General features: G+C 71.1%; 43 protein-coding genes and 2 tRNA genes (1 of these 45 running past the window's edge). 36 read left to right on the plus strand and 9 right to left on the minus strand.

Translation table 11 applies throughout. The features are described 5' to 3' along the window. The first annotated feature begins 169 nt into the window (after window positions 1–169). On the plus strand, window positions 170–979 hold the full coding sequence (locus ACFYVL_RS39595; protein ID WP_389254007.1) for an Fpg/Nei family DNA glycosylase: 810 nt from the start codon (window positions 170–172) through the stop codon (window positions 977–979). Between the two features lie 66 nt (window positions 980–1,045). Here ACFYVL_RS39595 and ACFYVL_RS39600 read toward each other — a convergent pair whose 3' ends face one another. Continuing rightward, window positions 1,046–2,293, minus strand: a complete 1,248-nt coding sequence (locus tag ACFYVL_RS39600) for a GNAT family N-acetyltransferase (RefSeq protein ID WP_389254009.1) — start codon at window positions 2,291–2,293, stop codon at window positions 1,046–1,048. A gap of 106 nt (window positions 2,294–2,399) precedes the next feature. Between ACFYVL_RS39600 and ACFYVL_RS39605 the strand changes: the two genes are divergently transcribed. Further along, complete coding sequence (locus ACFYVL_RS39605; protein WP_389254011.1) at window positions 2,400–3,545, plus strand: PP2C family protein-serine/threonine phosphatase; 1,146 nt, start codon at window positions 2,400–2,402, stop codon at window positions 3,543–3,545. Window positions 3,546–3,651: 106 nt separating this feature from the next. Here the strand turns inward: ACFYVL_RS39605 and ACFYVL_RS39610 are convergent, their stop codons facing one another. Together ACFYVL_RS39610 and ACFYVL_RS39615 are read right to left on the minus strand one after the other, a co-directional pair. Next, window positions 3,652–4,833, minus strand: coding sequence for a cation:proton antiporter (locus ACFYVL_RS39610; RefSeq protein WP_389254013.1), 1,182 nt, complete (start codon window positions 4,831–4,833; stop codon window positions 3,652–3,654). A 330-nt stretch (window positions 4,834–5,163) separates the two neighbouring features. Then, window positions 5,164–6,390, minus strand: a complete 1,227-nt coding sequence (locus ACFYVL_RS39615) for an acyltransferase family protein (protein WP_389254015.1) — start codon at window positions 6,388–6,390, stop codon at window positions 5,164–5,166. A gap of 226 nt (window positions 6,391–6,616) precedes the next feature. Here ACFYVL_RS39615 and ACFYVL_RS39620 point away from each other — a divergent pair, with 226 nt between their 5' ends. Then, on the plus strand, window positions 6,617–6,811 hold the full coding sequence (locus tag ACFYVL_RS39620) for a hypothetical protein (protein ID WP_389254017.1): 195 nt from the start codon (window positions 6,617–6,619) through the stop codon (window positions 6,809–6,811). Between the two features lie 65 nt (window positions 6,812–6,876). Here ACFYVL_RS39620 and ACFYVL_RS39625 read toward each other — a convergent pair. Next, window positions 6,877–6,947: transfer RNA gene (locus ACFYVL_RS39625), tRNA-Gly, on the minus strand. Between the two features lie 143 nt (window positions 6,948–7,090). Here ACFYVL_RS39625 and ACFYVL_RS39630 point away from each other — a divergent pair. The 5 genes from ACFYVL_RS39630 to clpX all read left to right on the plus strand — a co-directional run bounded on the left by ACFYVL_RS39630 (window position 7,091) and on the right by clpX (window position 11,926). Next, window positions 7,091–7,167: transfer RNA gene (locus tag ACFYVL_RS39630), tRNA-Pro, on the plus strand. A gap of 181 nt (window positions 7,168–7,348) precedes the next feature. Then, window positions 7,349–8,731: a trigger factor gene (gene tig / locus ACFYVL_RS39635; protein WP_389254019.1), complete on the plus strand. Its 1,383-nt coding sequence runs from the start codon at window positions 7,349–7,351 to the stop codon at window positions 8,729–8,731. A 382-nt stretch (window positions 8,732–9,113) separates the two neighbouring features. Then, on the plus strand, window positions 9,114–9,731 hold the full coding sequence (locus tag ACFYVL_RS39640) for an ATP-dependent Clp protease proteolytic subunit (protein ID WP_389254021.1): 618 nt from the start codon (window positions 9,114–9,116) through the stop codon (window positions 9,729–9,731). Window positions 9,732–9,779: 48 nt separating this feature from the next. Beyond that, complete coding sequence (locus ACFYVL_RS39645; protein WP_389254023.1) at window positions 9,780–10,460, plus strand: ATP-dependent Clp protease proteolytic subunit; 681 nt, start codon at window positions 9,780–9,782, stop codon at window positions 10,458–10,460. A gap of 167 nt (window positions 10,461–10,627) precedes the next feature. Further along, window positions 10,628–11,926 carry an ATP-dependent Clp protease ATP-binding subunit ClpX gene (gene clpX / locus ACFYVL_RS39650; RefSeq protein WP_389254026.1) on the plus strand — a complete coding sequence of 433 codons (1,299 nt, stop codon included), beginning with the start codon at window positions 10,628–10,630 and terminating at the stop codon, window positions 11,924–11,926. A gap of 114 nt (window positions 11,927–12,040) precedes the next feature. On the opposite strand, the gene ACFYVL_RS39655 is transcribed toward clpX, so the two are convergent. Then, window positions 12,041–13,024 (minus strand): hypothetical protein, encoded by a 984-nt coding sequence (locus tag ACFYVL_RS39655; RefSeq protein ID WP_389254028.1) that lies wholly within the window; start codon window positions 13,022–13,024, stop codon window positions 12,041–12,043. A gap of 139 nt (window positions 13,025–13,163) precedes the next feature. Here ACFYVL_RS39655 and ACFYVL_RS39660 point away from each other — a divergent pair, with 139 nt between their 5' ends. Together ACFYVL_RS39660 and ACFYVL_RS39665 are read left to right on the plus strand one after the other, a co-directional pair. After that, entirely contained in the window at window positions 13,164–15,788 is a 2,625-nt protein-coding gene (locus ACFYVL_RS39660) for a valine--tRNA ligase (RefSeq protein ID WP_389254030.1), read from the plus strand. A 188-nt stretch (window positions 15,789–15,976) separates the two neighbouring features. Continuing rightward, window positions 15,977–17,131: a sensor histidine kinase gene (locus tag ACFYVL_RS39665; protein ID WP_389254032.1), complete on the plus strand. Its 1,155-nt coding sequence runs from the start codon at window positions 15,977–15,979 to the stop codon at window positions 17,129–17,131. Between the two features lie 96 nt (window positions 17,132–17,227). On the opposite strand, the gene ACFYVL_RS39670 is transcribed toward ACFYVL_RS39665, so the two are convergent. Next, window positions 17,228–18,289, minus strand: a complete 1,062-nt coding sequence (locus ACFYVL_RS39670) for a rod shape-determining protein (RefSeq protein WP_389254034.1) — start codon at window positions 18,287–18,289, stop codon at window positions 17,228–17,230. A gap of 140 nt (window positions 18,290–18,429) precedes the next feature. Between ACFYVL_RS39670 and ACFYVL_RS39675 the strand changes: the two genes are divergently transcribed. From ACFYVL_RS39675 to ACFYVL_RS39770, 20 genes are all read left to right on the plus strand, one after another. Further along, window positions 18,430–19,956 carry a bifunctional folylpolyglutamate synthase/dihydrofolate synthase gene (locus tag ACFYVL_RS39675; protein ID WP_389254036.1) on the plus strand — a complete coding sequence of 509 codons (1,527 nt, stop codon included), beginning with the start codon at window positions 18,430–18,432 and terminating at the stop codon, window positions 19,954–19,956. A gap of 7 nt (window positions 19,957–19,963) precedes the next feature. Then, window positions 19,964–20,302, plus strand: coding sequence for a DUF4233 domain-containing protein (locus tag ACFYVL_RS39680; RefSeq protein ID WP_389254038.1), 339 nt, complete (start codon window positions 19,964–19,966; stop codon window positions 20,300–20,302). Between the two features lie 152 nt (window positions 20,303–20,454). Next, entirely contained in the window at window positions 20,455–20,868 is a 414-nt protein-coding gene (ndk, locus tag ACFYVL_RS39685; protein WP_389254040.1) for a nucleoside-diphosphate kinase, read from the plus strand. Between the two features lie 342 nt (window positions 20,869–21,210). After that, window positions 21,211–22,230: a rod shape-determining protein gene (locus ACFYVL_RS39690; RefSeq protein WP_189824232.1), complete on the plus strand. Its 1,020-nt coding sequence runs from the start codon at window positions 21,211–21,213 to the stop codon at window positions 22,228–22,230. A gap of 102 nt (window positions 22,231–22,332) precedes the next feature. Next, the gene (mreC, locus tag ACFYVL_RS39695; RefSeq protein WP_389254042.1) at window positions 22,333–23,367 is read left to right on the plus strand and encodes a rod shape-determining protein MreC; all 1,035 of its coding nucleotides are present in this window, start codon (window positions 22,333–22,335) and stop codon (window positions 23,365–23,367) included. Between the two features lie 12 nt (window positions 23,368–23,379). Continuing rightward, on the plus strand, window positions 23,380–24,045 hold the full coding sequence (gene mreD / locus ACFYVL_RS39700; RefSeq protein WP_389254045.1) for a rod shape-determining protein MreD: 666 nt from the start codon (window positions 23,380–23,382) through the stop codon (window positions 24,043–24,045). Between the two features lie 46 nt (window positions 24,046–24,091). Then, window positions 24,092–26,317 carry a penicillin-binding protein 2 gene (mrdA, locus tag ACFYVL_RS39705; RefSeq protein WP_389254047.1) on the plus strand — a complete coding sequence of 742 codons (2,226 nt, stop codon included), beginning with the start codon at window positions 24,092–24,094 and terminating at the stop codon, window positions 26,315–26,317. A gap of 1 nt (window position 26,318) precedes the next feature. Next, complete coding sequence (gene rodA / locus ACFYVL_RS39710) at window positions 26,319–27,521, plus strand: rod shape-determining protein RodA (RefSeq protein WP_389254049.1); 1,203 nt, start codon at window positions 26,319–26,321, stop codon at window positions 27,519–27,521. 77 nt (window positions 27,522–27,598) lie between these two features. Beyond that, window positions 27,599–29,242: a CHAD domain-containing protein gene (locus ACFYVL_RS39715; RefSeq protein WP_389254051.1), complete on the plus strand. Its 1,644-nt coding sequence runs from the start codon at window positions 27,599–27,601 to the stop codon at window positions 29,240–29,242. Between the two features lie 322 nt (window positions 29,243–29,564). Continuing rightward, complete coding sequence (locus ACFYVL_RS39720; protein WP_389254177.1) at window positions 29,565–31,490, plus strand: TIGR03960 family B12-binding radical SAM protein; 1,926 nt, start codon at window positions 29,565–29,567, stop codon at window positions 31,488–31,490. Between the two features lie 245 nt (window positions 31,491–31,735). Then, window positions 31,736–33,118, plus strand: a complete 1,383-nt coding sequence (locus ACFYVL_RS39725) for a hypothetical protein (RefSeq protein WP_389254053.1) — start codon at window positions 31,736–31,738, stop codon at window positions 33,116–33,118. Window positions 33,119–33,434: 316 nt separating this feature from the next. Then, window positions 33,435–34,238, plus strand: coding sequence for a TIGR03936 family radical SAM-associated protein (locus ACFYVL_RS39730; protein WP_389254055.1), 804 nt, complete (start codon window positions 33,435–33,437; stop codon window positions 34,236–34,238). Between the two features lie 229 nt (window positions 34,239–34,467). Then, on the plus strand, window positions 34,468–39,012 hold the full coding sequence (locus ACFYVL_RS39735) for a ribonuclease E/G (protein WP_389254057.1): 4,545 nt from the start codon (window positions 34,468–34,470) through the stop codon (window positions 39,010–39,012). Between the two features lie 188 nt (window positions 39,013–39,200). Continuing rightward, window positions 39,201–40,109 (plus strand): UTP--glucose-1-phosphate uridylyltransferase GalU, encoded by a 909-nt coding sequence (gene galU / locus ACFYVL_RS39740; protein ID WP_389254059.1) that lies wholly within the window; start codon window positions 39,201–39,203, stop codon window positions 40,107–40,109. Window positions 40,110–40,179: 70 nt separating this feature from the next. Further along, window positions 40,180–40,917 (plus strand): sugar phosphate nucleotidyltransferase, encoded by a 738-nt coding sequence (locus ACFYVL_RS39745; protein ID WP_389254061.1) that lies wholly within the window; start codon window positions 40,180–40,182, stop codon window positions 40,915–40,917. After that, window positions 40,905–41,996, plus strand: coding sequence for an iron-containing alcohol dehydrogenase family protein (locus tag ACFYVL_RS39750; protein WP_389254064.1), 1,092 nt, complete (start codon window positions 40,905–40,907; stop codon window positions 41,994–41,996). The genes ACFYVL_RS39745 and ACFYVL_RS39750 overlap by 13 nt, the downstream gene beginning before the upstream one ends. Before the next feature lie 189 nt (window positions 41,997–42,185). After that, on the plus strand, window positions 42,186–42,506 hold the full coding sequence (rplU, locus tag ACFYVL_RS39755) for a 50S ribosomal protein L21 (protein ID WP_389254066.1): 321 nt from the start codon (window positions 42,186–42,188) through the stop codon (window positions 42,504–42,506). An 11-nt stretch (window positions 42,507–42,517) separates the two neighbouring features. Beyond that, window positions 42,518–42,775, plus strand: a complete 258-nt coding sequence (gene rpmA, locus ACFYVL_RS39760; RefSeq protein ID WP_018103204.1) for a 50S ribosomal protein L27 — start codon at window positions 42,518–42,520, stop codon at window positions 42,773–42,775. Window positions 42,776–42,928: 153 nt separating this feature from the next. Continuing rightward, window positions 42,929–44,368: a GTPase ObgE gene (gene obgE / locus ACFYVL_RS39765; RefSeq protein WP_389254068.1), complete on the plus strand. Its 1,440-nt coding sequence runs from the start codon at window positions 42,929–42,931 to the stop codon at window positions 44,366–44,368. Between the two features lie 140 nt (window positions 44,369–44,508). Continuing rightward, entirely contained in the window at window positions 44,509–46,128 is a 1,620-nt protein-coding gene (locus ACFYVL_RS39770; RefSeq protein ID WP_389254070.1) for a glycosyltransferase family 2 protein, read from the plus strand. Between the two features lie 161 nt (window positions 46,129–46,289). Here the strand turns inward: ACFYVL_RS39770 and ACFYVL_RS39775 are convergent, their stop codons facing one another. Both ACFYVL_RS39775 and ACFYVL_RS39780 read right to left on the minus strand, forming a co-directional pair. Further along, window positions 46,290–47,447, minus strand: coding sequence for a glycosyltransferase family 4 protein (locus ACFYVL_RS39775; RefSeq protein WP_389254072.1), 1,158 nt, complete (start codon window positions 47,445–47,447; stop codon window positions 46,290–46,292). Next, on the minus strand, window positions 47,444–50,350 hold the full coding sequence (locus ACFYVL_RS39780) for a CDP-glycerol glycerophosphotransferase family protein (RefSeq protein WP_389254074.1): 2,907 nt from the start codon (window positions 50,348–50,350) through the stop codon (window positions 47,444–47,446). Before ACFYVL_RS39780 ends, ACFYVL_RS39775 begins: the two co-directional genes overlap by 4 nt. Window positions 50,351–50,553: 203 nt before the next feature. On the opposite strand from ACFYVL_RS39780, the gene galE reads away from it, so the two are divergent. From galE to ACFYVL_RS39810, 6 genes are all read left to right on the plus strand, one after another. Next, window positions 50,554–51,528, plus strand: coding sequence for a UDP-glucose 4-epimerase GalE (galE, locus tag ACFYVL_RS39785; protein ID WP_389254075.1), 975 nt, complete (start codon window positions 50,554–50,556; stop codon window positions 51,526–51,528). A gap of 291 nt (window positions 51,529–51,819) precedes the next feature. Continuing rightward, window positions 51,820–52,908 carry a glutamate 5-kinase gene (gene proB, locus ACFYVL_RS39790; RefSeq protein ID WP_389254179.1) on the plus strand — a complete coding sequence of 363 codons (1,089 nt, stop codon included), beginning with the start codon at window positions 51,820–51,822 and terminating at the stop codon, window positions 52,906–52,908. Window positions 52,909–53,080: 172 nt separating this feature from the next. Beyond that, window positions 53,081–53,653 carry a hypothetical protein gene (locus ACFYVL_RS39795; RefSeq protein WP_389254077.1) on the plus strand — a complete coding sequence of 191 codons (573 nt, stop codon included), beginning with the start codon at window positions 53,081–53,083 and terminating at the stop codon, window positions 53,651–53,653. A 350-nt stretch (window positions 53,654–54,003) separates the two neighbouring features. Beyond that, a complete protein-coding gene (locus tag ACFYVL_RS39800; protein WP_389254079.1) occupies window positions 54,004–55,311 on the plus strand; it encodes a glutamate-5-semialdehyde dehydrogenase in 1,308 nt (435 codons plus the stop codon). Window positions 55,312–55,443: 132 nt separating this feature from the next. Further along, on the plus strand, window positions 55,444–56,079 hold the full coding sequence (locus ACFYVL_RS39805; RefSeq protein ID WP_389254082.1) for a hypothetical protein: 636 nt from the start codon (window positions 55,444–55,446) through the stop codon (window positions 56,077–56,079). A 235-nt stretch (window positions 56,080–56,314) separates the two neighbouring features. Then, window positions 56,315–57,445, plus strand: a complete 1,131-nt coding sequence (locus ACFYVL_RS39810; RefSeq protein WP_389254084.1) for a hypothetical protein — start codon at window positions 56,315–56,317, stop codon at window positions 57,443–57,445. A 70-nt stretch (window positions 57,446–57,515) separates the two neighbouring features. On the opposite strand, the gene ACFYVL_RS39815 is transcribed toward ACFYVL_RS39810, so the two are convergent. Further along, window positions 57,516–57,671: the 3' end of a M48 family metallopeptidase gene (locus ACFYVL_RS39815; protein WP_389254086.1), read on the minus strand. The gene runs 960 nt beyond the window's last position; 156 of the gene's 1,116 nt are visible here — the last part of the coding sequence; the start codon falls outside the window, past its right edge — the gene reads right to left on this strand; its stop codon occupies window positions 57,516–57,518.

Below are 57,671 nucleotides of genomic sequence, written 5' to 3' on the forward strand. Positions count from 1 at the left end.
CCGCCCCCGCCCCCTTGGGCGGCGGGGCCGCCCCCCGGGGGCGGAACGGGCGGGCAAGGGGGCGGCCCCCGGCGGAGCCGCACGCACCCCGCCCCCCGGCAGAGCCGCACCCCGAGCCCCGCCCCCCCGGCGGAGCCGAACCCCCACCCGCACCCACCCGGGAGCCCCCGTGCCCGAAGGCCACACCATCCACCGCCTCGCGGAGGACCACCTGGCCCGCTTCGCCGGCACGAACCCCCACCCCACCAGCCCCCAGGGCCGCTTCGCCGACTCCGCCGCCCTCCTGACCGGCAGACTCATGGAGACCGCCGAGGCCCACGGCAAGCACCTCTTCCTCGGCTTCGAGGGCAACACCTGGATCCACATCCACCTCGGCCTCTTCGGCAAGTACGCCCTCGGCGACGCCCCCGCCCCGCCCGCCACGGACACCGTCCGCCTGCGCCTGCGGAACAGCACCTCGTACGCCGACCTCCGCGGCCCCACCACCTGCGCCCTGGTCACGGACGCCGAGAAGCGGGCGATCCACGACCGGCTCGGCCCCGACCCCCTGCGGGCGGACGCGGACCCGGACCGTGCGGGCCGCCGCATCAGGGCCTCCCGTACGACGATCGCCGCCCTGCTGATGGACCAGAAGGTCGTCGCCGGGGTCGGCAACGTCTACCGCGCCGAAGTGCTCTTCCGGCACGGCATCGACCCGTACACCCCCGGAAAGTCCCTCACGGCCGCCCAGTGGCAGGCCCTGTGGGACGACCTGGCCGTCCTGATGCGCGAAGGCGTGCGCAACAACCGCATCGACACCGTCCGCCCCGAGCACACCCCGGAGGCGATGGGCCGCCCGCCGCGCGTCGACGACCACGGCGGCGAGGTGTACGTCTACCGCCGGGCGGGGATGCCCTGCCACCTGTGCGGCAGCGAGATCCGCACCGCCGACCTCGCCGCCCGCAACCTCTTCTGGTGCCCGGCCTGCCAGAAACCCTGACGCACCGGGCGCCCCGCCCCACCGCAGCCCCGACGCCCCGCGCCCCCGCGGCTCCTCTCGGAACGCTCAGAACTCGTGCGCCAGCCACGGCGCCACGTCCGAGCCGAACGCCACCGTCGCCTCCGCCAGGGCCCCCTCGCGCGACTCCCGCACCCGGCCCGCCGCCGCCAGTTCCGCCAGGGACACCCCGCCGAGATAGGCCGCGCCCAGCTCCCGTACGGACAGGGCGAGGTCCGCGGGGTCCGCGGTCCGCACGCACACCGCGCCCTTCGCGTCGCCGGTCAGCCGCCAGCGCCCCTCGTTCCACGGGCAGAACGCGTCGCTCACCTCGAACACCACGTCCACCGGCGCCCGGTAGGTCCGTGCCTCCAGGGCCGCCCCCACGTCGACCAGCCGCACGTGCATCGAGTCGCGCAGCCGCACCGCGCTGCGCCGGGTGTCGGACACCAGGTGCAGCCACGCGTCGTCGGCGGGCCGGTTCAGGGTGACCAGCTTCGACGTGAGGTCGATGTCGAACAGGAACCGCCACAGCACCGCGTACGCCTGCGGGGCGAGCGGACCGGCCGCCTCCAGGTCCGCGAGCAGCACCGCCCCGTCGGCCCCCGCCGGACCCCACTGCGGCCTCACCCGGAACCGGGCGAAGCCCAGCGCCCGGCCGTCGGCGTCCTCGGCCAGCACGCACTGGAGGGGAGAGGCGCCCTCCCGGCCCCGCTCCGGGTCCAGCACCGGCACCCGGTCCCAGCCCGGCTGCCGCGCCAGCATGCCGGGACGGACGGGTACCGCCCGCGCGTAGATCTCCTCGCACGTGCGCAGGACGGCCTCGTCGGTCACCGGCACGTACCGCAGTCGTATGCCTTCGGTACCTGCCGGGACGTCGATCCGTACCCGCGCGGTGTCGATCTCGGCCCGCATCTCGAAGGTCGCCGCGCCGTACCCGAAGCGGCCGTAGATCATCGGCTCCGAAGCCGTCAGCACCGCGACCGCCTCGCCCCGCGCCCGTACGTCGTCCAGCTGCCGGCGCATCATCGACGTCAGGATCCCGCGCCGCCGGTGCGTGGCCGCCACACTGACCATGGTGACGCCCGCGACCGGCAGCGACGCGCCTCCCGGCACCGTCATCCGGAAGCTGAAGGCACCCGCGGTGCCCACGCAGCCGCCGTCCTCCCAGACCCCGAGCGACCGGTCGTACTCGGTCAGCTCACGCCACAGCGAGCGCTCCTCGGGCGACTCCTCGACCCCGCTGAACGCCCGCTCCAGCGTGGCGTACCAGGTGTCCCACTCGCCCTCGTCCAGCACCCGCAATTCCGTAGTCATATGCCATCCCTACCAGCGCCACGCCATGACAAGCCACTCATTTCGAACGCGATGTCAGAGGGGTCCCCCTGCGGAGCAGCCGGGTGGGTCGGTAGTGTCCAGACCAATGGGCCACGCAGTGGGAGACGACTCGTACCGGGCCCGGCTGCGCAAACGGGCGCACCGGGCCCGCAATGGGCTGCGCCGATCCGGCGTCGACTACTTCCGGGGGGACGGCTCGGACTGGCTGGCGCTGGCCGCCCTCCTGCTGACCGTTCCGGCCATCGCGCTCGGAACGATCCTGCTGCCGGTGTGGTGCGCGCCGTCCATGCTCGTGCTGCCGATCGTGGCGGGCGGGCTGCTGCTGCGCCCGGCCAGCCTGCTCGGTCTGTACGCGGCTGCGGCGACGGCCCTGATCGTCGAGTCCGTCGTCCTCGGCCCGTACACCCAGGGCCCGGCCAGAGTGACCCCGGGCACGGTCCTCACAGTCGCGGCGTGCGGCTTCTTCGGCCTGGTCATCGCCCAGTTCCGGGCCAGGGTCGGGGTGCCGTGGCGGCGCGGCGGCACGATGCTCTTCGACCTGCGCGAACGCATCCGGGTGCAGAGCGCGCTGCCGTCCCTGCCCAAGGGCTGGCACAGCGAGATGGCGCTTCGCCCGGCGGGCGGGCAGTCCTTCTCCGGCGACTTCGTGGTCGCTGCCAGGACCGGCGACGGCGGCCGGACCCTGGAGGTCGTCCTCACCGACGTCTCCGGCAAGGGCATGGACGCGGGCTCCCGCGCCCTGCTCCTCTCCGGCGCCTTCGGCGGTCTGCTCGGCTCGCTGCCCCCGCACCACTTCCTCCCCGCCGCCAACGGCTACCTGCTGCGCCAGGACTGGGACGAGGGCTTCGCGACCTCCATCCACCTGGTCCTCGACCTGGAGACCGGCGAGTACGAACTCCTCTCGGCCGGCCACCTGCCCGCCCTCCAGCTGCACGCGGGCAGTGGCCGCTGGGAGGAGAAGTCGGGCGAGGGCCCGCTGCTGGGCGTCTACGACGGGGCGGAGTTCGACCCCGCCAAGGGCGTGCTGGCCCCGGGCGACGTCCTGATGCTCTTCACGGACGGCCTCGTGGAGGCCCCTGGCCGCGACCTGAGCGAGGGCGTGGACCGCCTGACGGGCGAGGCGGACAAGTACGTGGCGGCGGGATTCGAGGGTGCGGCCTGGCACCTGATCGAGGCAGTGGCCAAGGACGTCAACGACGACCGGGCCCTCCTCCTGCTCTGCCGGGGCTGACCCCGGCGCCCCTCAAGGGACGCAGGGGACCGTGCGCGCGGCCCCGGCGAAAGTCCCGGCCGCGCACTCGGTCGGTCACGGTCGGGGTCCGACGGGGGCCCGCCGTCTACACCCCCACCCGTTCCCGCTCCGGCACGGCCGCGACCTCCTTGCGCCCCCCGGGCAGGATCCTGGCCAGCCATCCCGCCTTGCCCGCCGCCATCGGGCCCAGAACGGCCAGCAGCAGCACGTACCCGGCGATGAACGGCGACAGCCGCGCGTCCAGTCCGGCGCCCGCCGCCATCGTGGCGAGGATCAGCGCGAACTCGCCCCGCGCCAGCAGCGTCGTCGCGATGTTGGCCGCCGGCCGGGGCCCGAACCGGTAGATCCGCCCGGCCGTCATTCCCGCCAGCACGTTCATCACCAGCGTCAGCGCGACGGCGATCAGCACCGGACCCCACACCACCAGCAGGTCGCCGGGGTCGATCGACAGCCCGAACGCGAAGAAGAAGATCGCCCCGAACGCGTCCCGCAGCGGATGCACCAGCTTCATGATCCGCTCGCCGGACGACGTACTGCCGAGCATCAGGCCGACCATGAACGCCCCGATGGCGTCCGCGACCCCGAACCACTCGGAGACGCCCGCCACGAAGACGGCGGCACCGAGGAAGGAGATGACCAGGAGTTCGTTGTCCTTGGTGCCGATGAGACGGCCGATGACCCCGGTGCCGAACCGGGCGGCCAGCGCCAGCAGCAGCAGGAATCCGAAGGCCTTGCCGGCGTCGACGGCCGCCGCCGCCATGCTGTCCGCCCCGGACAGGATGGGCTGGAGCGCGGCCAGGTACAGCGCCAGGAAGATGTCCTCGACGACGATGATGCCGAGGATGGGCTTGGTCTCCGGGTTGCCGATCCGCCCCAGGTCGACCAGCACCTTGGTGACGATCGCCGAGGACGAGATGCCGAGCACACCGGCCAGTACCAGCGCCTCGGAGGTGCCCCAGCCGAGCGCCAGCCCGAAGCCCAGACCGGCACCGACGTTCAGCAGGAGGTAGGCGCCTCCGGCGAACGCCATCTTCCGGCCGCCCGCCTTGAGGTCGTCCAGGTGGAATTCCAGCCCGAGGTAGAAGAGCAGCAGGACCAGGCCCAGCGCGGAGAGCATCTCCAGGTCGTGGGGGTCCTTCAGAAGTACGAAACCAGGGGTGTGCGGGCCGAGCAGGATCCCGGCCAGGATGAACAGAGGGATGGTCGGCAGCCCGATCCTGCCGCCGAGCCGGGCTAGTACGGCGGCGGCGAGAAAGGCGCCGCCCATGGCTATGAGTGTGTCCGCGTGTCCGATGGGGCCGCTCCTCCTGCTTGGCAACGGTCAGGTCGATGGTCAAGGGCGCGTCAAGAAATCATCAGTAATTAGTTTACCGAACGATTTCCTTCGCAAGAAGCCCTCACCTTCGTGGACCCGCTCGGAGGTGGTGCCGGCCCTGCGGTCCTCATGGACCGGGCGGCCACAGGGGGCGGCCGGGCGCCCGACCCACGGGGAGCAGACATGACGAAGTGCGGTGCGCCGCGCGCACCCTTCCTCGATTCGCCGCCCGGTGGGACAGCCGTTCCCGGGATCAGAGGCAGCCGGGGTACGGGGGAGTGCTCAGCGCACCCCGGCCCCGGTGGGTGCGTCGCCGCGGGCGGCGGCCCCCTGCGGCAGCAGCTTGCCCGTGGCGGCCCCCGGACCCGAACCCGCCCCGGAACCGCCCCCGCCGCCCGGCGTTCTGCGGAACAGCCATGTCAGGTCGGGTTCCGCGACCCACTTCAGCACCCGCCGCACCGGCGGTGTGCACAGCACCGTGACCATGCCCACCGCGGCCACCGTCACCACGACCCGGCCGCCCGGACTGTCCAGGCCGAACCGCTCCACCCACCCTTCGTATCCAGCCAACTTGATCACGAAGCCGTGCAGCAGATATCCGCCGATCGTGCCCGCGCCCAGCACCGTGAACCACATCCGCCGCCGCGGCACCCACGCCAGGAAGCACGCGGTGAGCACCAGGGCCGCGCCGAACATCGCGTACGTCATCAACACCCCCACCCACCAGGGCTGTTCCATGTGCTGCGAGGAGTGATTGCGGTAGATCCAGTCGAGTTGGACGCGCGGCGCCACCCAGTACATGAACACCAGCGAGAAGGCGAACACACCGATCCCCGCCCACCGCACCGACCAGCGCTGCACCAGCCGGAAGTGCTCCGGGCGCAGCTTCAGCCCCAGCACGAAGAACGGCAGGAACTGGAGCACCCGCTGCGCCGACCACTGGCCGCTGATGTCCGGGGTGCCCGCCGCTGCCGCCGCGATGAGCAGCGAGATCTGCACCGGCCACCGGATCGCCAGGAACAGCGGGGTCAGCAGCCGCCACACGAACAGGGCCATCAGGAACCACATCAGGAACCGCGGCCACATCAGCTGGAGAGTGAGCGGCCCGTCCTCCATCACGGCGAAGAAGACCGCGTACGCCGTCTGGAAGACCACGTACGGCACGACCACGCTCGAAACGAGCCGCATCAGCTTGTGCGGGCGCATGTCGAAGGTCCGCGAGAAGTAGCCGGAGATCAGGATGAAGGCCGGCATGTGGAACACGTACACCAGCATGTACAGGGCCTCGGTCGCCCGGCTGCCGGAGAGCACCAGCGGCCAGGTGTGCCCGACCGCCACCAGCACGATCGCCAGGTACTTGGCGTTGTCGAAGTACGCGTCGCGTCCCGCGAGGTCACCGGCCGGGGCCTTGCGCGCCGCGCGGGCCTGCCGAAGGGGCCGGAGGGCCGGTACGGCCTCTTTCAGCGGAGGAAGAGGCGCGCTCTGGTGCTCACGGGGATCCTGAAGCATTTGAGGCACCCTAGTGGCGCCGTCCAGATACGTCACGCATTGGTCCGGACCACTTTTCGCCCGAACCGGGTGTGACCAGCGTGGCCAGTGATGTGATCCAGCCATCAACTGTCCGTCACCCGGCAGTCAGCAGTGGGGTGTTGGTGGCACGATGGTCCGGCGGGGGAAGCACTGGGCCGTGTATCCCCGGGCCGGCAAGGCGGACCGACCAAGGGTGTGATCAGTTGTGGCCATTTCACTGTCAGTGGTGCTGTTGTTGGCAGTCGTTCTGTTTGTGCTGATTCGAGGAAAGAGCTTGAAGGCGGGACCGGCGCTGGTCGCCGTGCTCTTCGGCTTCTTCCTCGCCTCCACCGGCATGGCGGACGACATCCAGCGCTTCCTCAACTCCATAGCCAGCACGCTCAACAACATCAGCTTCTGAGGCCCGGTGCGCACGAAAAAGCCTCCGGCCCGGCGAGCGAACTCGACCGGGCCGGAGGCCACAAGAGCGGGCGACGGGAATCGAACCCGCGTAGCTAGTTTGGAAGACTAGGGCTCTACCATTGAGCTACGCCCGCACACACACCTCTCGGTCGCCGCGGCGACCGGGGTACGGACAGCACTGTAGCGGGTCGGAGCGCATCGGCGCACACCCCGTTCCACGAGGTCGTAAAGCGGCCGACGCAGCGCCCGCGGGCATGTACCCTACGTGTCGCACCGACGGGGTGTGGCGCAGCTTGGTAGCGCGTCCGCTTTGGGAGCGGAAGGTCGTCGGTTCGAATCCGGCCACCCCGACCAGCAGAGATCAACTCGAACCTGCGCAGGTCCACCCACAAGATCGCGTTGTGGGTGCACGTCGGCTTGCCGTTACTATGCAAACTGCGTGCCCGTGTGTCTGATACCGGGCTCGATCAGCAGGACCGCCCCACTGAAGCGGTTCGGCAGAACCCCTGAAGTCAGCCACCAAGGAGACCGAACCGTGAAGAGCGCCGTGGAGACCCTGAACCCGACCCGGGTTCGGCTCAGCATTGAGGTGCCCTTCGAGGAGCTCAAGGACAGCCTCGACGCGGCGTACAAGAAGATCAACCAGCAGGTCACGGTGAAGGGCTTCCGCAAGGGCAAGATCCCGAACCGAGTCATCGACCAGCGGTTCGGCCGTGGCGCTGTGCTGGAGGAGGCCGTCAACGACGCCCTCCCGAAGTTCTACACCGAGGCCGTCAACGAGGGTGAGCTGAACCCGCTGGGTCAGCCCGAGGTGGACATCACGGAGCTGAAGGACGGCGAACTGCTGGCCTTCACCGCCGAGGTCGACATCCGCCCGACGATCGAGATCCCGGACTACTCCGGCATCGAGGTCGAGGTCGACGCCGTCACCGTCTCCGACGAGGACGTCGAGAAGGCCGTCGAGGACCTGCGTGGTCGCTTCGCCTCCACCAACCCCGTGGAGCGCGCCGCCGAGGACGGCGACGTCGTCACGATCGACCTTGAGGCGAAGGTCGACGGCGAGGTCCTGGAGGACGGCGTGGCCGAGGGTGTCTCGTACACCATCGGCTCCGGCGAGCTGCTCGAAGGCATCGACGACGCCGTCAAGGGCCTGGAGGCCGGTGGCGAGGCCACCTTCACCTCCCAGCTCAAGGGCGGCTCCGCCGAGGGCAAGGACGCGGAGGTCACCGTGAAGGTCACCGCCGTCGCCGCCCGCGAACTCCCCGAGCTGGACGACGACTTCGCCCAGATGGCGTCGGAGTTCGACACGCTGGAGGAGCTCAAGGCGGACAGCCGCAAGCGCCTTGAGAACATGAAGCAGTACGACCAGGCCACCCAGGCCCAGGAGCGCGTGCTCGACAAGCTCATCGAGCTCGTCGAGGTCCCGATCCCCGAGAAGCTGCTCGAGGACGAGGTCAAGACCCGCAAGCACAACCTGGAGCACCACCAGCTCGGTCAGATGGGCATCGACCTCGCGAAGTACCTGGAGATCCAGGGCAAGACCGAGGAAGAGTTCGACAAGGAGACCGCCGACCAGGCGATCAAGGGCATCAAGACCCAGTTCATCCTCGACGAGCTGGTCAACAAGGAGAAGCTGAACGTGAACCAGGAGGAGCTCACCGAGCACCTCATGCGTCGCGCGCAGTCCTCCGGCATGTCCCCCGACCAGTTCGCCCAGGCCGTCGTCGAGGGCGGCCAGGTGCCGATGCTCGTCGGCGAGGTCGCCCGCGGCAAGGCGCTCGCCGTCGTCGTCGAGGCCGCCACGGTCAAGGACACCAACGGTGAGCTCGTCGAGCTCGACGACGAGGACGACGCCGAGGGCTCCGAGGAGACCCCGGCCGAGGCCGCCGCGGAGACCGCCGAGGCCGAGGCCAAGTAAGGACCCGCCCTCCGGGGTCACCGCACCCGCACGACCCCGGAACGACGGCCCGCGCAGTCACCACGACGGGCCCGGACGCACTCGCTGCGTCCGGGCCCGTCGTCGTACCGCCGCTCCCGCCACGCGCGCGTGGCGCTGTTTTCGGCCACCCGTGCACGCGTGTCCTCCGGCGGCCGGGGCACACGCGCGCGTGCGTCCGGGCCGCCCGTACGTACACCTGAGCCCACCACCTTGCGCTCCGAGCGAACAGTTCGGGAAGCGGGATGGCGTTGTCCTACCTGCGCGTTAGGGTCCATGAGTAGGCGGGTTGGGTGGGATGCCCGACCCCCCGTACAAAGACGCTGAGACGGCCGGAGCCGTCAGAGACGAGCAGGTGGAATACGTGACGAATCTGATGCCCTACGCCGCCGGCGAGCCGTCCCTCGGTGGAGGCCTCGGCGACCAGGTCTACAGCCGACTTCTTGGCGAGCGCATCATCTTCCTCGGCCAGCAGGTCGACGACGACATCGCGAACAAGATCACGGCGCAGCTGCTCCTCCTGGCCGCCGAGCCGGAAAAGGACATCTACCTCTACATCAACAGCCCCGGCGGTTCGGTGACGGCGGGCATGGCGGTCTACGACACCATGCAGTACATCCCGAACGACGTGGTCACCATCGGTATGGGCATGGCGGCCTCCATGGGCCAGTTCCTGCTCACCGGCGGTACCCCGGGCAAGCGCTTCGCGCTCCCGAACACCGACATCCTGATGCACCAGGGCTCGGCCGGTATCGGCGGTACGGCCTCGGACATCAAGATCCAGGCCGAGTACCTGCTGCGCACCAAGACCCGCATGGCGGAGATCACCGCCAGGCACTCCGGTCAGACCGTCGAGACGATCATCCGCGACGGCGACCGCGACCGCTGGTACACGGCGGAGGAGGCCAAGGACTACGGCCTCATCGACGAGATCATCTCCGCTGCTTCGGGTGTTCCGGGCGGCGGCGGCACCGGGGCCTGAGCCCCGACTGCCACTGCTCCGCAACCCAGCCCCAAAGACGCCACCAGGATGGTGAACACCCACATGAGCAACTTCTCCGCCCCTGCCAACGGCCTCTACACCGGCCCGCAGGTGGACAACCGCTACATCGTGCCGCGCTTCGTCGAGCGCACCTCGCAGGGCGTGCGCGAGTACGACCCGTACGCGAAGCTCTTCGAGGAGCGCGTGATCTTCCTCGGCGTGCAGATCGACGACGCGTCCGCCAACGACGTCATGGCGCAGCTGCTGTGCCTGGAGTCGATGGACCCCGACCGTGACATCTCGATCTACATCAACTCGCCCGGCGGCTCCTTCACGGCGCTCACCGCGATCTACGACACGATGCAGTTCGTGAAGCCGGACATCCAGACGGTCTGCATGGGCCAGGCGGCCTCCGCCGCCGCAGTCCTGCTCGCCGCCGGCACGCCCGGCAAGCGCATGGCGCTTCCCAACGCCCGCGTGCTCATCCATCAGCCGTCCTCGCAGACCGGCCGGGAGCAGCTCTCCGACCTGGAGATCGCGGCCAAGGAGATCCTGCGGATGCGCACGCAGCTGGAGGACCTGCTCGCCAAGCACTCCACCACGCCCATCGAGAAGATCCGCGACGACATCGAGCGCGACAAGATCCTCACGGCCGAGGACGCCCTGGCGTACGGCCTGGTCGACCAGATCGTCTCGACGCGCAAGAGCACGGCGGCGGCCGCGGCCTGAGCCTCGTGGCGTGAAGTAACCGGTCCTGCCCACCCCTTGGCACGGCGCACGTCCTCGTGAACCGTGCCAAGGGGGGCCCGAACGGGGGGTCAGGCAAGGTACCGTCGAAGTTTGAGGCACCAGGAGTCGCTGCACCCGGCGGCTCCCAGGCGAAGGGGATTCACCTCGTGGCACGCATCGGTGACGGCGGAGACCTGCTCAAGTGCTCGTTCTGCGGAAAGAGCCAGAAGCAGGTGAAGAAGCTCATCGCAGGTCCCGGTGTGTACATCTGCGACGAGTGCATCGACCTCTGCAACGAGATCATCGAGGAGGAGCTCGCCGAGACCAGCGAGGTCCGCTGGGAGGAGCTCCCCAAGCCTCGTGAGATCTACGAGTTCCTGGAGGGGTACGTCGTCGGGCAGGAGCCCGCGAAGAAGGCCCTCTCGGTCGCGGTCTACAACCACTACAAGCGCGTCCAGGCCGGCGAGAACGGCGGCGGCGCGGCGGGCCGCGAGGACGCGATCGAACTCGCCAAGTCCAACATCCTGCTGCTCGGCCCGACCGGCTCCGGCAAGACGCTGCTCGCGCAGACCCTGGCCCGGATGCTGAACGTGCCCTTCGCCATCGCCGACGCCACCGCCCTCACCGAGGCCGGATACGTCGGCGAGGACGTCGAGAACATCCTCCTGAAGCTGATCCAGGCGGCCGACTACGACGTCAAGAAGGCCGAGACCGGCATCATCTACATCGACGAGATCGACAAGGTCGCCCGCAAGAGCGAGAACCCGTCGATCACCCGCGACGTCAGTGGTGAAGGCGTCCAGCAGGCCCTGCTGAAGATCCTCGAAGGCACCACCGCCTCGGTTCCGCCGCAGGGCGGGCGCAAGCACCCGCACCAGGAGTTCATCCAGATCGACACGACGAACGTGCTGTTCATCGTGGGCGGTGCCTTCTCCGGCCTGGAGAAGATCATCGAGTCGCGGGCGGGCGCCAAGGGCATCGGCTTCGGCGCGACGATCCGCTCCAAGCGCGAGATCCAGGCCAGCGACCAGTTCTCGGAGATCATGCCGGAGGACCTGGTGAAGTTCGGGATGATCCCCGAGTTCATCGGCCGCCTCCCCGTCATCACCTCCGTCCACAACCTGGACCGCGAAGCGCTCCTGAAGATCCTCGTCGAGCCGCGCAACGCACTGGTCAAGCAGTACCAGCGGCTCTTCGAACTCGACGGTGTCGAGCTGGACTTCGACCTCCCCGCCCTGGAGGCCATCGCCGACCAGGCGATCCTGCGCGGCACGGGCGCGCGCGGCCTGCGCGCCATCATGGAGGAGGTCCTCCAGTCGGTGATGTACGAGGTGCCGTCCCGCAAGGACGTGGCACGGGTCGTCATCACCGAGGAGGTCGTCCACTCCAACGTGAACCCGACCCTGGTGCCGCGCGAGCCGCGCATCATCGGCAAGAACGACGGGCGTCACGAGAAGTCGGCGTAACGTCCCTGCCTCCGCACACGACAGAGGGCCCGGCCGGTTTCACCAACCGGCCGGGCCCTCTGTCGTGTGCGCCTGCTTCGCGAGGCGAACGCCTGCTTCGCGAGGCGCGGGCGTCTACTTCGGGACGCGGATATCGGTGCGGAGCTTGGCGAGCAGCTCAGCCGTCTCCTCCATCGACAGCGGCTTCTGCGACGCGCTGGCGCTGCCTGCGGCGAGGGTGGAGTAGTCCGCCCAGGCGCAGATGTAGCCCTCTTCCATCTTCTTGGTGGTCTTGTTCGGCCCCTGGAGCTTCTGGCACTTCATGTAGGCGTTGTCCAGGCTCGCGGGCGACACGTCCTGCGGAGTGCCGATCAGCTGGCCCTTGTCCGGCTTCCCCGCGTCCTTCTGGGCTGCCAGCCGCATCGACTCGAAGTAGGACTTCAGCGCCTTCTCCGGGTCCTTGATCGTGCCGAAGGCCCCGCTGAAGTTGACGCCCTTGGAGGTCTTCAGGCCCTCCAGCGACGTCGGGTCGGTGGGGACGATCTTCGAGGTGTCGAACGTGTTGTAGGTGGCGCCCGTCATCTCGAAGTCGGTGACCCCGGCCGTCTCCATGGCCTTCTTCGTCTCCTCGTCGCCCTTCGACACGGGGATCTGCTTGGGCCTCTTGTAGTCGCCCAGCACGACGTCCTTGGCCTCCAGCTTGTGCGGGCCGTCGTCCTTGATGCCGCTGAAGAACAGGAAGTAGGCGCCCGCGCCCGCCGCGGCCACCACCACCGCGAGACCCACGATCAGGCCGGTCTTCTTCTTTTTCGGGGGCTCGCCGCCGCCCGGGTACGGCTGCTGGCCGTAGGGGCCCTGCGGCGGCTGCTGGCCGTAGGGGGGCTGCTGCCCGTAGGGAGGCTGCTGGCCGTACTGCGGCTGCTGGGGCTGCCCGTACGGCGGCTGCTGGGCCTGCTGCGGGTATCCGTAGCCCGGCTGGGCGGGCGGTGCCTGCTGGGGGTAACCGTAACCAGGCTGGCCCTGCGGGGGCTGCTGGCCGTAGGGACCCGGCTGCCCGCCGTACGGGTTCGGCTGCTGCGGCTGCTGGCCGCCGTACGGGCCCGGCTGGTTGTAGCTCATGAAACGGGTTTCCCCTCCAGATGCCTATGCGTCGCGCAACATCCTCACCGACGCCTGTGACAAGTGGGCTGCCGGGGGCCGCACTGTTACCAAAGAAACGCGTTTCGGAGCGGTACCCGCGGGCCCTTAAACTGGCCGCGTGACCGAGAACTCTCAGACTCCGCAGCCCGCCGCCACCGACGCATTGCCGACGACCTACACGCCGGCCGCCGTAGAGGGGCCGCTGTACGAGCGCTGGGTAGAACGCGGTTACTTCACGGCCGACGCCAAGAGCGAGAAGCCGGCGTACACCGTCGTCATCCCGCCGCCGAACGTCACCGGCTCCCTCCACCTGGGCCACGCCTTCGAGCACACGCTGATCGACGCCCTCACCCGCCGCAAGCGCATGCAGGGCTTCGAGACGCTGTGGCAGCCCGGCATGGACCACGCCGGCATCGCCACCCAGAACGTCGTCGAGCGCGAGCTCGCCAAGGACGGCAAGTCCCGCCACGACCTGGGCCGCGAGGCGTTCGTCGAGCGCGTCTGGCAGTGGAAGGAAGAGTCCGGCGGCCAGATCTCCGGCCAGATGCGCCGCCTCGGCGACGGCGTCGCCTGGGACCGCGAGCGCTTCACCATGGACGAGGGCCTGTCCGTCGCCGTCCAGACCATCTTCAAGAAGATGTACGACGACGGCCTGATCTACCGCGCCGAGCGCATCATCAACTGGTGCCCGCGCTGTCTGACGGCCATCTCCGACATCGAGGTCGACTACCAGGACGACGACGGCGAGCTCGTCTCCATGACGTACGGCGAGGGCGAGGACACCATCGTCGTCGCCACCACCCGCGCCGAGACGATGCTCGGCGACACCGCCGTCGCCGTCCACCCCGACGACGAGCGCTACGCCCGCCTCATCGGCAAGCAGATCAAGCTGCCGCTGACCAACCGCAGCATCCCCGTCGTCGCCGACACCCACGTCGACCCGGAGTTCGGCACGGGCGCCGTCAAGGTCACCCCGGCCCACGACCCGAACGACTTCGCCATCGGCCAGCGCCACGACCTGGAGACCATCCAGGTCCTCGACGAGCGCGGCATCATCCTCACCCCCGGCCCCTTCCAGGGCCTGGACCGCTTCGAGGCCCGCTCGGCCATCGTCGCCGCCCTGCGCGCCGAGGGCCGGATCGTCGCCGAGAAGCGCCCCTACGTCCACTCCGTCGGCCACTGCTCCCGCTGCAAGACGACGCTGGAGCCGCGTCTGTCGATGCAGTGGTGGGTCAAGGTCGAGACGCTCGCCAAGGCCGCCGGTGACGCCGTCCGCGACGGCCGCGTCAACATCCACCCCGCCGAGCTCACCCCGCGCTACTTCGACTGGGTCGACAACCTCAACGACTGGTGCATCTCGCGCCAGCTGTGGTGGGGCCACCGCATCCCCGTCTGGCACGGCCCCAACGGCGAGATGGTCTGCGTCGGTCCCCACGACGAGGCACCCACCGGCGAGGGCTGGCACCAGGACACCGACGTCCTCGACACCTGGTTCTCCTCCGGACTGTGGCCCTTCTCGACCATGGGCTGGCCGGAGCAGACCGAGTCGCTGGAGAAGTTCTATCCGAACTCCGTCCTGGTCACCGGCTACGACCTGATGTTCTTCTGGGTCGCCCGGATGATGATGTTCGGCCTGTACGCCATGGGCGACGTCCCGTTCCGCACCATCGCCTTCCACGGCATGGTCCGCGACGAGACCGGCAAGAAGATGTCGAAGTCCAAGGGCAACGTCGTCAACCCGCTCGACTGGATGGACAAGTACGGCTCCGACGCCGTCCGCTTCACCCTCGCCCGCGGCGCCAACCCCGGCGTCGACGTCCCGATCGGCGAGGACTGGGTCCAGGGCTCCCGCAACTTCGCCAACAAGATCTGGAACGCGACCCGCTTCGCCCTGATGAACGGCGCGACCGTCGAGGGCGAGCTGCCGGCCCCCGAGCGGATGACGGCCACCGACCGCTGGATCCTCTCCCGGCTCAACACGGTCGTCGCCCAGGTCGACGCGCTCTACGACGACTACCAGTTCGCCAAGGTCTCCGACGCCCTCTTCCACTTCGCGTGGGACGAGGTCTTCGACTGGTACGTCGAGCTGTCCAAGACGACGTTCTTCGCCGAGGGCAAGCAGGCCAAGGTCTCCGCCCGCGTCCTGGGCGAGGTCCTGGACGTCACGCTGCGGCTGCTGCACCCGATCGTCCCATTCGTCACCGAGACCCTGTGGACCGCCCTCACGGGCAACGAGTCGGTCGTCGTCGCCGACTGGCCGGTCGACTCCGGCTTCCGGGACACCGACGCCGAGCAGGAGATCGAGCTCGTCCAGCAGGTCGTCACCGAGGTCCGCCGGTTCCGCTCCGACCAGGGCCTGCAGCCCGGCCAGAAGGTCCCGGCCCGCCTGGACCTGGCCGGTACCGCGCTCGCCCCGCACGAGGCGGCCATCCGTCAGCTGCTGCGCCTGCAGCCCGCCGAGGACGGCTTCCACGCGACGGCCTCGCTGCCGGTCGCGGGCGCCAAGGTCGAACTCGACCTCTCCGGCACGATCGACGTCGAGGCCGAGCGCAAGCGGCTCACCAAGGACCTGGAGGCCGCCAAGAAGGAGGTCGTCCAGGCCAACGCCAAGCTGGGCAACGAGGCGTTCCTCGCCAAGGCGCCGGACAACGTCGTGGACAAGATCCGCGGCCGGCTGAGCAAGGCCGAGGCGGACATCGCCCGGATCTCCGCGCAGATCGAGGCACTGCCCGCCGCCAAGTAGCCACCCGGCGGCCCGCCCCGCGGGACGGGCCGCAGGCACCCGCAGGACCCCTGGAGGGCCCCGCACCGGAAGCACGGTGCGGGGCCCTCGTCCGTACCCCGGCGAGCCGCCCGGTGCGTGCCGCATATCACTCGTAACGGGACGGAAGTCCGCCGAACCAGGGCGAAGGGCCCTGCATTATGGAGCGTATGCACGACATGCCCACCGCCTCGCCGGTATCCCGGGCCTGGGCGGCGGGCCGGCGCTGGCTGGACGGCCGCACGGTCCACCGGCACACCCTGGACCTGCTGGTACCGCTCATCTGCTTCGGGCTGATGCTGCTCGACGTGCCCGGCGTCGCCGAGGCCAACGAATCGCTCAACCGGTTCTCCGCCACCGCGGTCCTCGCCGTCGGCGCCGGATCGCTGCTGCTGCGCCGCCGCTTCCCCTGGATCCCGTACGTCGTCGCGCTCGCCCTGCTCGGCTGGCTGCACGAGCTGACGCTGATGCAGTTCGCGCTGTACAAGATCGGCCGCTACCGGGGCCGGGCCGCCGCGACCATGGCGACGCTCGGGTACGTGGTCTTCGCCTACGCGCTCTACCTGCACGAGCGGTGGCCGGAGAAACAGGCCGACACGCTCCTGGAGTTCCTGAGCCTCGTCGTGCCCATCGGAGTGCTCGCCGCGGGCGTGGGCGTCGCCGCGAACAGACAGGACCTGGTACGGGAGCTGGAGGTCCAGAAAGGGCGCGCGGCGGCCCTCCACGCCGTACAGCAGGAACGTTTGTCCGTCGCCAGGGACGTGCACGACTTCGTCGGACGCGAGCTGACCCTGCTCGCGGTGCGCGCCGAGGTACTGGCGGTACGCGCGCGGGGCGAGGCCCACCAGAAGGACTTCGACGAACTCTCCGACACCGCCCGCAAGGCGCACCGCATCCTCAACGAGATCATCGTGCAGCGCGCCAGGGAGGAGAACGCCACCCCCGGCATCGCCGCCCTCGCGGAGCTGGCCACCGAGGGGGAGCGGGCCGGGAGCCCGGTGGTGCTCGACATCGACCCACGGGCCGCCGCGCTCTCCCCGCTGCGGCAGGCGGCCGTCTACCGGGTCGTGCAGGAGTGCCTGACCAACGCCGTCAAGCACGCGCCGGGCGAGGCCGTACGGGTACGGATCGAACTCGACGAGGTGTACCTGCGCATCGAGGTCACCAACGGCCTGCCGCGCTCGCTGCCCACCAAGGAGCCGGTCTCCGCGGGAACCGGCACCTTCTCGATGGGGGAGCGGATCCTGTCCATGGGCGGAACCCTGGAGGCCGGCCGCCGCGACGGGGAGTACCGGGTGAGCGCGGTGCTCCCCGCCGGGGTCTGAGCGGCCCGCGGCCCTGCGCCCTGCCTCGGGCCCGAGCCCGTCCACGGCCCGCCGGGCCCGTCCGCCTCCCGCCGGGGGCCTCGCTAGGGCCGCCGCTCAGCTCGCCGCGAGCAGTTTGTCGAGGTTGTCGAAATCCTCGACGCACTTGCCGGAACCCAGCGCCACGCAGTCCAGCGGGTTGTCCGCGACATGAACCGGAATGCCGGTCGCCGCCGAGATCCGCAGATCGAGCCCCGGCAGCAGCGCGCCCCCGCCGGTCAGCACCACCCCGTGCTCCATCACGTCGCCGGACAGCTCCGGCGGGCACTCCTCCAGGGTCGCCCGCACCGCCGCGATGATCGCCTCCACCGGCTCGTCCAGCGCGGCCCGCACCTCGCCCACCGACAGCGCCAGCGTCATCGGCAGCCCGCCGACCTTCTGCCGCCCGCGGACCGTGAAGGACTGCTCCTCCAGCTCGGGCCGCTCCGGCACCGGCCACGCCGAGCCGATCGCGATCTTGATGTCCTCGGCGGTCCGCTCGCCGATGAGCAGCTGGTGCTCCTTGCGCACGTAGTCGGTGATCGCGGCGTCCATCCGGTCGCCGCCGACCCGCAGCGACTGCGCGGTCACGATGCCGCCCAGCGAGATCACCGCGACCTCCGTCGTACCGCCGCCGATGTCCACCACCATCGAGCCGCGCGCCGAGGACACCGGCAGGCCGGCCCCGATCGCCGCCGCCATGGGCTCCTCGATGAGGTGCACCGCCCGCGCGCCCGCCCGGTCCGCGGCGTGCACGATGGCCCGGCGCTCCACCGGCGTCACCCCGCTCGGCACGCACACCACCATGCGGGTGCGCGGCCGGCGGCCCCGCACGGCCTTGCGGACGAAGTGCCGGATCATCTCCTCGGCCGCCTCGTAGTCGCTGATCACACCGTCCTTCAGCGGGCGGATCGCGGTGATCGAGCCGGGTGTGCGGCCGATCGTCTCCTTGGCCTCGGTGCCGACGGCGAGCGCCGTACCGGAACCGGCCTTCACGGCGACCACCGAGGGCTCGTTGAGGACGATGCCGTGGCCCCGTGCGTACACCAGGGTGTTCGCCGTGCCCAGGTCGATGCCTATGTCACGGCTGTCCCGGCCGCCGCGGCTGCGCGCGGGGGCCTGCGTGGTCTCGTCGCTCACTCGAAATCCTCCCGAATCGTGATCTACCAGGGTCACACACTCGTTCGGTATGGAAGGGATAAAAGGCCTCCGCGGCCGGGGCCGGAGGTCCCCGCCGGTCCCTGTCGGCCGTTGTCGTACGCCCTCCGTAGACTGGCGGGGTGAGTGACCTCCCCCAGCACGACGACCACGCCGACGACCCGAGCGAAGACCGCGCCTTCGAGGAGATCGTCGAGGCCGAGACCGGCCGCGATCCCGACCTCGCCGTCATCGAGGCGGGCAGCCGCACCCTGCGCACCCACGGCGGTGCGCCGTCCGGCGACGCGGTGCCCGCCCGGCCCGCCGACCCGGAGGTGGACAAGGCCCTGCGCGCGGTCGAGACCGAACTCGCCGGCCGCTGGGGCGAGACCAAGCTCGAACCCTCGGTGACCCGCATCGCCGCCCTGATGGACGTCCTGGGCGAGCCGCAGAAGGCGTACCCGTCCGTCCACATCACCGGCACCAACGGCAAGACCAGCACCGCCCGCATGATCGAGGCCCTGTTCGGCGCCTTCGAGCTGCGCACCGGCCGCTACACCAGCCCCCACGTGCAGTCGATCACCGAGCGCATCAGCCTGGACGGCCTGCCGATCAGCGCCGAGCGCTTCGTCGAGACGTACGAGGACATCAAGCCCTACGTGGAGATGGTCGACGCCGCGCAGGAGTACCGGCTGTCCTTCTTCGAGGTCATGACGGGCATGGCGTACGCGGCCTTCGCCGACGCGCCGGTGGACGTGGCGGTCGTCGAGGTCGGCATGGGCGGCACCTGGGACGCCACCAACGTCATCGACGCCTCGGTCGCCGTCGTCACCCCCATCTCGCTCGACCACACCGACCGCCTGGGCACCACGCCGGGCGAGATCGCGGGCGAGAAGTCCGGGATCGTCAAGCAGGGCGCCACCGTCGTCCTGGCCCAGCAGCCGGTCGACGCGGCGCAGGTCATGCTGAAGAAGGCCGTCGAGGTGGACGCCACGGTGGCCCGCGAGGGCATGGAGTTCGGTGTGGTGGCCCGCGAGGTCGCGGTCGGCGGCCAGCTGGTCACCCTGCGCGGACTCGGCGGCGAGTACGAGGAGATCTTCCTCCCGCTGCACGGCGCCCACCAGGCGCACAACGCGGCGGTCGCGCTCGCCGCCGTCGAGGCGTTCTTCGGCATCGGCGCCGAACAGGCCCGCACGCTCGACATCGACACCATCCGCAAGGCCTTCGCCTCGGTGACCTCCCCCGGCCGGATGGAGGTCGTACGGCGCAGCCCCACGGTCGTGCTGGACGCCGCGCACAACCCGGCCGGCGCGCGGGCGGCGGCCGAGGCGGTCGGCGAGGCGTTCAGCTTCAGCCGGCTGATCGGCGTCGTCGGCGCCAGCGGCGACAAGGACGTACGGGGCCTGCTCGAAGCCTTCGAGCCGATCTTCGCGGAGATCGTCGTCACCCGGAACTCCACCCCGCGCTCGATGGACGTGGACGAGCTGGCCGCGATCGCCGTCGAGGTCTTCGGCGAGGAGCGGGTCCAGGTGGAGCCGCGGCTCGACGACGCGATCGAGGAGGCGATCACCCTCGCGGAGGAGGAGGGCGAGTTCTCCGGCGGCGGAGTGCTCGTCACCGGATCGGTCATCACGGTCGGAGAGGCCCGGCTGCTGCTGGGAAGGGGCTGAGACTGTCGTGCGTACGCTCTGTGCTTCCACACTGATCGGCGAGTTCTTCGTGATCGGCTTCGCCGGTCTGGTCGCGATGAAGTCCGACGACCTGTCGATGGCCACCGTCTGGACGGTGTGCGGGATCGCGATGGCGGTGTCCGTGCTGCTGTGCGGCATGATCACGCGGCCCGGCGGGCTCCAGCTGGGCTGGGCCCTCCAGGTCGGGCTGGTCGTCAGCGGCTTCTGGGTGCCGGTGATGTTCTTCCTCGGCGCGGTCTTCGGCGGCCTGTGGTGGGCGTCGATCCACTACGGCCGCAAGATCGACGAGGCGAAGGCCAGGTGGGCGGCGCAGGCGGAGGCATAGCGGACACCGCGCACGGCCGGGCCGGGCGGCCCCGGGTCCGGCGCGTGCGCGGTCCCGGCCACCCCCGGGCTTGACGCTGTGTGACAACACACCCGTTCGGCCCTGTAATCTGCGGGACACCGCTTCCGCACAGCACTCAAGGAGCCCGCACCGTGACCCAGCGCACCCTCGTCCTGCTCAAGCCCGACACCGTACGCCGCGGCCTGATCGGCGAGGTCATCTCGCGTATCGAGCGCAAGGCCGGCTGGACGATCAGCGCGCTGGAGCTGCGCAGCCTCGACCAGGAGACCCTGGAGGCGCACTACGGCGAGCACAAGGGCAAGCCGTTCTACGAGCCGCTCGTCGGTTTCATGTCCTCCGGGCCGATCGTCGCGCTGGTCGTCGAGGGCGAGCGGGCCATCGAGGGTGTACGCCAGTTGGCCGGTCCCACCGACCCGATTGCCGCGGCACCCGGGTCCATTCGCGGCGACTTCGGCACCATCGTCCGCGAGAACCTGATCCACGCCTCGGACTCCGAGGAGTCCGCCGAGCGCGAGCTCAAGCTGTTCTTCCCGGGGCTCGTCTGACCCGGACGGCAGACATGCACCGGACACTTTTCCTGACGCAACGTCAGCCGAACAGCGTCCTTGTCCTGGGGCGACCGAAGTAATTCGGTCGCCCTTCGGCATATGCACCACGATGGAGGGAACGCATCCCCCCGACACAGCGTCACCATTGGTGAAGCGGGTATGTGTTCCGCCCACAATGGCGAAGGACCCTCGCGCGGCGACCGCACATGCGGCACTACGATGGACGTCACCGCGCCCGCAGCATTCAGCGCACCACCCACTTCGCCTACCGACCCAAAGCCATCACACGCTCCACTCGGGAAGGCCCGACGCATCCTCATGGGGAAGAAGAGGGAACCAATGTCGTTCATCGGCCGTGATATGGCTGTCGACCTCGGGACCGCCAACACGCTGGTGTACGTCAGGGGCAAGGGCATCGTGCTCAACGAACCCTCCGTCGTCGCCATCAACACGAACACGGGCGGCATCCTGGCCGTCGGCGCCGAGGCAAAGAAGATGATCGGCCGTACACCGGGCAACATCGTTGCCGTACGGCCCCTGAAGGACGGCGTGATCGCCGACTTCGAGATCACCGAGCGGATGCTCCGCTACTTCATCCTGAAGATCCACAAGCGCCGCTACCTGGCCCGCCCGCGGGTCGTGGTCTGTGTGCCCTCCGGCATCACCGGCGTCGAGCGCCGCGCCGTCATCGAGGCGTCCACGCAGGCCGGCGCCCGCCAGGTGCACATCATCGAGGAGCCCATGGCCGCGGCCATCGGTTCCGGCCTGCCCGTCCACGAGGCCACCGGCAACATGGTCGTGGACATCGGCGGCGGCACCACCGAGGTCGCCGTCATCTCGCTCGGAGGAATCGTCACGGCACAGTCGATCCGCGTCGCGGGCGACGAGCTGGACAACGCGATCATCCAGCACATCAAGAAGGAGTACAGCCTGCTGCTCGGCGAGCGGACGGCGGAACAGATCAAGATCACGATCGGTTCGGCGTACGACCTCGACAAGGACGAGCACACCGAGATCCGCGGCCGCGACCTCGTCTCCGGCCTCCCGAAGACCGTCGTGATCTCCGCCGCCGAGGTCCGCAAGGCCATCGAGGAACCGGTCAACGCGATCGTCGACGCCGTGAAGACCACCCTCGACAAGTGCCCGCCGGAACTCTCCGGCGACGTCATGGACCGCGGCATCGTCCTCACCGGCGGCGGCGCCCTGCTGCGCGGCCTGGACGAGCGGCTGCGCCGGGAGACCGGCATGCCGATCCACATCGCCGAGGACCCGCTGGACTCCGTCGCGCTCGGGTCCGGCAAGTGCGTGGAGGAGTTCGAGGCGCTCCAGCAGGTGCTGGACGCCCAGCCGCGCAGATAGCACGCCCAAGGAAATCCGCCGTACGGGACAGTCTTCCCGTGCGGCGGATCGTTGATATACACGCACACAACTTTTCCGACGAGGAAGGCACGGCCGCCGCACGTGAGGGACACACGAGAGAGCCGGCTGCTCCTGGTGCTGCTGGTCGCCGTAGCGTTCGCGCTGATCACGGTCGACATCCGAGGCGGCGAGGACTCACCGGTCGACGGTGCCCGCCAGGCCGCCGCCACGGTCTTCGGACCCGTGGAGAGAGGCGTCGCCACCGCGGTCGACCCGATCGGCAACGCGATCGGCGCCGTACGCGACTCCGGCGAGACCCACGACGCGGTCAAGGCGCTGGAGCGGGAGAACCAGGAACTCAAGCAGCGACTCGGCAGCGACGACCGCAACCGCAGCCGGGTGCGCGAACTGGACGGCATGCTGAAGAAGGCCGGCGCCGGACAGTACGGCATCAAGGGCGCCGAAGTCATCGCCATAGGAGCGGCCCAGGGCTTCTCCTGGACCGTCACCATCGACGCCGGCAGCAACGACGGCATCAAGCGCGACATGACCGTGCTCAACGCCGAGGGACTCGTCGGACGCATCACCACCGTCGGCCCCGACACCTCCACCGTGCTCCTCGCCAACGACCCCGACTTCACCGTGGGCACCCGAATGGAGAAGACCAACGAACTCGGCTTCGCCACCGGACAGGGCGACCGCCCCCTCAGCGTCCAGTTCCTCAACGGCAAGGCCAAGGTCAAGCCCGGCGACCGGCTGGTGACCTTCGGCTCGCGCGCGGCCAAGCCCTTCGTGCCCGGCGTGCCGGTCGGCGAGGTCGTACGGGTCGACCCGTCCGGCGGCGACCTCACCCGCACCGTCTACGTCCGCCCGTACGTCGGCTTCACCAAGCTCGACATCGTCGGCGTCGTCGTCCAGGCCCCGCGCACCGACCCCCGCGACACCGTCCTGCCGAACAAGCCCAGGCCCGCCCCGACGGTCACCGTCACCGTCACCCCCAAACCGCCGAACGAGAACGGCGAGAACAACGGCCAGAACAACGCCCAGAACAACGGCAACGGAACAGGCGTCGGCAACGGCAACGGCAACGCGAATCCCGACGGCGCGGCCAACAACGCCAACCCCGACGGCCAGTAGGAGCTGAACCAGATGCGCTTCAACCGGATTCTGCTCTCCGCCACCCTGGTGGTCGTCGCCCTGGTCGTCCAGGTCACCGTCCTCGCCAGACTCCAGCTCCCCGGCGCCGTACCCGACCTCACCCTCCTCGTCGTCCTCGGCCTGGCCTTCGTCTACGGACACGTCGGCGGCGCCCTCATCGGCTTCGGCGCCGGACTCCTCGCCGACCTCGCACCCCCCGCCGACCACGCGGCCGGCCGCTACGCCCTCGTGCTCTGCGTCATCGGCTACCTCGCAGGCCTCGCCAAGCCCGAGAACGGACGCCTGCGCTCCGCCACCGCGCCCATGCTCGTCGTGGTGGCCGCCGCGATCGGCTCGACCCTGCTGTACGCGGGCGTCGGCTCCCTCGTCGGCGACACCGCCGCACGCCACGTCGGCCTCGGCGGACTGCTGTTCACCGCAGCCCTGTACGACCTGCTGCTCGCCCCGTTCGTCGTCCCCGGCATCATGGCGCTCGCCAGGCGCGCCGAGAACGACCCGCTGTCCGAGAACTCCTCCTCCGGCGCCGACGTCGCCTCCGGCTGGCTCTCCTCCGGCACCGGACTGCGCATCGGCCAGCAGAAGGGCGGCCTGAGACTGCGCGCCGCCCGCAACCGCGCCTCGCGCGCCGGACGCATCAAGGGAGTGAAGCGCCTGTGACGCCGCACCCCGCACCCGCCCCGACCACCATCCGTGGGGGAGCGCGATGAGCAACATCCCCGAGACCGGACGCACCCCCCGCGTCACCATCCGCCTGATCGTGCTGCAGGTGCTCGTCTTCTCCCTGCTGCTCACCCTCGGCGGACGCCTCTGGTACCTCCAGATCCGCAACGGCCAGGAGTACACCGACGAGGCCAAGAACAACCACGTCCAGCAGGTCGTCCAGCCCGCCGTCCGCGGCTCCATCCTCGACGCCCGCGGCGTACCGCTCGCCGACAACGAGACCAAGCTCGTCGTCTCCGCGTCCCGCACCGAGCTGATGAAGATGAAGGACGACGGCAAGGCCGTGCTCGCCCGGCTCGCCGACGTCCTCGACATGAAGCCCAAGGACGTCTCAGACAAGGTCCGCCTCTGCGACGCCAAAACCCCGCAGCCCTGCTGGAACGGCTCCCCCTACCAGCCGATCCCGGTCACCAACAAGGCCACCACCCAGCAGGCCCTGCAGATCCGCGAGCGCGCCGAGGACTTCCCCGGCATCACCGCCGAACCCACCGCCGTGCGCCGCTACGCCGCCCCCGGCAAGGCCAACACCGCCCAGGTCCTCGGCTACCTCTCGCCCGTCACCGACGACGAGATCGAGAAGGCCAAGAACACCTCCTCGCCGTACCTGCGCTCCGACCAGGTCGGCCGCTCCGGCCTGGAGCGGACGTACGACAAGTACCTGCGCGGCAACGCCGGCGTCACCCGCTACGAGGTCGACAACCTCGGCCGCGTCATCGGCCTCGCCAAGGCCGACAAGGCCAAGCCCGGCTCCAACGTCGTCACCAGCATCGACGCGCGCGTCCAGGCGGTCGCCGAGTACGAACTCCTCGACGCCATGAAGGAGGCCCGCAAGGGCTTCGACAAGAACACCAACACCAACTACAAGGCCGACGCCGGCGCCGTCGTCGTCCTGGAGTCCAAGACCGGCCGCGTCGTCGCGATGGCGTCCAACCCGACGTACGACCCCAACTCCTGGGTCGGCGGCATCTCCGGCAAGGACTACGCCAAACTCACCGGCAAGGACTCCAACTTCCCCCTGCTCAACCGCGGCATCCAGGCACAGGCCGCCCCCGGCTCCATCTTCAAGGTGATCCCGACGACCGCGGCCGTCAACGCCGGCTACGACTTCAACGGCAGCTACCCCTGCCCGAGCTCGTACTCCATCGGCGGCCAGACCTTCACCAACTACGAGTCCAAGGGCCACGGCAACATCAGCCTCGGCGGCGCCCTCGAAGTCTCCTGCGACACCGTCTACTACGCCCTCGCCCACCAGCAGTGGCAGCGCGACGGCGGCACCAAGCCGAAGAAGGACGCCAAGGACTGGTTCTACAAGACGGCCCACCAGTTCGGCCTCGGCAAGGAGACCGGCATCGACCTCCCCAACGAGGTCTCCGGCCGCGTCCCCGACCGCCAGTGGAAGCAGCGCTTCTGGGCGGCCAACAAGGACGCCTGGTGCAAGCAGGGCAAGAAGGACGGCAGCTTCGTCGAGAAGATCGCCTACGAGAACTGCATCGACGGCAACCAGATGCGCGCCGGTGACTCCGTCAACTACTCCATCGGACAGGGCGACACCCTCGTCACCCCCATCCAGATGGCGTCCATCTACGCCGCCATCTCCAACGGCGGCACCCTGCACGCCCCGTCCGTCGGCAAGGCCGTCATCAGCGCCGACGGCAAGCACGTCGAAGAGATCAAGCCCAGGGTCAGCGGCAAGCTCCCGATGAACCAGGCCACTCAGAAGCTGATAGACGAAGCCCTCGCGGGAGTCGCCACCCGGGGCACCGCCGCCTGGAGGTTCCAGGGCTGGCCCCAGGACAAGATCCCGATGCACGCCAAGACGGGTACCGCCGAGGTCTACGGCAAGCAGACCACCTCGTGGTTCGCCACGTACACCAAGGACTACTCGATCGTCATGACCATCGCGCAGGGCGGCACCGGCTCCGGTGCCTCCGGCCCCGCCGTGCGAAAGATCTACAACGCGCTCTACGGCCTCGACGCCGCCGGAAAGTTCGACCCCAGGAAGGCACTCCTGCCGCAGCCGCAGCAGGGCCTCCCCAAGATCGAGGCGGACGGCTCCATCGACGCCCCCGACATCAAGCCCTACGTGCCCGAACCCAAGGAGCCCGAGGGCGCCGCCGACGCACTCGCCGGACCGCCCGCCACCACCCCCGGCCGGGGCACCCCCGGCAGGGGCGGCGCACTGGGCACCAACCAACCGGTGGGGGACTGACATGGCAGGCAGCGCACACGGCTTCTCCGTGCGGCGGTACGCCCCCGAACGCGGGACGTTCGCCAAACTCACCGCCCGCGACTCCGTCGTCCGCCGGCTCGACTGGCCACTGCTGCTCTCCGCACTGGCCCTGTCCGGCATCGGCTCCCTGCTGGTCTGGTCGGCGACCCGCGGCCGCGACACCCTCAACCACGGCGACCCGTACTACTTCCTCTTCCGCCACCTGCTCAACACCGGCATCGGCTTCGCCCTGATGGTCGGCACGATCTGGCTCGGCCACCGCACCCTGCGCGGCGCCGTCCCCGTGCTCTACGGGCTGTCCGTCGTCCTCGTCCTGGCCGTGCTCACCCCGCTCGGCGCGACCGTCAACGGCGCCCACGCGTGGATCGTCCTCGGCGGCGGCTTCTCCCTCCAGCCGTCCGAATTCACCAAGATCACGATCATTCTGGGCATGGCGATGCTGCTCGCCGCCCGCGTCGACGCGGGCGACCAGCAGCACCCCGACCACCGCACGGTCCTCAAGTCCCTGGGCCTCGCGCTCGTCCCGATCGCCGTCATCATGCTGATGCCGGACCTCGGCTCCGTCATGGTCATCGCGATGATCATCCTCGGTGTGCTGCTGGCCTCCGGAGCCTCCAACCGCTGGGTCTTCGGCCTCGTCGGCGCGGGCGTACTCGGCGCCGTCCTGGTCGCGGTCCTCGGCCTGCTCGACGAGTACCAGATCAACCGCTTCGCCGCCTTCGCCAACCCCGACCTCGACCCGGCGGGCGTCGGCTACAACACCAACCAGGCGCGCATCGCGATCGGCTCCGGCGGCCTCACCGGCACAGGACTCTTCAAGGGCTCCCAGACCACCGGACAGTTCGTCCCCGAGCAGCAGACCGACTTCGTCTTCACCGTCGCGGGCGAGGAACTCGGCTTCCTGGGCGCGGGCCTGATCCTCGTCCTGCTGGGCGTCGTGCTCTGGCGGGCCTGCCGCATCGCCCGGGAGACCACCGAGCTGTACGGCACGATCGTCGCCGCCGGGATCATCGCCTGGTTCGCCTTCCAGGCCTTCGAGAACATCGGCATGACCCTGGGCATCATGCCCGTGGCCGGACTGCCGCTGCCCTTCGTCAGTTACGGCGGCTCGTCGATGTTCGCCGTGTGGGTGGCGATCGGACTGCTCCAGTCGATCAGGGTGCAGCGGCCCATAACGGCATAGCCGCACCGCGGCACCGCGTCGCGCCTCGCCCTGCTCGGACCCTGTTTGAGCGCCCGTATCGCGTCTAGATTCATGACATGGCGGACACGAAGCGCGAGATCGAGCGAAAGTACGAAGCCACGACGACAACCCCCGGCGAAGAACCCCGGCTGCCCGACTTCACCAGGGCGGCCGGGGTTTCGTCCGTCCGGGACGAGGGCGTCACCGCACTCGACGCCCTCTACTACGACACCGCGGACCTGGCGCTCGCCGCCCACGCGACGACCCTGCGCCGCCGCACCGGCGGCGAGGACGCCGGCTGGCACCTCAAACTGCCGGTCTCCCCGGACGTACGGGACGAGATCAGGGCCCCCCTGGGCGCGGCCGGGGCCGCTGTACCGCGCGCACTGGCCGCCCTGGTGCGGTCCCGCACCAGGGGAGCGCCGCTGGCCCCCGTCGTACGGCTGAAGTCCTCCCGCAGGCTCTACCGGCTGCTCGACGCGGCGGGGGAGCCGCTCGCCGAGGTGAGCGTGGACACGGTCACCGCGCAACGGCTGGGCGCACAGCGGCACGGCGCGGACACCCCCGGCGAGGACCGCCCGAGAGAAGAGCCGCGGAAGGACGCGGCGGCGGGTGCCGTCGGCGACGGGGACGGTACGGCCGGGGACGCGGTCAGGATCGCCGCATGGACCGAGATCGAGGTGGAACTCGCCGACGAGGGCGACCCGGCGTTCCTGGACGCGGTGGAGAAGCGGCTGCGGAAAGCGGGCGTTCACCCCGCAGCGTCCCCCTCGAAACTGGCACGGGCGCTCGCCGAGACCGGTGGCGGACCGGCCCCGGCCCGGGAACCGTCCGGCGACAGCGCGGGCGAGCGGGTCCTGGCCTACGTGCGCGCGCAGGCCGAGGCGATGATCGCCCACGACCCGGCCGTACGGCGCGACCTGCCCGACTCCGTGCACCAGATGCGGGTGGCCACCCGGCGGATGCGCAGCGCCTTCAAGACGTACCGGAAGGTCCTGGACCGCACCGTCACCGACCCGATCGGCGAGGAACTGAAGTGGCTGGCGGCGGAACTGGGCGTCGACCGCGACCAGGAGGTGCTGGCCGCCCGCCTCCAGTCGCACCTGGCGGCACTGCCCCGCACCCTGCTGCTGGGACCCGTCCGCGGCAGGCTGCGGATCTGGTCGGTGGCCCGCCGCAGCGGCTCCCGGCGCAGGACCCTCGCCGTACTGGACTCGCGGCGCTATCTGGAACTCCTCGCGTCGCTGGACGCTCTGCTCGCCGACCCGCCCCTGCGCAGGGCCGCGCGCAAGGACGCGGCCGAGGTACTGCCGCAGGCCCTCGCCAACGACTTCGCCCGGCTGGCCGGCCGTACCGAACACGCGCTGGACCTGCCCCCGGGACACGAACGCGACCTCGCCATGCACGAGGCCCGCAAGGCGGCGAAACGGCTCCGGTACGCCGCGGAGTCGGCCCGCCCGGTCCTGGGCGGCCCCGCCAACCGGCTGCGCAAGCGGGTCAAGGCGGTGCAGGAGGTCCTGGGGGAGCACCAGGACAGCGTGGTCGCGCGCGTCGAACTGCGGAACCTGGCCGTGCAGGCGCACGCGGCGGGCGAGACGTCGTTCGTCTGGGGCCTGCTCTACGGCAAGGAGGAGGCCGCGGCGGCGGACCGGGAGCGGGAACTGCCACAGGTGTGGCGCAGGGCCAGTGGGAGGAAGGCGGTGGGGTGGCTGGGGGTGTAGCGGACGGGGCAGAGGCGGCCGGTGACCGGTGGGGCCGTGGCCGCCGCTCTTCGGCCACGGCCCCACCGGCCCTCCTCCCCGCCCACCGCGACGGAACACCTTCCCGCGGGCACCCTTGCGCGGACATCGCACCGTGGGCCGCCTTCTCGCGGACACCGCCCCACGAGCACCGCCCCGTGAGCCCCACGAGCACCGCCCCGTGAGTACTTCCCCGGGCTCCTTGCCGGCCGTTTCCCGCCGGGCTCCGCACCGGCCGTGCGGGAGAACCCCCGACCCAAGTTAGGCTTGAGGGTCACCCTGCCCGCTCATGAGAGACACCGCGATGCCTGTTGAGTCGGTCTTCCCCCGCCTGGAAGCCCTCCTGCCGCACGTGCAGAAGCCCATCCAGTACGTCGGCGGTGAGCTGAACTCCACCGTCAAGCCGTGGGACGAGTGCGACGTCCGCTGGGCGCTCATGTACCCCGACGCGTACGAGGTCGGCCTGCCCAACCAGGGCGTCATGATCCTCTACGAGGTGCTCAACGAGCAGGCGGGCGTCCTGGCCGAGCGCACCTACAGCGTGTGGCCGGACCTCGAAGAACTGATGCGCAAGCACGACGTGCCGCAGTTCACCGTCGACGCCCACCGCCCGGTGAAGAACTTCGACGTCTTCGGACTGTCCTTCTCCACCGAGCTCGGCTACACCAACATGCTGACCGCGCTCGACCTGGCCGGCATCCCCCTGGAGTCCCGCAACCGCACCCTGGACGACCCGATCGTCCTGGCCGGCGGACACGCGGCCTTCAACCCGGAGCCGATCGCCGAGTTCATCGACTGCGCCGTCATCGGCGACGGCGAGCAGGCCGTCCTCGACATGACGGAGATCATCCGGACCTGGAAGGCGGAGGGCCGCCCCGGCGGCCGCGAGGAGGTCCTCCTGCGCCTCGCCAAGACCGGCAACGTCTACGTACCCGGCTTCTACGACGTCGAGTACCTCCCGGACGGCCGCATCGGCCGCGTCGTACCCAACCGCTCCGGCGTGCCGTGGCGGGTGTCCAAGCACACCGTCATGGACCTCGACGAGTGGCCCTACCCCAAGCAGCCGCTCGTGCCGCTCGCGGAGACCGTCCACGAGCGCATGAGCGTCGAGATCTTCCGCGGCTGCACCCGCGGCTGCCGTTTCTGCCAGGCCGGCATGATCACGCGCCCCGTGCGGGAGCGAAGCATCACCGGCATCGGCGAAATGGTCGACAAGGGTCTCAAGGCGACCGGCTTCGAAGAGGTGGGCCTGCTCTCCCTCTCCTCCGCCGACCACACCGAGATCGCGGACATCGCCAAGGGCCTCGCCGACCGGTACGAGGAGGACAAGATCGGCCTGTCCCTCCCCTCGACCCGCGTCGACGCCTTCAACGTGGACCTCGCCAACGAGCTGACCCGCAACGGCCGCCGCTCCGGCCTCACCTTCGCCCCCGAGGGCGGCAGTGAGCGCATGCGCAAGGTCATCAACAAGATGGTGTCCGAGGAAGACCTCATCCGCACCGTCTCCACCGCCTACGGCAACGGCTGGCGCCAGGTGAAGCTGTACTTCATGTGCGGCCTGCCCACCGAGACGGACGAGGACGTCCTGCAGATCGGCGACATGGCGGTCAACGTCATCGCCGAGGGCCGCAAGGTCTCCGGCCAGAACGACATCCGCTGCACCGTCTCCATCGGCGGTTTCGTCCCCAAGCCGCACACCCCCTTCCAGTGGGCCCCGCAGCTGAGCGCCGAACAGACCGACGAGCGGCTCGCCAAGCTCCGCGACAAGATCCGCGGCGACAAGAAGTACGGCCGCTCCATCGGCTTCCGCTACCACGACGGCAAGCCCGGCATCGTCGAGGGCCTGCTCTCCCGCGGCGACCGCCGCGTCGGCGACGTCATCCGCGCCGTCTACGAGGGCGGCGGCCGTTTCGACGGCTGGCGCGAGTACTTCAGCTACGACCGCTGGATGGAGGCCGCGGCCCGGACGCTGCCCGCCCACGGCGTCGACGTCGACTGGTACACCACCCGCGAGCGCACCTACGAGGAGGTCCTGCCCTGGGACCACCTCGACTCGGGCCTCGACAAGGACTGGCTCTGGGAGGACTGGCAGGACTCGCTCGACGAGACCGAGGTCGAGGACTGCCGCTGGACGCCGTGCTTCGACTGCGGGGTGTGCCCCCAGATGGACACCTCGATCCAGATCGGCCCGACCGGCAAGAAGCTGCTGCCGCTGAGCGTCGTCAAGTAGTCACCGCGGCACACGTACGCCGCGCCGCGGTCCCGCACCGACCCGGGCCCGGCCGAGGGGCGATACCCCCCCGGCCGGGCCCGAGCCGTGCCACGGCACCCCGCCGACCCCGCACACGCCCTGTCCGCACCACCACCCGGGCGTACGGGCCGCTCCACAGGGCGAGCGGCTGCAGAACAACGCCGGGAGCGGGATCCGAACGGGCCGCCGGGGCGTCCTGGACAAGGAGACGGGGGAGGACCGGGATGGACCTGGAGAAGAGTCCGGCGCAACGGGCGGCGCCCGCGCAGACACCGCCGCGCGAGCCCGCCCGGCAGAACACACAGCAGCACGCGCGCCAGCCCGCGCAGCAGAACGAGGGCTGCCTGACGGCCTTCGTCAGGATTCCGGTACGCATCGTCGTCCTGGTCGTCGTCGTCCCCTTCCGGGTGGTGTGGGACCTGCTGCGGGCAGGTGGCGAACTGGTCCGGCGGGCGGCGACGGCCGTGGGACGGGGTCTGTTCGTCCGCGTTCCGGTATGGCTGTACGAGACGCTCCTCACACCCCTGGGGCACGCCCTGCGGTGGCTCGGCCGGGCCGTTCTCGTCACCCCGTGGGCGGCACTGTGGCGGTATGTCCTCGTCCCCGCCGCCCGCCTGCTGTACGCGTACGTGCTGACCCCGCTCGGCCACGGCCTGCGACGGCTCGGACGCGGCCTCGGCGCCGCGATCGGCGCGTGCGGACGCGGACTGTGGGCCGCCGCCGTGTGGTGCGTGACATGGCTGGTGGCCGCACCTCTGGTGTGGCTGTACGCGCGCGTGCTGACGCCCGTCGGCCACGGCCTGCGGTGGGTGGCCCGCCACCTCGGCGCCGGGGCCGCCGCCTTCGGGCGCGGGCTGTGGGCGGCCCTGACGTGGACCCTGCGGACCTCGTGGGCCGGTCTGGCCTGGTGCGGCCGGGTTCTGGCGGCCGTACCGGCGGTCTGGGTGTACACCCGCCTGCTGACCCCGCTCGGGCACGGCGTCCTACATCTGCTGAAGGCGGTCGGGGCGGGGCTGGCCCTGTGCGGCCGGGTCCTGTTCATCGTTCCGGCGGTCTGGGTGTACACCCGTCTGCTGACCCCGCTCGGACACGGTCTCTCGTGGGCGGTACGGGGTTTCGGGCGGGCGGTGGCGTGGACCGTGACGACGCTGCTGGTGCGGCCCGCGGTGTGGCTCGGCAAGGAACTGGTGGACGCGCTCGGGATCTGCTGGCAGGTCGCCGGGCGCATCTCCCGCGCGCTGGGCCGCGCCGTGAAGTGGCTGCTGTGGAACGCGGTCGGCCGCCCCGCGCGCTGGTGCTACCGCAGCGTGTTCACCCCGCTGGGCCACTGGCTGCGCGACGGACTGTGGCGCCCGGTCAGGAACGCGGTGGCCGGAGCGGGCCGGGCGGTCCGCGGCACGGCGCGCTCGGCCCGGCTGGCGGTGCGGGACGCGATGCGCTCCGCGCGGGCGTCGGTCCGTACCGCCCGCAAGGACGCCTGGCGCGCACTGGTGGGCGGACCCCCGGCCCCGGCCACGGCCCGCGTCCCCGCCCCGGCCCCGGAGCCCGCCCACCGGGCCCCCGCCCCGCAACCGGCCGCCGCGCCGTCCCTGGTCAAGGAGCCCTGACCGTTCGGGCCCCCGCCCCGGCTCCCGGAGCGAGCTGCGGTTTTCCCGTACGCAAGGGGACGGGCGGACTTCGGGCGGGCACGGGAACCACGCGCGCGCCCGGCGCGTACTCTGGGTAGTACGACGACTGCCCCCGGCGCAGCGCCCGGACCCGAGATCTCCCAGCGGAGCAACCCGCAGGGGTGAGCCGGGTCACGGAGATCGCCGCACGGGGTCACCCACAGGCCTGTGGGCGCGCGGAAGACGCGCCGCCCCGCACCGAGGAGAAGAACCACTGGGCAAGCGACAGCCCGAAGGCCCGCCGCCCGCACCGGCGGTGCAGCGCATCCGACTGCGCTACACCAAGCGCGGCCGCCTCCGGTTCACCAGCCACCGCGACTTCCAGCGCGCCTTCGAGCGGGCCCTGCGCCGCGCCGAGGTGCCCATGGCGTACTCGGCCGGCTTCACCCCGCACCCCAAGGTCAGCTACGCCAACGCGGCCCCCACCGGCACCGGCTCCGAGGCCGAGTACCTGGAGATCGCGCTCACCGCGCCCCGCGACCCCGACACGCTGCGCAAACTGCTCGACGAGTCGATGCCCGACGGCCTCGACATCACCGACGCCGTCGAGGCCCGCACCTCCGGTCTCGCCGACCGGCTGACCGCCTCCATCTGGGAGCTGCGGCTGAACGGCGTCACCGAGGAGGAGGCCGCCGAGGCGGTCGGGACCTTCCTCGCCTCGGAGAGCGTCGAGGTCCAGCGCCGTACCAAGAACGGCATGCGCAGCTTCGACGCCCGCGAGGCCGTCGTCGAGATGGCGGCGGTACCCGCTGCCGAGGCGCTCGACGCCGGGGACGGCGATAGGTCCACGGCGGAGCCCTGTGCGATACTGCGGCTGGTAGTGCGGCACATGACACCTGCCGTACGACCCGACGACGTCCTTTCCGGTCTCCGCGCTGTGGCCGACCTGGCGCCGCCGGTCCCCGCAGCGGTGACCAGGCTGGCGCAGGGGCTTCTCGACGAGGAGTCCGGAACGGTGACCGACCCGCTCGCGCCCGACCGCGAGGCGGCACGGGCAGGCTCTACCACAGCCCCCGCACCCGCCACCGCGAAGGCGCCGGAAGGTTCCGGTTCCGCGTAGGGGCAGTCGTTGTAGCGCAGCCCTGGTACTCGGGAGCCACCTGGGTCGGGCCGCGTACTGACCAGGACTTTCGCCAGGCCGTACGCCACGAGGCAGACGGAACCGGCGAGTTGGACAACAGCTCCCGTGCGGCGCCCGCGCCCCGGACGGTGGCCCCGCGCACCGCGCGTGGGCCGCGGCCGGACCGGATTCAGGCGCGGCGCCCGGGAGCGTGACGGGAGAACCCCGCATGCTTGAGCCGATCGAACCCGCTGAGGCCGACCAGACTTCGCCCAGCGACACACTGCCGCCGCGCCGCAGGCGCCGCGCCGCCTCGCGTCCCGCCGGGCCCCCCGGGGGCGGCGCGAGCCGGCAGGACCAGCCGGACCAGTCGGATGCCGCCAAGACCGTAGAGGCCGCGGCTCCGGCCATACCGGCCGGAGAGGGTGCCGTGAGCGACACCACTGACCAGACCAGCACCAACGAAGAGCCGGCAGCCCCGGCCCGCCCGCGCCGCCGGGCTACCCGGAAGGCGACCGCCCCGGCGGGCTCGCCCGCGAAGAGCGCCGAGGCCCCTGCTGCCGAGGCCCCCGCCGCACAGGCCCCTGCCGCCGAGGAGGCGCCCGCCGCCGAGGCCGAGGCTCCGGCGCCGCGCACGCGCCGCCGTGCCGTGCGCAAGGCGACCTCCCCGGCCGGTGCGCCCGGCGGGCGGACCGCCGCCGAGGACGCCGCGCCCGCGTCGGAGGAGGCCCCGGCCGCCGAGGCCGAGACCGCCGCGCCGGTGCGCCGCCGCGCCACCCGCAAGGCCACCGCCCCGGCCGGCGCCCCTGCCGCCGAGGCCCCCGCCGCCGAGGTCCCTGCCGCCGAGGAGGCGCCTGCCGCCGAGGCCGAGGCTCCGGCGCCGCGCACGCGTCGCCGTGCAGTGCGCAAGGCGACCGCGCCCGTCACCGGTACCGCTGCCGAGGAGACCCCCGCCGTGGCCGAGGCCTCCGTACCGCAGGAGACGCAGGAGACCCCGGACGTACGGCAGGACGAGGAGACGGCAGCCCCGGCGCCGCGCACCCGTCGCCGTGCCACCCGCAAGGCGACCGCTCCGGCGGGCTCGCCCGCGTCGGCCGCCGAGCCCGTGGCCGAGGAGGCCCCGGCCGTGGCTTCCGTACCGCAGGAGACGCAGGAGACCCCGGACGTACGGCAGGACGAGGAGACGGCCGCCGCGGCGCCGCGCAGCCGTCGCCGTGCCGTCCGCAAGGCCACCGCGCCCGCCCCCGCCGAGGAGGCACCCGCCGCCGAGGAGACCCCGGCCGAGCCCGTCGCCGTGACCGAGACCGTGACGGAGACCGGTGCGGAGGCCGCTCCCGCCGAGGAGGAGGCGCCGCGCGGACGCTCGCGCCGTCGGGCGAGCCGCCCGGCCACGACGCCGAAGTTCACCGCGGAGCCGGCCGCCGCCGAGGCCGCCGGGCCCGCCGCGAAGAAGGAGGCGGCCGAGGAGTCGCCGCGTTCGCGCCGCCGCGCGCAGCGCCCCGCCGTCGCCGTGTTCCAGGCCCCGGTCTTCGCCGAGCCCATGTTCCAGACCCCGGAGACCGCGGCCATGGCCGCCGCCGCCGAGCCCGTCGAGGAGCCGGAGGAGGACGAGGAGACCGAGGCCGAGGCCGTCGTCGAGGCTCCCGTCGCGGAGACGGCCGAGCCCGCCGCGCAGACCGGTGGCCGCCGTCGCCGCCGCCGTCGTGGCGAGCCCGCCGAGGACGTGCAGCAGCGCCGCGCCGAGGCCCCCGCCCAGGAGGCCGGGCACGACGAGGACGACGAGGACGCCGAGCCGGCCCACGAGGCCGAGGGCCACGAGGAGTCCGACGACGCCGACGACCGCAGGGCGCGCCGTCGCCGCCGCGGTGGCCGCCGCCGTCGCCGGGGCGAGGCCCTGGACGCCGACGAGCACGAGGGCACCGAGCAGGGCGGCCGGGGCGAGCGCGCCGAGTACGCGGCCGACCCGCAGCCCGCCGCCGTGCAGGAGGCCTCCGACGAGGACGACTCCGACGACCACGACGACGAGCAGCAGGCCGGGGCCGGCTCCTCCAGCAGCCGTCGCCGTCGGCGCCGCCGCCGTCGCAGCGGCGACTCCGGCCACGACGAGGCGCAGGGCGGATCCGACGACCCGGAGCGCACCGTCGTCAAGGTCCGTGAGCCGCGCAAGAAGGAGTCCGCCGAGCGCGAGCCCGGCACCGGCTTCGACGAGGTCCAGTCCATCAAGGGCTCGACCCGCATGGAGGCCAAGAAGCAGCGCCGCCGCGAGGGCCGCGAGCAGGGCCGCCGCCGCGTCCCGATCATCACCGAGGCGGAGTTCCTGGCGCGCCGCGAGGCCGTCGAGCGCGTCATGGTCGTCCGCCAGAACGGCGAGCGCACCCAGATCGGCGTCCTCGAGGACAACATCCTCGTCGAGCACTACGTCAACAAGGAGCAGTCGACGTCCTACGTCGGCAACGTCTACCTGGGCAAGGTGCAGAACGTCCTCCCGTCCATGGAGGCCGCGTTCATCGACATCGGCAAGGGGCGCAACGCCGTCCTGTACGCCGGTGAGGTCAACTTCGAGGCGCTCGGCATGGCCCACGGCCCGCGCCGCATCGAGAGCGCCCTCAAGTCCGGCCAGTCCGTGCTCGTACAGGTCACCAAGGACCCGATCGGCCACAAGGGCGCCCGTCTGACCAGCCAGGTCTCGCTGCCGGGCCGCTACCTCGTGTACGTGCCCGAGGGCTCCATGACCGGCATCAGCCGCAAGCTCCCGGACACCGAGCGGGCGCGTCTGAAGACCATCCTCAAGAAGATCGTCCCCGAGGACGCGGGCGTCATCGTGCGCACCGCCGCCGAGGGCGCGAGCGAGGACGAGCTGCGCCGCGACGTCGAGCGTCTGCAGGCGCAGTGGGAGGACATCCAGAAGAAGGCGAAGAGCAGCGGCTCGTCCCACGCGCCGACCCTGCTCTACGGCGAGCCGGACATGACCGTCCGGGTCGTCCGCGACATCTTCAACGAGGACTTCTCCAAGGTCATCGTCAGCGGTGACGAGGCGTGGGAGACCATCCACGGCTACGTCGCCCACGTCGCGCCCGACCTCACCGACCGGCTCTCCCGCTGGACCTCCGAGGTCGACGTCTTCGCGACCTACCGGATCGACGAGCAGCTGATGAAGGCGCTGGACCGCAAGGTCTACCTGCCGTCCGGCGGTTCGCTGGTCATCGACAAGACCGAGGCGATGATCGTCGTCGACGTCAACACGGGGAAGTTCACCGGTCAGGGCGGCAACCTCGAAGAGACCGTGACGAAGAACAACCTCGAAGCGGCCGAGGAGATCGTGCGCCAGCTGCGGCTGCGCGACCTGGGCGGCATCGTCGTCATCGACTTCATCGACATGGTCCTGGAGTCGAACCGGGACCTGGTGCTGCGGCGACTGCTGGAGTGCCTGGGCCGCGACCGTACGAAGCACCAGGTCGCCGAGGTCACCTCGCTCGGCCTCGTGCAGATGACCCGCAAGCGGGTCGGCCAGGGCCTCCTGGAGTCCTTCTCCGAGACCTGCGTCCACTGCAACGGGCGCGGCGTCATCGTGCACATGGAGCAGCCCACCGCGGTCGGCGGCGGCGGTTCCAAGCGTGCGAAGAAGCGCGGCAAGGGCGCGGGCGCCGTCGACCACGAGCACGGTCACGAGCAGGCCCACGACCACGGCCGGCACGAGAACGGGCAGGACCACGCCCAGGACGAGGCGCACGAGGACGCGCACGAGACCGAGGCGGAACTCGCCGCCGAGGTGGCCGCGCCGATCGCGCTGCCGTCCCCGGAGTTCGTACCGGACGAGGAGCTGTACAGCAGCGCGGCGGAGGCCGAGGCAGCCGCCTCGCGCGGTCGTGGCCGCCGTCGCTCCCGCAAGGCGTCGGCCCCGGCCGGTGCGCCGCGCGGCAGGACCTCGCCGGCCGACTACATCGAGCACGCGTCGCCGATGAAGGCGAAGGGCGGCGCCGCGGTCGCCGAGGCGGAGCCGGAGGCGCAGGACGCGCCGGTCGCCCAGGAGGCGCCGGAGGCCGTGTCCGAGGCCGTCGCCGAAACCGCCGCTCCGGCGGTGGAGGCCGCCGCCGCGGAGGTCGTCGTGGAGGCTGCTGAGGTTCCGGCCGAGGCACCCGTGGCGGCTCCCGCCGAGGAGGAGGCCGCGCCGGCCGCGCCGCGAGGCCGCCGCCGGGCGACCCGGAAGGCGTCGGCCCCGGCCGGTTCGCCCAAGGGCGCGGAGGCACCCGCCGAGGTGACCGTGGTCGAGGAGCCGAAGGCTCCGGCCGCCGAGGCCCCCGTCGAGGCTCCGGCCGAGGCCGAGGCTCCCGCCGAGGTTCCGGTCGAGGCTCCCGCCGAGGCCGCCCCGCCGCGGGCCCGCCGCAGGGCGACCCGCAAGGCCACCGCCCCCGCGGGTTCGCCCGCCGGGTCGGCCGAGGCCGCCGTCCTCGTGGTCGAGACCGCGCCGACGGCAGCCGCGCAGGCCGCGACGGACGGGCAGGCGGCGGACACCGCGGCCGAGGCAGCGGCGCCCGAGGGCGCCGAGGCCGCGACCGAGGCTCCGGCCCCGGCCAAGAAGACGGCACGCAAGACCGCCGCCAAGAAGGCCGCACCGGCGAAGAAGGCCGCCGCCAAGAAGACGACGGCCAAGAAGACCGCTGCCAAGAAGACCGCCACCAAGACGGCGACGAAGACGGCGGCCAAGAAGACTGCGAAGAAGACGGCCGCGGCGGAGCAGACAACGCCCTCCGTGTCCGCCTCCGCGCAGGACTGACGCAGTACCCGAAGTACCCGCATCACCCGCAGTTCCCGGCGGATCCGGCCCTGGGCCGGAAGCAGGGTGGCCAGTGCCCGTACCAGGCACTGGCCACCCTGGTATCCGGGAACGTCCGGGAGTCTTCCCGGAACACGCAGGCCCCACGGCCGCGCAATGTCCCTGAACGACGGAGAGTTCGTAACCCCATGAGCAACAGCGCCACCCCTCGCCCCATACGCAAGGCCGTCATCCCGGCCGCGGGTCTCGGCACCCGTTTCCTCCCGGCGACCAAGGCGACGCCCAAGGAAATGCTGCCGGTCGTCGACAAGCCCGCGATCCAGTACGTGGTCGAGGAAGCCGCCGGCGCGGGACTCTCCGACGTACTCATGATCACCGGCCGTAACAAGCGGGCCCTTGAGGACCACTTCGACCGCAACTACGAGCTGGAGTCCGCCCTCACCAAGAAGGGCGACGCCGACCGTCTCGCGCGCGTGCAGGAGTCCAGCGACCTGGCGACCATGCACTACGTCCGCCAGGGCGACCCCAGGGGCCTCGGTCACGCCGTGCTGTGCGCCGCCCCGCACGTCGGCGACGAGGCGTTCGCCGTCCTCCTCGGCGACGACCTGATCGACCCCCGCGACCCGCTGCTCGCCCGCATGGTCGAGGTCCAGCAGACGTACGGCGGCAGCGTCGTCGCGCTGATGGAGGTCGACCCGGAGCAGATCCACCTGTACGGCTGCGCGGCCGTCGAGACCACCGCCGACGGCGACGTCGTCAAGATCAACGGTCTGGTCGAGAAGCCCGCCACGGAGGAGGCCCCGAGCAACCTGGCCATCATCGGCCGCTACGTCCTCGACCCGGCCGTCTTCGAGGTCCTGCGCAAGACGGAGCCCGGCCGCGGCGGCGAGATCCAGCTCACCGACGCCCTGCAGACCCTCGCCGCGGACGAGAACGTCGGCGGCCCGGTGCACGGCGTCGTCTTCAAGGGCCGCCGCTACGACACCGGCGACCGCGGCGACTACCTGAAGGCCATCGTCCGGCTCGCCGCCGAGCGCGCCGACCTCGGCCCCGACTTCAAGACGTGGCTGCGCGGCTACGTCGCGGAGGAGATGTAGCCCCTACGGGCCTGCCTCCCTCACCCCGTTCCCCTGCTCGACCTGCTCCACCTGCTCGAAGGAGAAACCCATGATCGGCCTGGTACTGGCGGCGGGCGCCGGACGGCGTCTGCGTCCCTACACCGACACGCTGCCCAAGGCGCTCGTCCCCGTGGACGGCGAGACCACCGTCCTCGACCTGACCCTGGGCAACTTCGCCAAGGTCGGCCTGACCGAGGTCGCCGTCGTCGTCGGCTACCGCAAGGAAGCCGTCTACGCCCGCCAGGCCGAGCTGGAGTCGAAGTACGGCGTGAAGCTCACGCTCATCGACAACGACAAGGCCGAGGAGTGGAACAACGCCTACTCCCTGTGGTGCGCGCGCGACGTCCTCAAGCAGGGCGTGATCCTCGCCAACGGCGACACCGTGCACCCCGTCTCCGTCGAGGAGACCCTGCTGGCCGCCCGCGGCGACGGGCAGCAGATCATCCTCGCCCTCGACACGGTGAAGAACCTCGCCGACGAGGAGATGAAGGTCATCACCGACGAGTCCGGCGCGGTCAGCCGGATCACCAAGCTGATGGACCCCGCCTCCGCCACCGGCGAGTACATCGGCGTCACCCTGATCGAGCCGGAGGCCGCCGAGGCCCTCGCCGACGCGCTCAGGACCACCTTCGAGCGGGACCCCGACCTCTACTACGAGGACGGCTACCAGGAGATGGTCAACCGCGGCGTGCGCATCGACGTGGCCCCGATCGGCGACCTCAAGTGGGTCGAGATCGACAACCACGACGACCTCGCCAAGGGCCGGGAGATCGCGTGCCAGTACTGACCCGGCTGATCCCCTCGCCGGTCGCCGTCGACATCTCCAGGGGCGCCCTGGACGATCTCGCCGGCCTCCTGGCGGACCAGCGGATCTCCGGCTCGGGCAAGCTGGCCATCGCCATCAGCGGCGGGTCGGGACGGGTGCTCCAGGAGAAGCTGGCACCCGTCCTGCCCGACGCCGACTGGTACCCGGTCGGCGCGGGCACCATCGACGCGGCGGTCGCACTCGCCGAGGAGATGAAGGGCCGCAAGCGGTACGACGCGGTGGTCGGCCTCGGCGGCGGCAAGATCATCGACGTCGCCAAGTACGCCGCCGCACGGATCGGGCTGCCCATGGTCGCCGTCGCGACGAACCTGTCGCACGACGGCCTGTGCTCCCCGGTGTCCATCCTGGACAACGACAACGGGCGCGGCTCCTACGGCGTGCCCACGCCCATCGCGATGCTCATCGACCTCGACGTCATCCGCGACGCCCCGCCCCGCTTCGTCAGGTCCGGGATCGGCGACGCGCTGTCCAACATCTCCGCCGTCGCCGACTGGGAACTGTCCCACGAGGTCAACGGCGAGAAGGTGGACGGACTCGCCGCCGCGATGGCCCGCCAGGCGGGCGAGGCGGTGCTGCGCCACCCCGGCGACGTCACCCAGGACGCGTTCCTCACCGTGCTCTCCGAGGCACTCGTCCTGTCCGGCATCTCCATGTCGATCAGCGGCGACACCCGGCCCTCGTCCGGTGCCTGCCACGAGATCAGCCACGCCTTCGACCTGCTCTTCCCGCAGCGTGCCGCGCTGCACGGCGAGCAGGTCGGGATCGGCGCGGTCTTCGCGATGCACCTGCGCGGCGCGCACGAGGAGGCCGGGCTGTTCGCGGACGTACTGCGCAGGCACGGCATGCCGGTGCTGCCCGGCGACATCGGCTTCACGGTCGACGAATTCGTCCAGGCGGTCACCTACGCGCCGCAGACCCGGCCGGGACGCTTCACGATCCTGGAACACCTGGAGCTGTCCGAGGACGGAATCAGGGACGCCTACGGCGCTCTGGTGAAGGCCGTCGGCGAGTCCGGTGGACAGGGCGGCGTCCGCCGTTAGCCCGGTTTGACCCGGCCGGGCAAGGTCCCGTAACTTTGACCGTCGGCGTCTTTTTGTGCGCCAAACCCCTGAGCAATCCCCTCCTGAACAGTCCTCCCGAGGACCTGTGCGGGAGAGGCCGCTCGTCCTGTTTCACGCCGGAAGCGGCTGGCATCAGGGGTCCCGTCTTCGAGTGAAAGTGAGATCCGCGTGTACGCCATCGTGCGCAGCGGTGGTCGCCAGCACAAGGTTGCTGTCGGCGACATCGTTGAGGTTGACAAGATTTCCACTGCCAAGGTTGGCGACGCGGTCGAGCTTTCGACGCTGCTCGTTGTCGACGGTGACGCCGTGACCAGCGACCCGTGGGTCCTGGCCGGGATCAAGGTCACGGCCGAGGTCGTGGACCACCACAAGGGCGAGAAGATCGACATTCTCCGCTACAAGAACAAGACCGGCTACCGCCGTCGCCAGGGTCACCGCCAGCAGTACACGGCGATCAAGGTCACCGGTATCCCCACGGCTGCGAAGTAAGGGACTGAGACATGGCACACAAGAAGGGCGCATCGTCCACTCGGAACGGTCGCGACTCCAACGCTCAGCGGCTCGGCGTCAAGCGCTTCGGCGGCCAGGCCGTCAACGCCGGTGAGATCCTGGTCCGCCAGCGCGGCACCCACTTCCACCCGGGCACGGGCGTCGGCCGCGGTGGCGACGACACGCTGTTCGCTCTCGCCGCCGGTGCGGTCGAGTTCGGTACGCACCGTGGTCGCAAGGTCGTGAACATCGTTCCGATCGCCGGCTGAACAAGCAGGCTTTCGTAGCGGACTCCACCAAGGAGTCCCGAGCGAGACACAGCACGTTCCGAGGGCGGACGCACTTCCCGGCTAGGGAAGCGTGTCCGCCCTCGGCGTGTTACGTATGTAGACATTCCGCATTACCTGTACTGGAGGACACCCATGACCACCTTCGTGGACCGCGTCGAACTGCATGTCGCCGCGGGTAACGGAGGCCACGGCTGCGCCTCCGTACACCGTGAGAAGTTCAAGCCGCTCGGCGGCCCCGACGGCGGCAACGGCGGACGCGGCGGCGACATCATCCTCGTCGTCGACCAGGCCGTGACCACGCTGCTCGACTACCACCACAGCCCGCACCGCAAGGCCACCAACGGCCAGCCCGGCGGCGGCGACAACCGCTCCGGCAAGGACGGCCAGGACCTCGTCCTGCCCGTGCCCGACGGCACCGTCGTCCTCGACAAGGACGGCAACGTCCTCGCGGACCTGGTCGGCCAGGGCACCACCTTCATCGCCGGTGAGGGCGGCCGCGGCGGCCTCGGCAACGCCGCCCTGTCCTCCGCCCGCCGCAAGGCCCCCGGCTTCGCGCTGCTCGGCGAGCCCGGCAAGTCCGCCGACATCGTCCTGGAGCTCAAGACCGTCGCCGACGTGGCCCTGGTGGGCTACCCGAGCGCCGGCAAGTCCTCGCTGATCTCGGTGCTCTCGGCGGCCAAGCCGAAGATCGCGGACTACCCGTTCACCACGCTCGTCCCCAACCTGGGCGTCGTCACGGCGGGCTCGACCGTCTACACCATCGCCGACGTCCCCGGCCTCATCCCCGGCGCCAGCGAGGGCCGCGGCCTCGGCCTGGAGTTCCTGCGGCACGTCGAGCGCTGCTCGGTCCTCGTGCACGTCCTGGACACGGCGACCCTGGAGTCCGACCGCGACCCGATCTCCGACCTCGACGTCATCGAGGAGGAGCTCAAGCGGTACGGCGGCCTCGACGACCGGCCGCGCCTCGTCGTCCTCAACAAGGTCGACATCCCCGACGGCCAGGAACTCGCGGACATGATCCGCCCCGACCTCGAAGCCCGCGGCTACAAGGTCTTCGAAGTGTCCGCCGTGACCCGCGCCGGCCTGAAGGAACTGTCCTTCGCGCTCGCCCAGGGCATCGCCAAGCTCCGCGCCCGCAAGCCGCAGGAAGAGGCGACCCGCATCGTCATCCGGCCCAAGGCCGTCGACGACAGCGGCTTCACCGTCATCAGGGACGAGGCGGAGGACGTCTACCGGGTGCGCGGCGAGAAGCCCGAGCGCTGGGTCCAGCAGACCGACTTCAACAACGACGAGGCCGTCGGCTACCTCGCCGACCGGCTCAGCCGCCTGGGCGTCGAGACCGAACTGATGAAGGCCGGCGCCCGTGCGGGCGACGCCGTCGCCATCGGCTCCGACGAGAACTCCGTGGTCTTCGACTGGGAGCCGACCGTGATGGCCGGCGCCGAGATGCTCGGCCGCCGCGGCGAGGACCACCGCCTCGACGCACCGCGCCCCGCGGCCACCCGCCGCAAGGACCGCGAGGCCGAGCGCGACAACTCGCAGCAGGAATACGACGAGTTCAAGCCGTTCTAGTCCTTCACGGACACTTCCGCCCCACGGGCGAATGATCCGGAGAAAAAGGGGGGCCCGACCAGGGCCCCCCTTTTCGCATTGACACGCGGACCGGCAAGGATGGAGTCCGCACACGACGAGCAATTTTTGGGAGCCGCCCGGTGGAATCCGACGTAACGGTCAGCGTTGTCGTCATCGTCTACAACGACGCGGAACAGGTGGCCACCGCCGTCCACTCCGCGCTCGCCCAGGGCGAAGCCGTCGGCGAGGTGATCGTCGTCAACGACGCGTCCACCGACGGCACCCGGGAGGCGGTCGACGCGCTCGCCGCACAGCACCCGCGGGTCCGCCCCCTGCACCGCACCGAGAACAGCGGCGGCTGCGGCACCCCCCGCAACGACGGCATCGCCGCCGCGAAACACCCGTACGTGATGTTCCTGGACAGCGACGACGTCTACCCGACGGGCGCGGTCGACGCCCTGACCGCCGCCGCCCGCCCGGACATCGACGTCGTCGCCGGTGCCTGCGTACGCCGCGAACTGCCCGAGGGCCGCGACACCGTGTGGGCCCCCGCCCTCTACGACCCCACCGCCGGCGCCACCCTGCCCGGCACCGTCCTGGACGGCCTGGCAGACCACCCCGAACTCCTCCTCGACACCCTCTCCGTCAACAAGCTCTACCGGCGCGACTTCCTCACCGGACACGACGCGACCTTCCCCGACGGCGCCTTCCACTACGAGGACTTCGTCTTCACCGCGAAGGTGTACGCCGCCGCCCCGCGGATCGCCGTCGTCGACGACCCCGTGTACGTGTGGCACGTCCGCCGCGACGCCGCCGAACTCTCCATCTCGCTGCGCCGCGCCACCATCGCCAACTGGGAACACCGCGTCGAGGCCCACCGCCGCGTCGTCGAGGAATTCCGTACCGCGGGCTCCGCCACCCTCGCCCTGGCAGCCCAGGTCAAGTTCCTCGACTACGACCTGCCCATGTACACCAGGGAACTGCCGCAGCGCAGCGCCGACTACCGGGCCGACTGGTGGAGCGCCACGCGCGCGTACCTCACCTCCTTCGACGAGGCCGCGTACGAGGCCGCCGAGGCGCCGTCCCGCTGGCTGGCCCGCGCCCTGCTCGCCCATGGCGCCCCCGTCGAACTGGAGCGCGTCGTGGCGCTCGCCGCCCAGCCGCCCCGGCTGCTGCCGCCGTCGAGCGTCAACGACGCGGGCGTACCGGTACTGGCGCGGGGTCTGCCCGAGGTCGAGCTGGACGGGCTGGCCGAACTGCCCGCCCGCAAGCTGCCGTTGACCGTGGAGGGCACGCTGAGCGTGGGGCCCCGGCTCGGGTTCGCCCTGACCGTGCGCGAACTCCACGGGCTGCTCGCCCCGCTCGGCCCCACGTCGCTGCTGCTGCGGCTGACCGACCAGCGGGGCGCCCGCCCCGCGCTGGAGCAGGAACAGCCCCTGCGCGACGGCGGGGACGACGCCTGGCGGGCCGAGTTCTCGGTGCGGGCACGCGACCTGTCGGACCGCGAGCGGCTGATGGCCTGGCGGGTGCACGCCGAGGTGGTGTGCGCGGACGGCACCCGCATCCCCGCGGAGGTGCGTGCCGCGTCGTCCGCGGTGGCGCGCCGCAACGTCGTGCTCGGCGCCGGACTTCCGCTGCTCGTCCAGGCGCATGTGACCCCCCGCCGGGCGCTGACGGTGCGCGTGGTCGGCGGAGTGCGCGGAGCACAGGACGTACTGGGCCGCCGGCTCAAGAGGCTGGCGCGCAAGGTGAAGCGGTAGAAGAAGAGAAGCCGACAGAACAGTGGCCCCCTTCCGCGACTGCGGAAGGGGGCCACTGTTCTGTTGTTCTGTGCGTGCGGGGCGGCTGTTCTGTGCGCGCGAGTCTGTGCGCGCGGTGCGGCGGCGATCGTTCGCCGCCGCACCGGGAGCGCGTTTGCCCGCTATCGCTCCAGGAAGGTGAAGAGTTCTTCCCAGCGCTGGGTGATCGACTCGGGGGAGTAGCGCTGCACGTTCTTCCGGGCCAGGTCGCCCATCCGGTCGCGCATCTCCTGGTCCTGCATCAGCCGCACCAACTGCCGTGCCAGCTCCGGAGTGTTGCCGGGCCGGGCGAGAAGCCCGTCGACCTCGTCCTGGATGATCTCGTGCACACCCGGTGCGCAGTCGAACGCCGCGCACGGAACCCCGCACGCCATCGCTTCCAGCAGCGCCAGCGGGAAGCCCTCGCCGCGGGACGACTGCGCGAACACCGAGGCCCCGTGCAGCGCGCCGACGACGTCGCGGGTCTGTCCGGCCCACTCCACCGAATCGTCCAGACCGAGTTCCTTCGCCTGCTTCTTGAGCGAGTGCTCAAGCTCGCCCGCGCCGTACAGCTTCAGCTTCCAGCCCGGCACCTGCGGTGCTGCCTCCGCCCAGGCGTCGAGCATCATGTCGAGGCCCTTCTGGTGGCTGAGGCGGCCGATGCTCACCACGGTCTTCTCGGAGCGCGGGGAAACCGTCTCCGGCATCATCGGCAGCGGGTTCGGCATGAACCCGACGTTGTTGAGGCCCTTGACCGCCCACTTGTCGGCGTCCTCCTGCGTGAGCAGCAGCAGCCGGTCGACGTCCTTGTAGTGCTTGAGGACGCGGCCGAAGCGCGAGGACTGCCGCGAGTAGTCGTAGCTCTCGTGGCTCATGCCGATGACCGGGTGACCCGCGGTGTCGGCGAGGGCCACCCACTCCATCGCCCACACCTGCGTCACGACGATCATCGCGCCCGGGGCAGCGGCCCGGAACATCCGGGACAGCTTCGCCGAAGCCTCGCGCATCCCCGTCTCGCGCCGCGAGTTGTGCAGCCGGGCGGCCACGTCGACCTTGCCGCGCAGCCCGTGGACCGGCTTGCGGCCGGGCGGCCGCCGGTCGTACAGCGTGACCGTTTTGAACGGAGGGTTCTCCCCGAGGTCCATGGCCACCTCGGCCGGCGCGATGCCGACGATGGTGACCCGGTGGCCGCGCTCGGCGAGCAGCGCCGCCATCTGCGCCTGCCAGCGGGCGACGCCGCCCAGCTCGTCGACCTCGTTGGCCACGAAGAAGATGTCGCGGGTCTTCGGGTGCTGCGTCATCGGGTACGGCCCTTTCCGCCGAAGAAGCGGTCCGCGATCTGCGCGGCCGCGTCACCGTGGTCGTACTCGCCGTACCGGTCCACGAATTCCTTGACCTGCGGCCCGTACTGCGTGCGTACGGCCTCCAGGTCCTCCAGCACCGAGAACAGTGCCTCCTCGTCGCGCGGTACCGGACCCGGCGCCGTTTCCAGCAGGTTGAAGTACGTGCCGCGGATGTCCTGCGAGTACTCCTCCCAGTCGTACGCGAAGAAGATCATCGGTCGCTGCAGCAGCGCGTAGTCGAACATCACGGAGGAGTAGTCCGTGATCAGCACGTCGGAGGCGAGCAGCAGCGGAGTGATGTCCGGCTCCTCCGAGACGTTGACGACCCGTCCCGCCATCGCCGGCGGCAGCGACACCTGGTTGAGGTAGTGCGTGCGCACCAGCAGCGTGAACTTGTCCCCGAACCGCTCCGCCAGCTCCTCGATGGAGAACGGGAACTCGAACTTCTGCACCTTGCCCTGGGCGTTGGCGCGGAAGGTCGGCGCGTACAGCACCACCGGCAGCCCCGGGCGGATGCCCAGGCGCTCCTTGAGCTCCTTGACCTCACTGCTCTCCGCGGTCGCGTCACGGCCCTTCACCAGGGCGTCGTTGCGCGGGTAACCGGTGCGCAGCAGCTTGCTCTCCGGCATCCGGTAGGCGCGCGCCAGCGTCCGCACGTCGTGCTCGGTGCGCACCACGAAGTGGTCGAAGCGGTCCAGGGAGGTCTGGTACGCGGCCTGCTCGCCCTCCGACATCAGCCGGTAGCCGGGCTCGTCGAAGCCCATCCGCTTCAGCGCGGAGCCGTGCCAGGTCTGGATGTACGTCGTCTCGGGACGCTTCTTCAGCTTCAGAGGGAAGCCCTGGTTGTCGATCCAGAACTCTGCCTGGGCGAGCGCCCGCAGGTACTTCCACGACCAGCGCTTGACCAGTTCGACGTCGGCCGGGAAACCGGTCGGCTTGGCACCGGCGTACGACCAGATCGCGTGGATCGGGGCGCCGCGCCGCTTCAGCTCCTCGTAAATCGCGCGGGGGCTGTCGCTGTACTGCTTGCCGAGGTGGCTCTCGAAGACGACGGTGCCCTTGCGGACCGGCAGCGCCTTGATCATGCGGTGGTAGCCGTCGATCTTGCGGGGCCCGGAGTTGAGGTCCTTGCGCACGTCGCGCGCCTTGCGGTACGTGGTCTTGGCGATCCGCGCCGGCAGGCTGTCCATGTTGTTCTGGATCAGCGCGCGGGCCTTCTGCGAGGCCGCGCTGTGCTGCACGATGTGGAACGCCAGGTGACCGCGTCCGGAGACCTCTGCCTCTATGCGGTCGCCCGCCAGCCGCGTCAGCCTGGGCTTGACGGTGAGGATGCCGGTCCGCTCGATGTCGGCCTGTCCGACGGTGATGGCGCCGACCGTGGTCTTCCCGTCGACCTTCAGGTGCATCCGGACGTTCCACACGTCGTCCACGATGCCCAGCGGGCGCAGTTCCTTGGCCAGCGGCAGGGACGCCTCCCAGAGCACGCGGTCGCCGTCGAGGCGGACGCTGCGGACGGGGAAGCGGAACGTCTGGAGGCTGGTGCGGCGGGCCTTCAGGACGATCTCGGCGGACAGCTTCGCGTCCGGTCCGATCTTGCCCAGCGGGTTGACCACCGCACCGCTCAGCACGACGTCCGAGGGGTGCTCGGTGTAGCCGGTCAGGCTGTTGCGCAGGTCCAGCTTCTCCACCGGCCTGGTGTGGTAGCCGAGGTCCGTGACGTCCAGCAGCGCGCGGGCGTGGTCGTCCTCCAGGTGCTCCTCGCACCAGTAGATCCGCCCGTCCTTCTCCACCAGCGGCACCGCGAGCTTGTTCCTGTTCAGGAGCATGTCGATCGCGGGCATCAGGTTGTCCCAGTCCTCCTGGAGGAGGAGGTACGCGCAGATGGCGTGGGCCGGGTGCAGCTCGTTGTACGCCTCGGGGGCGAACGACTGGACGTACTCGCGGGCCATCTCGGCGAAGGCGTGCCGGTAGTCGTCGTCCAGGAACGGCAGCTCGCGCAAGTAGAGGACCAGGTCGTGCTTCAGGAACTTGATGTCCTTGTGCAGCTTCAGGTCGTCCATACCGCGGGACTTGAGGATTTTGTCGATCCTCCGGTGGATCTCCACCCGGTCCGCGAAATTGTTGATTTCGTTGCGGCGATTACTGATCGACTTCTTCTCGGTCTTCTCGACCACATTCCAGTAATAAACGGTGTTCGGAATGAGGGTGATACGAGAAGCTGCCAAATATGCCTGGGCGGAGAAAAGCAGGTCCTCGTAGTGAATTCGCTTGGGGAAGCTGAGGTTGCTCTCGATCAGGAATTCGCGCCGGTAGCACTTGTTCGTCGACAGGGTGTCGAAGACCAGCAGGTCGGGGAGTTCCGCAACGGAGTCGAGCGTGCGCGTGGAGTTGTACAGCCAGCGGTACCACTCGGTCGTCTTGCCGTGCCTGCTGTCGACGTGGACGCGCAGGCACAGGCCCGACACCAGATCCGCACCGGTCGTCTCGGCGGCCTCCAGCATGTTGCGGCAGGCGTTGAGCTCCAGCGTGTCGTCACTGTCCAGGAACATCACGTAACGACCGCGCGCCACGGCGATGCCCTGGTTGCGCGGCTCGCCGCAGCCCCCGCTGTTCTCCTCCAACTGGATCGCCCTGACCCGGTCGGGGTGCCGGGCCGCGAGCGACCTGGCCACGGTGTACGAACCGTCCGTGGAACAGTCGTCCGCGATGATCACTTCGACGTTGTGCAGGGACTGGTCCAGGACCGACTGCACGGCCGTCGGCAACCGGTCGGCATCGTTGTAGACAATGACCACAACACTGATGTCCGGCACGGTCGTCGGGAGGCTGTCCGACGAGGGAGACGGGCTTGACAAGGCCACCTCTGTGTTCACGTCCTCGATACGTTGCGATTACTGATCCCCCACAACTGCGGGGTCGTGGGGGATGGCCGACTGATGAACCCCGACTGAAGGGTCCGGAGGATTTCCACAGTCCCGGCCAGGCTAGCCTACGGACGAAGCCGCCCAGTCCCTGCCCAGAGATGCCCTGATCAGTGATCATTGCGTCTCTGTATAGTGCCTCTATGACTTGGCTGGTAACTGGCGGTGCGGGATACATCGGTTCACACGTGGTAAAGGCGCTCGTCGACGGCGGTGAAAACGTCGTTGTGCTGGACGACCTGAGTACCGGAGCCGAGAGCCGGATTCCGTCCGGCGTTCCGCTGGAGCGCGGCTCCGTGCTCGACCGCACGCTGCTCGACGGCGTACTCCAGCGGCACGGCATCACCGGCGTGGTGCACATCGCCGCCAAGAAGCAGGTCGGCGAGTCCGTGGAGCGGCCGCTGTTCTATTACCGCGAGAACGTGGTCGGTCTTCAGACCGTTCTGGAAGCGTCCGTCGCCGCCGGCGTCGCACAGTTCCTTTTCTCCTCCTCCGCCGCCGTATACGGAATGCCCGACGTCGAGCTGGTCACCGAGGACACCCCCTGCCTGCCCATGAGCCCGTACGGCGAGACCAAGCTGGCCGGCGAGTGGATGGTGGGAGCGGTCGGCAGGGCGCACGGCATGGCCACCGCCTGCATGCGCTACTTCAACGTCGCCGGTGCCGCGTCCCCCGAACTGGGCGACCCCGGCGTCTTCAACCTCGTCCCGATGGTGTTCGAGCGGATCGACGCCAACCGGGCGCCGCTGATCTTCGGTGACGACTACCCGACGCCCGACGGCACCTGCGTCCGCGACTACATCCACGTCGCCGACATCGCCTCCGCGCACGTCGCCGCCGCCCGCAAGCTGGTCGCCGACCCCGACGCCCAGCTCATCCTCAACATCGGCAAGGGCGAGGGCGTCTCCGTCGCCGAGATGATCGACCTCATCCGCGAGGTCAGCGGCCGCACCGACGTCAAGGCCGAAGTCGCGCCGCGGCGTGCGGGCGACCCCGCCCGGGTCGTGGCAGCGGCGGACCGGATCGGCACGGAGCTCGACTGGAAGGCGCAGCACTCGGTGCGCGACATGGTCGAGTCCGCCTGGGCCGGCTGGCGCCACCGCCACCCCCGGCCCTGACCCCGTAAGGGCAGCCGCCCCACCCAACCCTCCGCCCCGGGCCCCACCACACGGTGGGGCCCGGCGTCTTTCCCCTGCCGTGCCCGCACCGTGTCTGCACTGCCCGCCCCGCGCCCGCCCGCCCCGTCTCGCGGACCAGAACCCCGCAGCGGACCCGGGCCGCCCTCACGTACATTGCGCAGGACGCACCACCGCACCACACCAAGGGGACGCACGCACGTGGCAGGGGCAAGCAGTCAGTCGAAGCAACCGGGCGCAGCCGCCCGGCAGGCCGTCACCGACGCCCGCAGAGTGGTCGTCAAGGTCGGCTCCTCCTCCCTGACCACCGCGGCCGGCGGCCTCGACGCCGACCGGGTCGACGCCCTCGTCGACGTACTCGCCAAGGTCAGGGCCGGCGGAGCGCGCGAGGTCGTCCTCGTCTCCTCCGGCGCCATCGCCGCCGGACTCGCCCCCCTCGGCCTGCACCGCCGCCCCAAGGACCTGGCCCGCCAGCAGGCCGCGGCCAGCGTCGGCCAGGGGCTGCTGGTAGCCAGGTACACCGCCTCCTTCGCCCGCTACGGCGTGCGCGTCGGCCAGGTCCTGCTCACCGGCACCGACACCAGCCGCCGCGCCCACTACCGCAACGCCTACCGCACCCTCGACCAGCTCCTCGCGATGGGCGCACTGCCGATCGTCAACGAGAACGACACCGTCGCCACGGACGAGATCCGCTTCGGCGACAACGACCGCCTCGCCGCCCTGGTCGCCCACCTTGTCCGCGCCGATCTCCTGGTCCTTCTTTCGGATGTCGACGGCCTGTACGACGGAGATCCGGCCAAGCCCGGGACCACCCGCATCACCGAGGTCTCCGGACCCGAGGACATCGCCCACGTCCAGATCGGCAGCGCCGGAAAGGCGGGCGTCGGCACCGGCGGCATGGTCACCAAGGTCGAGGCCGCCCGCATCGCCGCCGCCGCGGGCATCCCCGTCGTCCTCACCTCCGCAAGCCACGCCGCCGACGCCCTCGCCGGGCGCGACACCGGTACCTACTTCCACCGCACCGGACGCCGCAGCGCCGACCGGCTGCTCTGGCTCGCACACGCCTCCACCCCGCAGGGCGCCCTCACCCTCGACGACGGGGCGGTGCGCGCGGTCGTCGAGCGGCGCACCTCGCTGCTGCCCGCCGGAATCGCCGCCGTGGAGGGCGACTTCGGCGCGGGCGACCCCGTCGAACTGCGCGACGCCACCGGCCGCGCCGTCGCCCGCGGACTCGTCAACTTCGACGCGAAAGAACTCCCCCAACTCCTCGGCAGGTCCACCCGCGACCTCGCCCGCGAACTCGGACCCGCCTACGAACGCGAGGTCGTGCACCGCGACGACCTGGTTCTGCTCCACCACTGACCGCCGGGGGGCGAAGCGGACGAAGCCTCCCCGAACACTCCACCAGCGTCCACGAAACGGCCGAAAGTCCAGCCTCCCGGTGGAGACCTTCCGGAAAACCCCCCGCATCCGGCCCAGGACTGGTCAACTCTGTTACGGGGGTACAGCACACAAACGCATCAGGAGGCCGCCGGTGAGACGAGCGCGCCCGGGGGCGCCGCCCCGAGGGACAGCCGAGCGAGCCTTGACGAGCGTCGGGGCGGGCGCGGACTTCGACGACGGCGGGGAGGGCGGCCACCAGGACGGGGCGAACGGCAGCGTCACCGACGACGCGCAGAACCAGGGCGGACCGGCCGGACCCGGCGGCGCCGGCACCCCGGGCAGCCCGGAGACCCGCGGCGGCCCCGTGCGGCCCGAACCCGAGGCGTCCCGCCTCTGGTACATCACGCTCAGCGTCTCCGGCACCGAAACGCCCCTCAAGGAGGTCAGGCGCGGCCTCGAACAGCTCGCCCACGACCACCCGTTCCTGCTGACCAGCCGCTACGCCGGCGACCACGCGGAGATCCGCTACTGGGAAGAGGCCCGCGACCTGCACGACGCGGCGGCCGTCGCCCTGCGGCTGTGGGGCGAACACCGCTCGACCGCGCAGCTGCCGCCGTGGGAGATCGTCGGCCTGGAGGTCATCGACCGCGACACCTACCACCAGCGCGTCGCCGAGGGATACGGACCGCCGCCCGCCGCACCCGTCGGCGTACACCCGTACTGACCGGCGCACGCGGGCACGCAAAGTCCCGCGCCGGTCCTCGCTCCCGCCTCCGCGACGACCCGAGCACGGCCTTCCGCGCCGGTCCTCGCGCCCGCGCCCGCCTCCGGGATCACACCCGCGCAGGTCCCGGCGCGGACACCGGAACCCGTACCCCTGCCTGTCAGAACGGTGCGTACGGGCAGCGCACCCGCCCTCGTACGGGGAGGGGCAGCCGTGCCGGCCCTCGTACGGACAGCCCTGCCGACCGACGGCCTGCGGTCCCGCGTGCGCCGTGGGTACGGCGCGGAAGCCGCCGTCTCGGAGTCCGGGACGGCGGACGGACGCCCCTGGCGCGGGATTACCCTGCGGGCATGACCTCGCACACCGCTCCCGCCGACGCCACAGCCGACGCCGCCGAAGGCCCCTCCCCGGTCCTCGCCGCCGCCTCCCGGGCCCGTGAGGCCGCCGCCGTGCTCGCGCCGCTGCCGCGCGCCGTCAAGGACGCGGCCCTGCTCGCCGTGGCCGACGCACTGCTCGCCCGCACGGACGAGATCGTCGCCGCCAACGGCCAGGACGTCGCGCGCGCCCGCGAGGCGGGGACCGCCGACTCCGTCGTCGACCGGCTCACCCTCACCCCCGAGCGGGTGCGCGCCATCGCCTCCGACGTGCGCGACGTGGCGGCGCTGCCCGACCCGGTCGGCGAGGTCGTGCGCGGCTCGACCCTGCCCAACGGCATCGACCTGCGCCAGGTGCGCGTCCCGCTCGGCGTGGTCGGCATCATCTACGAGGCCCGCCCCAACGTCACCGTCGACGCCGCCGCACTGTGCCTCAAGTCGGGCAACGCGGTACTGCTGCGCGGCTCCTCCTCCGCGTACGCCTCCAACACCGCGCTCGTGACCGTCGTCCGCGACGCGATCGAGGGGGCCGGACTGCCCGCCGACGCCGTCCAGCTCGTCCCCGGCGAGTCCCGTGAATCGGTACGTGAACTGATGCGCGCCCGCGGCCTGGTGGACGTGCTCATCCCGCGCGGCGGCGCCTCCCTGATCCGTACCGTCGTCGAGGAATCCACCGTCCCCGTCATCGAGACCGGCACCGGCAACTGCCACGTCTACGTCGACGGACAGGCCGACCTCGACACGGCCGTCGACATCCTCGTCAACTCCAAGGCGCACCGGGTCAGCGTCTGCAACGCCGCCGAGACCCTCCTCGTCCACCGGGACATCGCGGACGCCTTCCTGCCGCGTGCCCTCGACGCACTCGCCGAGGCGGGCGTCACCGTGCACGCCGACCCCGAGGTCCTCGCGCACGCCCGGGACACGAAGGCCACCGTCGTGCCCGCCGTCGAGGCCGACTGGGAGACCGAGTACCTCTCGTACGACATCGCGGCGGCCGTCGTGGGCTCCCTCGACGACGCCGTCGCGCACATCCGCCGCTGGTCCTCCGGGCACACCGAGGCCATCGTCACCACCTCGCAGGCCGCCGCCCGCCGCTTCACCCAGCTCGTCGACTCCACGACCGTCACGGTCAACGCCTCCACCCGCTTCACCGACGGCGGCCAGTTCGGCTTCGGGGCCGAGATCGGCATCTCCACGCAGAAGCTGCACGCGCGCGGGCCGATGGGACTGCCCGAACTGACGTCGACGAAGTACATCGTCACCGGCGACGGCCACGTGCGCTGACCCTCACGGGCCACGGCCACCGGCGCCCGCCGCACAGGCGCACGGCGCACACGGGCCGGCACGGAGCGCGCGAGGTCCGCGCGCTCCGTCCGTTCCCTGCCCAAAACGACCTCCCGGGTCTACGCTGAACGGGTGCCGGACGACGTGGAGGGCAAGCCGTTCCCGGATGGCTGGGAGCCCGACGACGACCGCGGGGGCGCGGACGAGGACTTCGCCTCCGTGGTATTCGACGAGGACTTCGTCAAAGCCGCCGAAATTCATGAACCGAGCGCGGCGGAGCGGCTGTTGGCCGCCGCCCAGGCGCGCGCCGACGCGGAGGCCGCCCGCGGCTGGGCGGGCCGGAGGCCCCCCGACGACGGGCCGTACGACGCCCGCGGGACCCCGCTGCCCGACGACGGCGCGGACGGCACGGAGACCTTTTCCGGGCCGTACGGACGGTACGGCGGCGCCCTGCGCCCCTACCGCAACTCCGCCCGCTGGCACCGCCCCGTCGCCTGGCTGCTCGCCCTGCTGATGGGCATCGGCATGGTGGCCTTCGCCTTCGCCGCCGTCTACCGGGGCGCCTCGGGAAGCCGCGACGGACAGGCGCCACCACCGGCGTCCTCCGGCGTCGACACCCCCACGGGCGGCACGGAGGCCGGCGCCGACACCGGCCGGGACACCGGTACGGAGGGCCGGCCGGGTGGCGGGCCGACGCCGGGCGGCGGCCCGTCGGCCTCCGCGGAATACACGGCGCCGGCCGTCTCCGCCCAGCCCCGCACCCCCTGACCCTCCGGACGGCCCGGAGTCCCGACCGCACCCCCTGACCGCCCGGACGGCCCGGAGCCCCGCCCGCACCGTCCGGACCGCGCGATTCCCCGGGCGAAACCTCCAACGCCCCTTGAATACGGCCGAGTTCCGCCGAAGTTCTGCCGTATCGGGGCGTTTACCTTCGCTTCCCGCGACCTACTCTGATAGGGAGACTCCTCTCCCCGCCGCAGGGCCCAGTGCTCAGGGAGAAGCGATGGCAGGTCGATCGGAACCGCCCGAGGGCACCCCACCCGAGGGCCTCCCCAACAGTGGTGACGACGACTACCGGTCCGTCGTCTTCGACGAATCGTTCGTCAGGGCTGCCCGGCTCCAGGAGTACTCCGCCTCGGAACGGGCCGGGGACCACGCCCCTGCCGTCCGCATCCTTCCCCCGCCGCCCGGGTCCGCCGTCCCGGGCAACAGCCGCAGACAGGTCATGCTGCTGGTGCTGCTCGTCGTCCTCGCCTTCGGCACGGCCGTCTACATGGGCGTACGGGATCCCGCCGCGGCCACCTCCGACCGCCGCCCCGAAGCCCTGCGCGCGACCGTCGTACCGCTGGCGCCCCGGGGCAGGGTGCCCGGCGGGACGCCCGAGGACCTCTTCGAGCACAGCCCGGCCGCCCAGTTCGGCACCGGCGCCGAAGGCATCCAGTTACCCGTGGCCCGCAGCACTGACCACTTCTCCGAGAGCCAGGTGCTGGCGGCCCTGACCATCGCCAAGGACTACCTGGTCGAGTCGTCCGTCGACCCCGGCGTACTGACCGGCGGCGCCGTCCGCCCCGTACGCCTGCTCCTGGACCCCGACCAACTGGACCAGTACGACGCCGGTTTCGCGTCCTCGCAGGCGGTGCGCAGCGGCGAGGTCCCCGGCGCGGGCGGCTGGCTGGTCCGCTTCGACCCCACCAGGGTCTCCCTGGCGGGCGGCGTCCGCGCCAACGGCACCCTGCGCGCCGCCGAGGTCGGCCCGGACATCCTCGACGTGATCACCGACCACACCTTCGTCTACCCGCTGCGCCCCGCGGCCCGCACCGGCCGCGAACGGGCCGACGGGGCCTCGCTGTTCACCGTGCGGCGCGAACTGCACTTCCGGTACGACGCCGAGGACCTGCGCCGCCACCGCACCGAACTGCTCAGTTCGTACGCGGTCGGCGGCCCGCAGGCCTGCGGCGCGAGCTCCGACCCCGCCGTACCGCAGTCCTGGAGCCCGCTGCTGGCGGGCCAGCAGCCGCCCGCCGCCCCGGTCGCCGGGACGGGCACCGACCCCTACGCCACGGGAGCGGCCACCGGAACCGTCTGCGGCACCCTCGCGCCCACGGCGATGCCCGGGGCCGCCCCGGCCCGCTGACCGGCCCGAAGGCGGGGGAGGGGCGTGGCCAGGCCCGCTCCCCACCCCGCCCGGCCGGCGGGCCGAAGCCTCAGGCTCCGTCCCCGCCGGACCCGGAGCCGGACCCGGGCGCGGAGCCGTTGCCGCCGCCGAACTTGTCCCGCAGCTTGGTCCCCAGGTCCCCGGCCCCGCCGGCCAGGTCCCCGACCAGCTTCATCAGCGGGTCCTTGCTGGTGCGGACCGTGTC

It is taken from the genome of Streptomyces sp. NPDC004111 (genome assembly GCF_042874215.1).
GTDB lineage: Bacteria > Actinomycetota > Actinomycetes > Streptomycetales > Streptomycetaceae > Streptomyces.

Bases quoted from the DNA above. Each gene is read 5' to 3' on its own strand.
- ACFYVL_RS39600 (WP_389254009.1), bottom strand. From the start codon at position 2,293: ATGACTACGGAATTGCGGGTGCTGGACGAGGGCGAGTGGGACACCTGG.
- ACFYVL_RS39605 (WP_389254011.1), top strand. From the start codon at position 2,400: ATGGGCCACGCAGTGGGAGACGACTCGTACCGGGCCCGGCTGCGCAAA.
- ACFYVL_RS39610 (WP_389254013.1), bottom strand. From the start codon at position 4,833: ATGGGCGGCGCCTTTCTCGCCGCCGCCGTACTAGCCCGGCTCGGCGGC.
- ACFYVL_RS39615 (WP_389254015.1), bottom strand. From the start codon at position 6,390: ATGCTTCAGGATCCCCGTGAGCACCAGAGCGCGCCTCTTCCTCCGCTG.
- ACFYVL_RS39645 (WP_389254023.1), top strand. From the start codon at position 9,780: ATGGTGAACACCCACATGAGCAACTTCTCCGCCCCTGCCAACGGCCTC.
- ACFYVL_RS39655 (WP_389254028.1), bottom strand. From the start codon at position 13,024: ATGAGCTACAACCAGCCGGGCCCGTACGGCGGCCAGCAGCCGCAGCAG.
- ACFYVL_RS39665 (WP_389254032.1), top strand. From the start codon at position 15,977: ATGCACGACATGCCCACCGCCTCGCCGGTATCCCGGGCCTGGGCGGCG.
- ACFYVL_RS39690 (WP_189824232.1), top strand. From the start codon at position 21,211: ATGTCGTTCATCGGCCGTGATATGGCTGTCGACCTCGGGACCGCCAAC.
- mreD (WP_389254045.1), top strand. From the start codon at position 23,380: ATGCGCTTCAACCGGATTCTGCTCTCCGCCACCCTGGTGGTCGTCGCC.
- mrdA (WP_389254047.1), top strand. From the start codon at position 24,092: ATGAGCAACATCCCCGAGACCGGACGCACCCCCCGCGTCACCATCCGC.
- rodA (WP_389254049.1), top strand. From the start codon at position 26,319: ATGGCAGGCAGCGCACACGGCTTCTCCGTGCGGCGGTACGCCCCCGAA.
- ACFYVL_RS39715 (WP_389254051.1), top strand. From the start codon at position 27,599: ATGGCGGACACGAAGCGCGAGATCGAGCGAAAGTACGAAGCCACGACG.
- ACFYVL_RS39720 (WP_389254177.1), top strand. From the start codon at position 29,565: ATGCCTGTTGAGTCGGTCTTCCCCCGCCTGGAAGCCCTCCTGCCGCAC.
- ACFYVL_RS39725 (WP_389254053.1), top strand. From the start codon at position 31,736: ATGGACCTGGAGAAGAGTCCGGCGCAACGGGCGGCGCCCGCGCAGACA.
- ACFYVL_RS39735 (WP_389254057.1), top strand. From the start codon at position 34,468: ATGCTTGAGCCGATCGAACCCGCTGAGGCCGACCAGACTTCGCCCAGC.
- galU (WP_389254059.1), top strand. From the start codon at position 39,201: ATGAGCAACAGCGCCACCCCTCGCCCCATACGCAAGGCCGTCATCCCG.
- ACFYVL_RS39745 (WP_389254061.1), top strand. From the start codon at position 40,180: ATGATCGGCCTGGTACTGGCGGCGGGCGCCGGACGGCGTCTGCGTCCC.
- rpmA (WP_018103204.1), top strand. From the start codon at position 42,518: ATGGCACACAAGAAGGGCGCATCGTCCACTCGGAACGGTCGCGACTCC.
- obgE (WP_389254068.1), top strand. From the start codon at position 42,929: ATGACCACCTTCGTGGACCGCGTCGAACTGCATGTCGCCGCGGGTAAC.
- ACFYVL_RS39775 (WP_389254072.1), bottom strand. From the start codon at position 47,447: ATGACGCAGCACCCGAAGACCCGCGACATCTTCTTCGTGGCCAACGAG.
- galE (WP_389254075.1), top strand. From the start codon at position 50,554: ATGACTTGGCTGGTAACTGGCGGTGCGGGATACATCGGTTCACACGTG.
- ACFYVL_RS39800 (WP_389254079.1), top strand. From the start codon at position 54,004: ATGACCTCGCACACCGCTCCCGCCGACGCCACAGCCGACGCCGCCGAA.
- ACFYVL_RS39810 (WP_389254084.1), top strand. From the start codon at position 56,315: ATGGCAGGTCGATCGGAACCGCCCGAGGGCACCCCACCCGAGGGCCTC.